Origin of the sequence: Neobacillus rhizosphaerae (genome assembly GCF_937468385.1) — a bacterium.
Classification (GTDB): Bacteria; Bacillota; Bacilli; order Bacillales; family Cytobacillaceae; genus Neobacillus; species Neobacillus rhizosphaerae.
Genome location: NZ_CALBWS010000012.1, coordinates 1 through 57,671, shown reverse-complemented (window position 1 = coordinate 57,671; position 57,671 = coordinate 1). Strand labels below are relative to the sequence as shown.

General features: G+C 37.4%; 53 protein-coding genes and 1 pseudogene (1 of these 54 running past the window's edge). 33 read left to right on the top strand and 21 right to left on the bottom strand.

What is annotated here, in order from left to right:
* Together M5A78_RS10955 and M5A78_RS10950 are read right to left on the bottom strand one after the other, a co-directional pair.
* Positions 1–1,178, bottom strand: partial view of an AMP-binding protein gene (locus M5A78_RS10955; protein ID WP_248735314.1) — the 5' portion only. 310 nt of this gene lie to the left of the window's left edge; 1,178 of the gene's 1,488 nt are visible here — the first part of the coding sequence; its start codon is at positions 1,176–1,178; its stop codon lies beyond the left edge, outside the window.
* Between the two features lie 253 nt (positions 1,179–1,431).
* Positions 1,432–1,995: a biotin transporter BioY gene (locus tag M5A78_RS10950; RefSeq protein ID WP_248735313.1), complete on the bottom strand. Its 564-nt coding sequence runs from the start codon at positions 1,993–1,995 to the stop codon at positions 1,432–1,434.
* 362 nt (positions 1,996–2,357) lie between these two features.
* Here M5A78_RS10950 and M5A78_RS10945 point away from each other — a divergent pair, with 362 nt between their 5' ends.
* From M5A78_RS10945 to M5A78_RS10875, 15 genes are all read left to right on the top strand, one after another.
* A complete protein-coding gene (locus tag M5A78_RS10945; protein WP_248735312.1) occupies positions 2,358–2,567 on the top strand; it encodes a helix-turn-helix transcriptional regulator in 210 nt (69 codons plus the stop codon).
* Entirely contained in the window at positions 2,564–3,037 is a 474-nt protein-coding gene (locus M5A78_RS10940) for a DUF3169 family protein (protein ID WP_248735311.1), read from the top strand. Before M5A78_RS10945 ends, M5A78_RS10940 begins: the two co-directional genes overlap by 4 nt.
* A 409-nt stretch (positions 3,038–3,446) precedes the next feature.
* Complete coding sequence (locus M5A78_RS10935; protein WP_248735310.1) at positions 3,447–3,884, top strand: YaiI/YqxD family protein; 438 nt, start codon at positions 3,447–3,449, stop codon at positions 3,882–3,884.
* A 558-nt stretch (positions 3,885–4,442) separates the two neighbouring features.
* A complete protein-coding gene (locus M5A78_RS10930) occupies positions 4,443–5,444 on the top strand; it encodes a LacI family DNA-binding transcriptional regulator (RefSeq protein ID WP_248735309.1) in 1,002 nt (333 codons plus the stop codon).
* A 32-nt stretch (positions 5,445–5,476) separates the two neighbouring features.
* Positions 5,477–6,298: a transporter substrate-binding domain-containing protein gene (locus M5A78_RS10925; RefSeq protein WP_248735308.1), complete on the top strand. Its 822-nt coding sequence runs from the start codon at positions 5,477–5,479 to the stop codon at positions 6,296–6,298.
* A 39-nt stretch (positions 6,299–6,337) separates the two neighbouring features.
* Entirely contained in the window at positions 6,338–6,997 is a 660-nt protein-coding gene (locus M5A78_RS10920; protein WP_248735307.1) for an amino acid ABC transporter permease, read from the top strand.
* A gap of 213 nt (positions 6,998–7,210) precedes the next feature.
* On the top strand, positions 7,211–7,939 hold the full coding sequence (locus tag M5A78_RS10915) for an amino acid ABC transporter ATP-binding protein (protein ID WP_248735306.1): 729 nt from the start codon (positions 7,211–7,213) through the stop codon (positions 7,937–7,939).
* A gap of 29 nt (positions 7,940–7,968) precedes the next feature.
* On the top strand, positions 7,969–8,706 hold the full coding sequence (locus M5A78_RS10910) for a BtpA/SgcQ family protein (protein WP_248735305.1): 738 nt from the start codon (positions 7,969–7,971) through the stop codon (positions 8,704–8,706).
* 104 nt (positions 8,707–8,810) lie between these two features.
* Entirely contained in the window at positions 8,811–9,293 is a 483-nt protein-coding gene (locus tag M5A78_RS10905; RefSeq protein WP_248735304.1) for an ureidoglycolate lyase, read from the top strand.
* Between the two features lie 29 nt (positions 9,294–9,322).
* Positions 9,323–10,279 (top strand): carbohydrate kinase family protein, encoded by a 957-nt coding sequence (locus M5A78_RS10900; protein WP_248735303.1) that lies wholly within the window; start codon positions 9,323–9,325, stop codon positions 10,277–10,279.
* Between the two features lie 263 nt (positions 10,280–10,542).
* Positions 10,543–11,691 carry a hypothetical protein gene (locus M5A78_RS10895; protein ID WP_248735302.1) on the top strand — a complete coding sequence of 383 codons (1,149 nt, stop codon included), beginning with the start codon at positions 10,543–10,545 and terminating at the stop codon, positions 11,689–11,691.
* A gap of 383 nt (positions 11,692–12,074) precedes the next feature.
* A complete protein-coding gene (locus M5A78_RS10890) occupies positions 12,075–12,536 on the top strand; it encodes a DinB family protein (RefSeq protein ID WP_248735365.1) in 462 nt (153 codons plus the stop codon).
* A 487-nt stretch (positions 12,537–13,023) separates the two neighbouring features.
* Positions 13,024–13,155, top strand: coding sequence for a YjcZ family sporulation protein (locus M5A78_RS10885; RefSeq protein ID WP_248735301.1), 132 nt, complete (start codon positions 13,024–13,026; stop codon positions 13,153–13,155).
* 81 nt (positions 13,156–13,236) lie between these two features.
* Positions 13,237–13,326: a YjcZ family sporulation protein gene (locus M5A78_RS10880; protein WP_248735300.1), complete on the top strand. Its 90-nt coding sequence runs from the start codon at positions 13,237–13,239 to the stop codon at positions 13,324–13,326.
* A 259-nt stretch (positions 13,327–13,585) separates the two neighbouring features.
* Complete coding sequence (locus M5A78_RS10875; RefSeq protein WP_248735299.1) at positions 13,586–14,722, top strand: UDP-N-acetylmuramoyl-tripeptide--D-alanyl-D-alanine ligase; 1,137 nt, start codon at positions 13,586–13,588, stop codon at positions 14,720–14,722.
* A gap of 74 nt (positions 14,723–14,796) precedes the next feature.
* On the opposite strand, the pseudogene M5A78_RS24925 reads toward M5A78_RS10875, so the two are convergent.
* From M5A78_RS24925 to M5A78_RS10865, 3 genes and pseudogenes are all read right to left on the bottom strand, one after another.
* A pseudogene (locus tag M5A78_RS24925) lies at positions 14,797–14,922 on the bottom strand (helix-turn-helix domain-containing protein); the annotation flags it as partial.
* 117 nt (positions 14,923–15,039) lie between these two features.
* Positions 15,040–15,648, bottom strand: coding sequence for a lytic transglycosylase (locus tag M5A78_RS10870; RefSeq protein WP_248735298.1), 609 nt, complete (start codon positions 15,646–15,648; stop codon positions 15,040–15,042).
* Positions 15,649–15,685: 37 nt separating this feature from the next.
* Positions 15,686–16,291, bottom strand: a complete 606-nt coding sequence (locus M5A78_RS10865) for a polysaccharide deacetylase family protein (RefSeq protein ID WP_248735297.1) — start codon at positions 16,289–16,291, stop codon at positions 15,686–15,688.
* 229 nt (positions 16,292–16,520) lie between these two features.
* On the opposite strand from M5A78_RS10865, the gene M5A78_RS10860 reads away from it, so the two are divergent.
* Genes M5A78_RS10860 through M5A78_RS10845 form a run of 4 tightly spaced genes read left to right on the top strand, consistent with a single transcriptional unit; the run spans position 16,521 to position 22,014 of the window.
* Positions 16,521–17,507: a polysaccharide deacetylase family protein gene (locus M5A78_RS10860; RefSeq protein WP_248735296.1), complete on the top strand. Its 987-nt coding sequence runs from the start codon at positions 16,521–16,523 to the stop codon at positions 17,505–17,507.
* Between the two features lie 49 nt (positions 17,508–17,556).
* Entirely contained in the window at positions 17,557–19,542 is a 1,986-nt protein-coding gene (locus M5A78_RS10855; protein WP_248735295.1) for a polysaccharide deacetylase family protein, read from the top strand.
* A gap of 24 nt (positions 19,543–19,566) precedes the next feature.
* The gene (locus M5A78_RS10850) at positions 19,567–20,754 is read left to right on the top strand and encodes a glycosyltransferase family protein (RefSeq protein ID WP_248735294.1); all 1,188 of its coding nucleotides are present in this window, start codon (positions 19,567–19,569) and stop codon (positions 20,752–20,754) included.
* Positions 20,755–20,796: 42 nt separating this feature from the next.
* Positions 20,797–22,014, top strand: coding sequence for a glycosyltransferase family protein (locus M5A78_RS10845; RefSeq protein WP_248735293.1), 1,218 nt, complete (start codon positions 20,797–20,799; stop codon positions 22,012–22,014).
* Positions 22,015–22,091: 77 nt separating this feature from the next.
* Here M5A78_RS10845 and M5A78_RS10840 read toward each other — a convergent pair whose 3' ends face one another.
* A complete protein-coding gene (locus M5A78_RS10840) occupies positions 22,092–22,406 on the bottom strand; it encodes a thioredoxin family protein (protein WP_248735292.1) in 315 nt (104 codons plus the stop codon).
* A gap of 125 nt (positions 22,407–22,531) precedes the next feature.
* On the opposite strand from M5A78_RS10840, the gene M5A78_RS10835 reads away from it, so the two are divergent.
* Complete coding sequence (locus M5A78_RS10835) at positions 22,532–23,446, top strand: LysR family transcriptional regulator (protein WP_248735291.1); 915 nt, start codon at positions 22,532–22,534, stop codon at positions 23,444–23,446.
* Between the two features lie 651 nt (positions 23,447–24,097).
* On the opposite strand, the gene M5A78_RS10830 is transcribed toward M5A78_RS10835, so the two are convergent.
* On the bottom strand, positions 24,098–24,895 hold the full coding sequence (locus M5A78_RS10830; RefSeq protein WP_248735290.1) for an AraC family transcriptional regulator: 798 nt from the start codon (positions 24,893–24,895) through the stop codon (positions 24,098–24,100).
* 138 nt (positions 24,896–25,033) lie between these two features.
* Between M5A78_RS10830 and M5A78_RS10825 the strand changes: the two genes are divergently transcribed.
* Genes M5A78_RS10825 through M5A78_RS10810 form a run of 4 tightly spaced genes read left to right on the top strand, consistent with a single transcriptional unit; the run spans position 25,034 to position 28,943 of the window.
* Positions 25,034–25,804: a sugar phosphate isomerase/epimerase family protein gene (locus M5A78_RS10825; protein WP_248735289.1), complete on the top strand. Its 771-nt coding sequence runs from the start codon at positions 25,034–25,036 to the stop codon at positions 25,802–25,804.
* Between the two features lie 8 nt (positions 25,805–25,812).
* Positions 25,813–26,910 (top strand): Gfo/Idh/MocA family protein, encoded by a 1,098-nt coding sequence (locus M5A78_RS10820; RefSeq protein ID WP_248735288.1) that lies wholly within the window; start codon positions 25,813–25,815, stop codon positions 26,908–26,910.
* Positions 26,911–26,931: 21 nt separating this feature from the next.
* The gene (locus M5A78_RS10815; RefSeq protein ID WP_248735287.1) at positions 26,932–27,978 is read left to right on the top strand and encodes a Gfo/Idh/MocA family protein; all 1,047 of its coding nucleotides are present in this window, start codon (positions 26,932–26,934) and stop codon (positions 27,976–27,978) included.
* Complete coding sequence (locus tag M5A78_RS10810; protein ID WP_248735286.1) at positions 27,975–28,943, top strand: sugar phosphate isomerase/epimerase family protein; 969 nt, start codon at positions 27,975–27,977, stop codon at positions 28,941–28,943. The genes M5A78_RS10815 and M5A78_RS10810 overlap by 4 nt, the downstream gene beginning before the upstream one ends.
* A gap of 347 nt (positions 28,944–29,290) precedes the next feature.
* Here the strand turns inward: M5A78_RS10810 and M5A78_RS10805 are convergent, their stop codons facing one another.
* From M5A78_RS10805 to M5A78_RS10775, 7 genes are all read right to left on the bottom strand, one after another.
* Positions 29,291–30,067, bottom strand: coding sequence for an alpha/beta hydrolase (locus tag M5A78_RS10805; RefSeq protein ID WP_248735285.1), 777 nt, complete (start codon positions 30,065–30,067; stop codon positions 29,291–29,293).
* Between the two features lie 31 nt (positions 30,068–30,098).
* Positions 30,099–31,064 carry a LacI family DNA-binding transcriptional regulator gene (locus M5A78_RS10800; RefSeq protein WP_248735284.1) on the bottom strand — a complete coding sequence of 322 codons (966 nt, stop codon included), beginning with the start codon at positions 31,062–31,064 and terminating at the stop codon, positions 30,099–30,101.
* Positions 31,065–31,125: 61 nt separating this feature from the next.
* Positions 31,126–31,956: a carbohydrate ABC transporter permease gene (locus tag M5A78_RS10795; protein WP_248735283.1), complete on the bottom strand. Its 831-nt coding sequence runs from the start codon at positions 31,954–31,956 to the stop codon at positions 31,126–31,128.
* Positions 31,957–31,971: 15 nt separating this feature from the next.
* Positions 31,972–32,865: a carbohydrate ABC transporter permease gene (locus tag M5A78_RS10790; RefSeq protein WP_248735364.1), complete on the bottom strand. Its 894-nt coding sequence runs from the start codon at positions 32,863–32,865 to the stop codon at positions 31,972–31,974.
* Between the two features lie 274 nt (positions 32,866–33,139).
* Positions 33,140–34,387 carry a sugar ABC transporter substrate-binding protein gene (locus tag M5A78_RS10785; protein ID WP_248735282.1) on the bottom strand — a complete coding sequence of 416 codons (1,248 nt, stop codon included), beginning with the start codon at positions 34,385–34,387 and terminating at the stop codon, positions 33,140–33,142.
* An 86-nt stretch (positions 34,388–34,473) separates the two neighbouring features.
* Positions 34,474–37,839, bottom strand: coding sequence for a GH36-type glycosyl hydrolase domain-containing protein (locus M5A78_RS10780; protein ID WP_248735281.1), 3,366 nt, complete (start codon positions 37,837–37,839; stop codon positions 34,474–34,476).
* Between the two features lie 13 nt (positions 37,840–37,852).
* A complete protein-coding gene (locus tag M5A78_RS10775) occupies positions 37,853–40,009 on the bottom strand; it encodes a glycoside hydrolase family 3 N-terminal domain-containing protein (protein WP_248735280.1) in 2,157 nt (718 codons plus the stop codon).
* Positions 40,010–40,400: 391 nt separating this feature from the next.
* Between M5A78_RS10775 and M5A78_RS10770 the strand changes: the two genes are divergently transcribed.
* Positions 40,401–41,978 carry a Na+/H+ antiporter gene (locus M5A78_RS10770; protein WP_248735363.1) on the top strand — a complete coding sequence of 526 codons (1,578 nt, stop codon included), beginning with the start codon at positions 40,401–40,403 and terminating at the stop codon, positions 41,976–41,978.
* Positions 41,979–42,167: 189 nt separating this feature from the next.
* Here the strand turns inward: M5A78_RS10770 and M5A78_RS10765 are convergent, their stop codons facing one another.
* The 6 genes from M5A78_RS10765 to M5A78_RS10740 form a co-directional block, all read right to left on the bottom strand.
* Positions 42,168–43,304, bottom strand: coding sequence for a Ger(x)C family spore germination protein (locus M5A78_RS10765; protein WP_248735279.1), 1,137 nt, complete (start codon positions 43,302–43,304; stop codon positions 42,168–42,170).
* A gap of 44 nt (positions 43,305–43,348) precedes the next feature.
* On the bottom strand, positions 43,349–44,767 hold the full coding sequence (locus M5A78_RS10760; protein WP_248735278.1) for a spore germination protein: 1,419 nt from the start codon (positions 44,765–44,767) through the stop codon (positions 43,349–43,351).
* Positions 44,764–45,849: a GerAB/ArcD/ProY family transporter gene (locus M5A78_RS10755; RefSeq protein ID WP_248735277.1), complete on the bottom strand. Its 1,086-nt coding sequence runs from the start codon at positions 45,847–45,849 to the stop codon at positions 44,764–44,766. Before M5A78_RS10755 ends, M5A78_RS10760 begins: the two co-directional genes overlap by 4 nt.
* Before the next feature lie 133 nt (positions 45,850–45,982).
* Positions 45,983–46,387: a VOC family protein gene (locus M5A78_RS10750; protein WP_248735276.1), complete on the bottom strand. Its 405-nt coding sequence runs from the start codon at positions 46,385–46,387 to the stop codon at positions 45,983–45,985.
* Positions 46,388–46,503: 116 nt separating this feature from the next.
* Entirely contained in the window at positions 46,504–47,457 is a 954-nt protein-coding gene (locus M5A78_RS10745) for a GGDEF domain-containing protein (protein WP_248735275.1), read from the bottom strand.
* Positions 47,458–47,472: 15 nt separating this feature from the next.
* Positions 47,473–48,222 carry an EAL domain-containing protein gene (locus M5A78_RS10740; RefSeq protein WP_248735274.1) on the bottom strand — a complete coding sequence of 250 codons (750 nt, stop codon included), beginning with the start codon at positions 48,220–48,222 and terminating at the stop codon, positions 47,473–47,475.
* 315 nt (positions 48,223–48,537) lie between these two features.
* Here M5A78_RS10740 and M5A78_RS10735 point away from each other — a divergent pair, with 315 nt between their 5' ends.
* The 5 genes from M5A78_RS10735 to M5A78_RS10715 all read left to right on the top strand — a co-directional run bounded on the left by M5A78_RS10735 (position 48,538) and on the right by M5A78_RS10715 (position 53,258).
* Complete coding sequence (locus M5A78_RS10735) at positions 48,538–49,842, top strand: alkaline phosphatase (protein ID WP_248735273.1); 1,305 nt, start codon at positions 48,538–48,540, stop codon at positions 49,840–49,842.
* A 156-nt stretch (positions 49,843–49,998) separates the two neighbouring features.
* Complete coding sequence (locus M5A78_RS10730; protein ID WP_248735272.1) at positions 49,999–50,640, top strand: hypothetical protein; 642 nt, start codon at positions 49,999–50,001, stop codon at positions 50,638–50,640.
* A 521-nt stretch (positions 50,641–51,161) separates the two neighbouring features.
* Positions 51,162–51,728: an MOSC domain-containing protein gene (locus M5A78_RS10725; protein WP_248735271.1), complete on the top strand. Its 567-nt coding sequence runs from the start codon at positions 51,162–51,164 to the stop codon at positions 51,726–51,728.
* A 175-nt stretch (positions 51,729–51,903) separates the two neighbouring features.
* A complete protein-coding gene (locus M5A78_RS10720; protein WP_248735270.1) occupies positions 51,904–52,356 on the top strand; it encodes an NUDIX hydrolase in 453 nt (150 codons plus the stop codon).
* A 629-nt stretch (positions 52,357–52,985) separates the two neighbouring features.
* A complete protein-coding gene (locus tag M5A78_RS10715) occupies positions 52,986–53,258 on the top strand; it encodes a DUF6054 family protein (RefSeq protein ID WP_248735269.1) in 273 nt (90 codons plus the stop codon).
* Positions 53,259–53,308: 50 nt separating this feature from the next.
* Here the strand turns inward: M5A78_RS10715 and M5A78_RS10710 are convergent, their stop codons facing one another.
* Positions 53,309–54,376 carry a BMP family lipoprotein gene (locus M5A78_RS10710; protein ID WP_248735268.1) on the bottom strand — a complete coding sequence of 356 codons (1,068 nt, stop codon included), beginning with the start codon at positions 54,374–54,376 and terminating at the stop codon, positions 53,309–53,311.
* A 407-nt stretch (positions 54,377–54,783) separates the two neighbouring features.
* On the opposite strand from M5A78_RS10710, the gene M5A78_RS10705 reads away from it, so the two are divergent.
* The 3 genes from M5A78_RS10705 to M5A78_RS10695 all read left to right on the top strand — a co-directional run bounded on the left by M5A78_RS10705 (position 54,784) and on the right by M5A78_RS10695 (position 57,120).
* The gene (locus M5A78_RS10705; RefSeq protein ID WP_248735267.1) at positions 54,784–55,392 is read left to right on the top strand and encodes a histidine phosphatase family protein; all 609 of its coding nucleotides are present in this window, start codon (positions 54,784–54,786) and stop codon (positions 55,390–55,392) included.
* 96 nt (positions 55,393–55,488) lie between these two features.
* Entirely contained in the window at positions 55,489–56,451 is a 963-nt protein-coding gene (locus tag M5A78_RS10700) for a LacI family DNA-binding transcriptional regulator (protein WP_248735266.1), read from the top strand.
* A gap of 57 nt (positions 56,452–56,508) precedes the next feature.
* Entirely contained in the window at positions 56,509–57,120 is a 612-nt protein-coding gene (locus M5A78_RS10695) for an HAD family hydrolase (RefSeq protein ID WP_248735265.1), read from the top strand.
* Positions 57,121–57,671 lie beyond the last annotated feature (551 nt).

Here is a 57,671-nt window from a genome sequence, read left to right as displayed (position 1 = left end):
TTTTCCCGTCCGGAGAGATAGAGAAAACCGTCCTCATCTAAATATCCTATATCACCGACCGTTATCCAGCCATTTTCGTCCTGAATAGAATGGATTCTCCGATGACCGGTATGTTCGCCCGCCTCACTTTTATCTAAATATCCAAGAAAAACCATCTTACTTTTTACAAAAATTTTCCCAGGTTCATTCAGTTGTGCAAGCTTGGAGTTAGAACGGCGAATTTCAATTTCTACTTGATGACAGGGCCTGCCAACTGACCCGGGTTTTCGGGTGTAATCCTTGTCGGCTAGCACCGTAACAAAGCTCAGTTCACTCGCCCCATAGAATTCATACATCGAAAAACGTGGAAACATCCGCTGTATCTGCTGCTTGGAATGCTCCTCCCACTTTGCCCCGGAAGAAAGAATTTTAATCGGTTTATCACTGCTCCGTCCTTCCGCAAGTAAGGCGGCGATCATGGTCGGCACGACATATACGGCGGTGATAGACTGTGATTCGATTAATGATAGGGTTTTAGAAGGAGAGAATTTTTCGAGAAGATAGAGGCTCCCTCCCAAATATAAGGTGCTAACGGCTCCATATAGGAAATGGGAATGAATGAGTGCACCGGGAATGACAACATGATCGTCCGCGTTCATCTGAAAATCAACCCGGCTGCAGTCAAAGCTCGCTACCCATGAGTTATGCGAGCGGATGAACGATTTCGGTTGCCCAGTTGTCCCCGAGGTAAATCCCATATAAAATGGGAGATTTCCCTCCGCAACTGTACTCCTATTTATGGAGGCCTGTTTGGTTTCTTGAAGACAATCTTCCCATAACAGGACGGCTGGATGGAGGTGCTTGACTTTTGGGTACAGCTCGCTCGTTGTTATGATAATGGAAGGGAGCGATAATGTTAATTGGTTTTGCAGTTCTGATTCCGTCCATTTCAAATCGAAGAGGACGGAGGTCCATCCAGCAGTAGCAGCGCCAGTGAAAAGCTGTAGGAAGGAGATTCCGTTTGGTAGCAAAATTCCCAATGTTTGATTAGAAAGTTTAAGCGAGTCGAGCCAATTGGCAGTCTGGTTAACCCGATTAGACCACATGCGATAGCTAATTTTTTCGGTTGCCGTTTCAATCGCGAATTTATCTGGAAAAAGCTGAGCGTATTTTATGTATGTTTCCGTAATGGTAGGCAAAGGAAATACCTCTCTTTATCATATTCTATTAAAAGTCTAAACCAAAAGCTGATAAAAAACGATCATGAGCCTCAACTCCCAACCCTACCATGGAAATAAATTTAGAGAACAAGCCGTAGTCACCTAATAAAGGCGGTGAGAGCAGAGCTAGACTTCACATCTTTCGTCTAGTGAAATGGGTATTTCATTTTAACTGGTTAAAGTGATTCATTTTTGCGGCGCTCCGCCCCTTTTCCACAGAAAAAGAGACACATTAAAGTGTCTCAGCGTTTTTATGCACGTTCCGTTTAATGACAGGGGATTTCAACAGCCTGTAAACAAGGAAGGATGCCAGGGTTGCCTTTATAAGATCTCCGGGAACGTAAGCCAGACTAGTTAGAATTGCCTTATTAACAGGAATATGCAAAATAAAAGCCTGTACAGGAATTCCGATTAAATAGAGCAAAAATATACCTACTGTCAGGTTAATGAGTAATATATTGCTAAATTTAAATTTACTAAACCGAGATATTAAATAACCGACGCAAAAAGCGGTAAGAGGGTAGGCGAATAAGTAGCCTGCGCTCGGTCCGATAAATACAGCAGGACCGCCGCGGCCCCCAGATAAAAGCGGTGCTCCGGCTGCCACAACCAATAAGAAAACCGTCATGCTCAAGGCTCCAAGCCGCGGGCCTAACACCCCACCGGCGAGCAGTACACCTACTGTCTGGATGGTAATCGGTACAGGTGTGAATGAAAGCATAATAGGCGGAACAAATCCTAAAACTCCCATAAAAGCCGCTAGTAAAGCAACATATGTAATATCTAAAATCTTCATGGTCCATCTCCCAAAGCAAATTATTTATTTACAATTACATTTTATAAGGGAGATATAAAAAATGTCAACCTAATTTATATTTTGGTTAACAATCAAAATATGTAAATTGAATGCGTAATTCAGAAGCGTCACCACTACTATTTCCAGATGGGACATAAAATGGATGTTGGTTCGAATCGAACCCTACAACGTCCCACTGATAAAAAAACATCGACATTTCTTCTAATTCGGTCATTTTTTAAACGTAAAGACGACACTGATCATCCCAACAGATTTTTTTAGAATAAATGTAAAGTTAACTTTACAAAATGAATACTTTACTTTACAATTAGTGTAATTAAACGGAATTTGAGGTAATTTTTATGGTGATAAAAAATCGGGTAAAGGAATTAAGGGCAAGGCATGATTTAACCCAGGGAAATCTTGCTGACCATGTCAATGTAACGAGACAAACGATTGTCGCATTAGAGAAAGGAAGCTATGTACCATCGCTAATGCTTGCGATGAATATTGCCAGGACTTTTAAGCTGCCAATAGAAGAAATTTTTTATTTGGAGGATGAAGAATCATGAATATTTTTCGCCAGGGGTCTGCCATTATTGTAATGTTGTTGTTATTTGGCTGTGCAATGTCAGCATTTTATTATGCATCCGTTGATATTGCTGAATATTTCAAAGATACGTCACGGGATTATATTTTTAAAATAAATATTTTACCTTTTATACTCTTCTTTGTTATTGGCGGTTTCTTGACCTTTGTTTCTTACCGGAAAAAGAAAAGGAAAAAAATGAATTTTACGAAGACATTATGGGTGCCGGATGAGTTTGAAGAAAAGGACGAACGTGAGCAACAGATTACAGCACGAGCTTGCAGATCTGCGTACATTAGCATGTTGTACGCTTTCCCGTTAATAACCGTATTGTTATTGTTTTATCCTTTTATTTCCAATGTGGTTCCGTATTATCCCATCATAGTATTTACACTCCTTCCTTTAACACAGATTATGACCTATATTATTTCTTGGCAGAAAAATTATAAATAGCTTTAGACAAAAGAGGCTTTCTTAATAGGTACGAAACCTTTGGAGAAAGCCTTTATCAGAATAATAGTGTGAGGCTACCGAATCGGAAAAAATGGTTCCTGATCCCAACGCATTGAGTTGAAATTCATAATGACAAATATTAATAAGGTGTTGACGGATATCATTATGTTTGATGACCACCAGTTAGAATTTGAAAAACTTTATTTCTTGAAAAGTAGATTCATTCAAAAATATATTGATTCATAATTAAAGCCTAATGGTGTTGGGGATATTATAAGAAAGATTTTGTAAAGAGCGTGGAGGATGTACTTTTTCCACGTCTTTTGGTGTTTCCAGCATTGGAATTTTAATGTGCGTCTTTGGGAGAGAAATGATAAAATGTAAATAACAAATTTTAGGAGAGCGAAAGATGAAAATTTACGTTGATGCTGATGCTTGTCCGGTAAAAGACATTATTATCTCAGAAGGTACAAATGCAGAAATCCCTGTTATCCTGGTTACGAGCTTTTCTCATTTTTCTAATGCGGAACAACCGTCAGGAGTGGAAACCATTTATGTTGATGCTGGAGCAGATGCTGCGGATTACCGGATCATGAAGTTAGCAGCATTAGGAGATATTATTGTTACGCAAGATTATGGACTTGCATCGCTAGGTCTAGCAAAAGGATGTTTAGTACTACACCATAAAGGGTTTAGGTACACAATTGAAAACATTGACCAATTATTACAAACTCGTTATTTAAGTGCAATGGCTCGAAAAAGTGGAAAGCGTACAAAGGGACCAAAGCCTTTTACATCAGAAGATAGGGAACAATTTAAAGAGCTTTTTAAAAATGCCATTTCATGAGGTTCCAGAGGGTGGCTCACCAATTAGGTGATGCAAGATAAATACAAAATATTATGTACACAATGTTGGATGCTTATGAGGTTGAAAAAAATATCTAAAAGCCGATCGATTAAACTACATTAAGGTCGTAAAATGATGGAATAAAGAGGCTTGTTCTTAAGTTGGAAGAACAGCCTCTTTTTTAATTAATTGGCTCATTCTCATTTTTCTCACGATTCAATTCGAATATTCTTAACCAATATTCCTGATGATGCCTCAATACAGCCCCGGCTTCCCTTTCAGGATTTCACCACGTTCTTTCGGCTGAACAGCCTTACAACGTCCCTCTGTAAAAAAAACATCGCATTTTCCTAACCTGGTAAATTCCCCTGTCACAGACAATAAATAGATATGTAGTTGAAAAATATCACTTAAAAAAACATTTGACAAAGAATTTAGAAAATTATAATATCTTAGTTAAAGTAACCGGTTTCAGTGCAATTAGTTATTGATATAATCGACTTTTTACATGCTAGTAAAAACCGGTTACATATATATTGTTTGGGGGTGATCTATAAAGTGGCAGCAACTATTAGAGATGTAGCAAAACTATCAGATGTTTCAGTAGCGACGGTTTCACGAGTTATCAATCAAATTAGTACCGTTAATCCTGAAACTCAAAAGAGAGTAAAAAAAGCAATGGAACAATTAAAATATGAGCCCAATCTAGTGGCTCAGGGGCTGGCAAGCAAAAAAACACAGACGATTGCGTTGATCCTGCCTAACATTTCAAACCCATTCTTTTCGGATATCGTTAGGGCTGTAGAAGATGTTGCTCAATCGAATGGATTTACGGTTATTCTTTGTAACTCGGATGGACTTGTTTCAAAAGAGCAGTCGTATATAGAGGTGCTTCGAAAAAAATACATTGATGGGATCGTATTTGCGTCTAACACTTTGAGGATAGAGGATATTGAACAGTTGAAAAAGGACAATATTTCTCTTGTTGTATTAGATTATTCCTCGACAATGGAGTCATGTAGTATTATTCGAGCTAAAAACCGTGAAGGAGCTCGAATGGCGGTTAGTCATTTGTTAGAAATTGGCTGTAAGAAAATTGCACATATATACGGACCAATAGGTGATCAAACTGCAAAAAATCGACTTGAAGGATATGAAGAGATGGTTCATTCATTTTCTTGGTATTCTCCAACATTACTTGTTCCTGGGCACTTTACTATTAATGGGGGCTTTGAAGCTACAAAAATGCTCTTGGAAAAACATCCAGACGTTGATGGTATTTTTGCTGGAAATGATTTGATGGCTGTTGGGGTATTAAAGGCATTGCATCAGATGGGAAAGAAAATTCCCGAAGATTTGGCTGTGTGTGGTTTTGATGGCATCTACCTAACTGAAATTACTCAGCCGGAACTAACAACAATTGCACAGCCAATCTATGAATTGGGCGAGAAAGCTGCAAAAATATTAATTAACAAAATCAACGGTTTACTTGAGGAAGACAATGTTTATGAATTAGACGTGACATTAATCAAACGGGATTCAACCATAAAAGCTCATTGAAGAGATAGTTTCTTACTAAAGGGAGGAAGTAAATGATGGCAAGAAAAATACTAAGCATTACATTAATTTGTCTTCTAATGGTGTTTGTTAATGCTTGTAGTCAAGAAACAAATGGTAAGGATTCTGTTCCGTCAGTCGTAGATAAGGTGCAAAAGAATAAGAAGCTGGTAGTTGGTACGGCACCAGGATATTTTTCATTTGAAATGCTTGATAAAAAAGGGAATTATCTAGGTTATGATATGGATTTAGGAAGGGCAATTGCGAAATCTTTAGGCGTAAAAGTTGAGTTTAAGCAATATAAATTTGAGGCCTTAATTCCAGCACTGCAAACGGGCGAAATTGATATGGTGATCGCTGCAACCACTATCCGCGGTGATAGGGCAAAAGCAGTTAGTTTCAGTGATCCGTATTATGCAACAGGGCAGGTTTTATTAGTTTCATCTAAAGATACCACGTCCAAATCTTACCAGGACTTCGATAAAGAAGGGAAAAAAATTGGTGCCCAACAGGGGACTACCGGTTCTTTATATGCAAAGGGAGGTTTTAAAAAGGCAACTATTGTTGATTTTGATGATTACGCAGAAGCCGTTATGGCCTTACAAAAAGGGGATCTTGATGCGGTGATTTTCGATGAACCACTTGTCAGGATGACTGAAAAGATGCAAAAGGGTGTACGCGGCATCTATGAACTTGCTAGCAAAGAGAATCTTGGTGTGATGGTTCCACATGGCGACCTGCAAACAGTTCAATGGCTTAACTCTTTCCTTTACGAATACCTAGGAAGCACAGAAGAATTGGCTTCTCAAGAAAAATGGTTTAAAGATTTCGATTGGATAAACGATGTGAAACAGTAAAATCAAAGAAACTTTCAAGAATGATCAGGAGGCAATTGTATGGGATATATGTTTGACTGGAGTGTGATTTATGACAACATAGACCTATTTGTCAAAGGAGCTTATCTGAGCTTAAAAATATCCGCGTTTGCTCTGTTATTAAGTATTCCGATTGGAATTATTTTAGGGCTAGGTCGTGTTTCTCGTAATAAATTTATTTCCTGGCTTGCGGCAGCCTACGTTGAAGTGTTCCGGGGAGTTCCGTTGCTTGTTTTATTATTATGGATTTACTTTGTCCTTGGTTCTATGTTGAAATTGGGATCCTATTTGTCAGCAATTTTAGGCTTGGCACTCTTTGCGGGTGCATTTATTGCAGAAATCGTTCGTGCTGGAATTCAGTCAGTACCACGGGGGCAAATGGAAGCTGCCAGATCTTCTGGTATGACATATGTTCAAGCGATGCGTCTGATCATTTTACCACAGGCTTTTCGTAAAATCTTACCGCCGATGGCTTCCCAATTTATTATTTTGATTAAAGATTCTTCATTAGTTTCTGTTATTGGGGTAATGGATCTTACATTATATGGGCGAAATATTGTAACAACCTCTTTACGTTCATTAGAGGTTTGGTCATTTATTGCTTTAATCTATTTTGTGATCACGTTTACGCTATCACAAATCATTCGTTTCTTTGAGAAAAAGTATAAGGTTGCCGAATAGAAATAACGTTATAACGAAGAAATTGAAGTAAACATGTGAGCTAATATCGCGGCGTTAAAGGCTGGAAAATTAGTAATGCACACAAAATATGGCGAGGGTTAGATAACCCTTGCCTATACTAAGATCATTTTACTTATCTTTATTGAAGAATATTTTAAAGAAACTAATTGACTATAATCTATTGATCTATTCGGAAAATGAGGTGATCCTTGATTGATATCCATTAAATCAGTTTCAAAAAGTTATGGTAGCAAGATAGTGTTGGATAATATCAATTTAGAAGTTCCAAAATCACAGATATATGCATTAATTGGTCCGAGTGGTGCAGGAAAAAGTACATTAATTCGGTCAATAAATGCCTTAGAATCAATTCAAGAAGGCGAAATTCTCGTAAAAGGAGTCTCTGTTCATTCTAAACAAACCAATATAAACCAATTACGAACTAATATCGGCTTTGTGTTTCAATCGTTTAATCTTTATCCGCATTTAACAGCACTGCAAAATGTAACCTATGCCCCAATTCACGTAAAGAAAATGCGCTCCCACGATGCCGAAACAAAGGGGAAAGCGCTCCTCGCTTCTTTGGGATTAGAGGAAAAGTGTAACGAATATCCGGGTCAACTTTCAGGAGGTCAACAGCAAAGGGTAGCGATTGCACGGGCATTGGCAATGGAGCCGCAACTCATGCTTTTTGATGAGCCAACATCTGCGTTGGATCCGGAAATGATTAAAGAGGTTTTGGACTCCATTCGCAAGCTGGCCTTAACCGGAATGACAATGGTAGTTGTGACACATGAGATGGGCTTTGCGAGAGAAATTTGCGATAAAATTGTTTTCATGGCCGAAGGTAAAATTGTAGAGACTGCACATCCTGAACAATTTTTCTCAAATCCGCAGACAGAAAGAGCAAAAGATTTTTTAGCTAAAGTAATCAATCATTGACTATTTTATGACGTACTCGGGGTGAAAAAATGGAATATCAAAGTAAAAGGTTCTTAGATTTGTTCCAAACGAGAAAGCCTGTATTAGCCATGATTCATCTTAAAGGTAACGGTAGAGATGAAATGCTGAAAATTGCTAAAAAAGAAATAGATTTATTAATAGAAAATGGAATCGATGCAGTGATAGTCGAAAACTATTTTGGCAGCCCAGATGATGTGGAGGAAGTACTTAAGTATATTTATAAGGAACGGACAAATATAATCTACGGAATTAATATTCTCGATGATGACAAAAAGGCTTTTGAACTTGCTACAAAATATGAGGCAAAGTTTATTCAGCTTGATTCTGTAGCAGGACATTTGAATATTGAAGAAGATGGAAAGTATCATAGGTTGATTAATCATATGAGATCACAAACGAAGGTATTTGTACTAGGAGGGGTAAGGTTTAAATATCAGCCATACCTTTCTGGAAGGTCTTTAGAGGAAGACCTAAGAATAGGTATGAGCATATGTGACGGGATTGTTGTAACCGGCACAGGCACTGGCATGGAAACTAATCTAGAAAAAATAAAAGAATTTAGAACAATAATAGGTAAAGATTTTCCGCTAATAGTTGGTGCTGGTTTAACCGCGGAAAATTGCGGTACTCAACTTGCCATTGCAGATGGTGCAATCGTTGGTAGCTATTTGAAAGATAGTTATAAAGATACTGGGGACGTTAGCGTTAATCATGTTAAATCTTTTATGAAAGCGGTACAAGATTGACGTGACAAAACAAAATATAAAGATAACGGAGACAATCATTTGTGGCATGGGGCTATGTAAATCCAAATTGCACAAATTTTGATAGAAGGCCAGAGGTGACATAGATGGAAATAAAAGCAGTTCCTGTTTCGAAAATAGATTTTTCAAAGTATGGTGTTTATTATAACATGAATTCTGCTTCAGATAATTTATGGGCCTCACAAGGGGATGGCTGGAACGACTTTAGAACACAGGTCCCAATTATTAGTTCTCCTGGAAGTCTAGGAATTACTCAAGGAACACCTCTTCCATGCAAAATAAATAAGATGGAAAGGCATTTACATACACAGGAAGCACTTTTTTGTCTATCTGATCCAATTGTTGTTGCAATAGCAAATTGCGGGGAAAGCAAGCAGCCACTGGCTTCAGAAGTCGAAGCTGTTATTATTCAGCCTGGGGAAGTTATTGTATTAAATAAAGGAATTTGGCATGATGCCTGTCATGGTATTAATAAATCTGTTCGTTACTATTGGTTGGCTGAAGAATATGAAGGTGAGCCAACAGAATGGATGGACATACACGGTGATCCTATTGAGTTGCAAATTTAGCATAAGTGGAATTTTATGGAGGTTTATTTATGAAAAAAGACTATTCTTTTTTCGTTGGAGATGTTGCTCTTGATGAATATTATCGGGCACCATACTGGCCGAAAATAAGAGAAAAGGTTCTAGTCGAAACATTAGAGCCGCAAATGGGTGGAAGTATAGCAAATGCCGCTTGTGTGTATTCTGGATTTCGCGAAAACGTTCACTTTCTCTCTCTCCTCAATAGTGGAAATATTACAAAGATGCTTTGTGAAAATTTAAGAGATAATGGTATCGACACTCAATATATATTGTATGATGATCGTCTGCCTGATTCAAAATGTATGATTATTCTAACGGAAGATGAACATACATTATTTATACCAACTTTGGGTATTAAGCATTTTGAAATTACTCCAGAAATTCTCGAAGCTATGTGCAAGGCTAAGTATGTATATACAACGATTGTAGAAATAAAACCATTGCGCTGCGGTAATATGAATGCGATTGATATTATTAAAAAGATTAGAGAATCTGGAACCAAAATAGTCTATGATCTTGATGTCGGCCTAATTGAAGAGGGAGACGAAATATTCTTCAAAGAAATGGATATCGCTTTTTTCAATAAGGTTGGATTTGATGTGTACAGAAACGGTTTATCCTTTGATGAAGCAGCATCCCAATTATTGAGCAATGGTACGGAAATTGTAGTTGTAACTTTAGCAGAGGAAGGCTGTCTTGTTTACACAAAAGATCAGCATCTTCATGTGCAAGGAATCCCTGTTGATGTTGTGGATGTTACCGGTGCAGGTGATACCTTTTGTAGTTCCTTTTTACATGCACTTAATAAATGTCATGATTTACGTTTGGCAGCTAATTTTGCAAATGCTGCTGCAGCACGAGCCGTAACAATCATGGGAGCACGTGGGGGAGTTGCCACAGTTCAAGAAATACTTGATTTCATGAAGGTAAAAGGTTTATATACTGATGATTTCAATATTTTTTTATAAAATATTCAGAATAGATAATAGTACTAGGAACCATTCAAATCATTGGATGGTTCCTGGCATTTATCAGACCAAGCAATTAAGCTGATTCTTATTGTAGGGATACACCGACCCGATATTGATAATATGGCGGATTGAGCGTTGTCTTTCTCGGCCTAGCTGTGTTCTATTTCTGGAAGAAGCGAAACAAAACAATTCAATCAAAGCAGATTAAGCCTGTGAGGATCTAGCATTAATGATTAAATAACGGAAAGGATGATAAGCAGATGCAATATTCAACGTATAAAGCAGAATTTTTTGATGAAAAACAATATGTAACGATGGATGAATTCTGTGTAGAGTATGGGCTCGATGGAATGGAAGTTTTTATGGATGATATGTTTCCCAGAGATCAGGATTTGTATGATCATAAAGAAGAGATCCTTCTTAAACTTCGTACTTTAAACGTAAGAAGAATTCATTGCTCTTACTGGGCTTATCCAACTAGTTTTCTTACAAAAAATCATTTTAATGAACTGGTAGAACGGTTTGGAGGTCAAGAGGAGGTCGCCCGCTATTATGGTGACCTGACGGGTGTTCATATGTTTAAAAGATGGGCACAGGAATATCAGATTGCTACTGAGCTGAAAGCACACTCTTATATTTATCATCTGATAGATTACGCGCCGATTGACGGAAAATGGGAGTATACGATCTCGAAAGCGGACATTCGGCAGGCGATGATCTACATGATTCAGCAGTTTTTAAATTATTTAATGGATCGGAAGTTACTGACAGAAGACTCACCGTCGATTGAAGTAGAAAACGCGGGTTGGGGATTGGAGCATGGTTTGCAGACCGCGGAAGATTACAAATTGATGTACAGCCAGCTCTATGATCCGTTTCAAAAAGTCAAAATTGGATGGGATATTAATCATCTGCTTCATGCTCTAGGCTTTGACGAGAAGAAAAAATGTGCTCGATTCTTCCTACCGGACAGCGAAATTAGCGCACGAATGGTTGAAATGCAACAGATGTATGGTAATAAGCCAAATATGCTTGCAGAGAAGTGGTTGGAATACAATATTCTTGATTTGGAACTAGTTAAGCGCGTAGGTTGTCTACACCTATCGGATTGTGTGTTGAAAACGACAGAGTTTTTCCGGAATGGTAAGCTGACAGGTCATTATTATGAAGAGATTGTGGCCCTTGATAGTTGGGATATGCAGGAGAATTATGGTGTTGATATTGTATTATCCGCTTACGACTCTCATTTGCCACTGGGTGATGGCACTTTAGACCCCGCAAATATAAAAGCAATGATTCTCAAAATTTATGCAACAAATCCCGATTTAGCCATTCTGCATGAATTAAAGAACAACAAAGACCAGAATGCGGCAATAAGAAAGCAGCTTGATCGTCTTGATTTAAATTAAAAGTCAAAGCGGCGAAAATCCTACATGATCTAGGAAAATTTGGGAATATTTCTGCTCTCGCTATTTACGAAATTATTAAAGATAAAACCGTATTTATGACTAATAAACATGGAATATTTTTGAATCCGCTTTTTTTACTAACAGGCTCATATTTTTTAATTATGCTTTCTCCCGGTATTAAGGTGGAACTACGTGACGTTCCATGCTGAGAACAAAATGGGTTAGGGGCCATTTTAAAGGATTTTCCGATTTATTAGCAGAATTAAAACTAGTGGAATTATTTTTGGAAAATAGGAGTGAGAGATGTGACCTTAGATATTGAAACATTATATGTAATTGATCAAAAGGATGGCTTAGGTTTGGAGTTCAGCAAGTTAGTTTCGATGATGAATTATACGAGAGTTACGACAATAAATGCTGTTAAGGATTTAACGGTTGCTGAGTTGGATTTTCTTTATGATGAGGAAGCCAACTCTATTGGGATGCTACTTGCTCATATGGCAACCGTGGAAAAGGCGTATCAGATTATAACCTTTGAAAATCGGGACTTCACCAATGATGAACTCAACCGTTTAAATCCGGGGCTGGAATTAGGAAGCTTAGGAAGAGAGCATTTTAAAGGGAAAACAATAGATTATTATCTCCAGGAATTAGCCGATGTTAGAAACACTACAATCGAAAGATTTAAAGCCCTGCCAGATGAATGGTTATTTGAACAAACTCCTTTTTGGTGGGATCGTCCTGCAAACAATTACTTCAAATGGTTTCATGTATTCGAGGATGAACTAAGCCACAGAGGTCAAATTCGCATTATCAAGAAAATGATCACTAAGTTGAAAAAATAACAGGTAAAAAGATTCAGAGACAGAACGGTGAGGAATACATAAAAGTAGTCGATGAAAAAGCTTACTATTATGGAAACCGTGATCATTCTCGTAGACTATGATAATCAGCTTTGTTTTTTTATTTGTAAGCCAACATACTTTCCTATTAAGGAGGAATTATAATACCAATGATTGACGTATACGCTGTTAACCGGGAGCCTTGCGCTTTTCTTATTCCCTGCTAAATTTACTTTTAATCAGCACTTGTCCATTCACTTTTATTCTGAGTGCATATGTTATTACTACCACCGACTGCTCAGCATATATTATTACCTCCGAAGAGGCGTTTGCATGTATTGCAGACGCTTCTTTTCATTTTTAAAATTTTTTTAAGCAAATCGCTGATTGTGTCTTAACAATATACGATTGTCCAAACCATCCTTGTCTTAAAAAATATATATGTAGTGAGGGGTTTTTCCTTCGAATAATCTAATTGGTGGTGATAAATATGGGCTTTGGATATGGATACGGCGGCGGATATGGATACGGCGGTGGATATGGCGGAGGTTCAACATTTGTTTTAATTGTTGTATTGTTCATTCTGCTTATCATTGTCGGAACTTCTTTCATGCGCTACTAAATTGCACGGAACACAGGTAGGTTGGGCTCCAGTTTCTGCTAATATTTGCATTTGAATAAGCAAGTACTGGAGGTGCTATTCATGGGTGATGGAATGGGAAGCGCTTTTGCGTTAGTCGTCGTTTTGTTTATTCTGCTTATCATTGTCGGAGCTTCTTTTATGGGCTACTAAATTGTACGTAAGGGCAGGTTGAGTTAACCTGTCCTTTTGTCATATAAACCTCTGGAATAAACGGAGGATGAATTAAATACCATTTTTGGAATACGGTCGAAGAGACCTGTTTTTTCGAGACCAAAAGGGAACAGTGGGGTGGATATATAACCAAAAAAGTAGAGAAAAAAAGCCGTTACTATTTTGTCATAACGGACATAAAATAAAGCTATGATAAACAGGAATTAATGGAAATCAACTGATTAGAGGTGATTTTTGAGTGGACGATACCACGATAACGGAGAGGCCGATCATTGCAATTACTGGAAGTGCAGGGAAAACGACAACAAAAGAAATGATCGCTTCTATATTGCAAAATCGTTGGAAAACATTTAAATCCTTTGAAAACGGGAATGACGTTTGGTTTACATCTCAGTATGCAAAACAACTAGATCCATCTTATAAGGCAGTTGTTTTAGAATATGGTATGAGATACTCGGGTGATATTACTAAACATTGTAATCTAATCCAACCCAACATAGGGATTATAACTAATGTAGGAAGTGCTCATATTGGGAATTTTAATGACCAGGGAATAGAAGGGGTGGCTTCCGCAAAGTCAGAATTGATTTTAAACATTAAGCCGCAAGGGATTTTACTATTAAATGAGGATGATATCAATTCAAAATTATTAAATATTAAAGGGTATAAGGGTGAAATAATAACAGTTGGTTTCACAAAGGAGGCCAATTACTATGCCAGCCAAATTGCTTACACCAAAACTGGTATGATCTTTCAAGTTCCTATTAATGGAATAGATTATACTTATAAAATCCCGGTTTTTGGGAAGCACAATGTTTATAATGCTTTATTTGCTATTGCTCTTGCGGATCGGTTAGGATTTACATTTAATGAGATTCTGGTTGGGCTAGAAACCTATGGCATAAAATATCCTGACTATTATAAGTTGAATGTTCAATGCTTTAAAGATGAAATTACATTAATTTCTTACACTTATGATGCAAAGCCAAGTGCAGTGAAAGCAGCAATTGATGTTTTAGATAATATTGGAGAGGGGAAAAATATTGCATTCTTAGGGCATATGGTTGAATTAGGAAACTATTCGGTCGAAGAACATAAAAAGGTAGGCAGATATGTAGCTGCCCAGAAAAATATTAATTACCTTTACACTTTTGGAAAAGATGGAAAGTACATTGGACAAGGAGCTGTAGAATCAGGTTTTCTAAATGATAATGTTGTAAATATTTCCTCTATTGATCAATTTGTTAATACGATAAAGGAATCCTTGAAGCCGAAAACTACACTTTTGTTGATGGGTTTTCTTTGTGATAAAGAATCAAACGAAATAGAATTATATGAAACGGTAAAATTTATATGTAGTATATTATCAAAGTGATGATTAAATTTGGGTAAATCGACGTTAACCGTAAGTCGGATTTTCTTTTTTGAATGCTTTGATTTAGCTCTCCCTCTCCGCTTAAACAGAGCTTCGACTCCTTTCTCTTCGAATTTCCGTTGCCATGACCATATCGTACTTAGTTTGGAAATATCAAAATGTTGAGCTACTTCGGTTAATGAAGCTCTGTTAGTATTCATCCATTATTCTAAAACAACCTTTTCCCTAAATTCACTGGAGAATTTGACCATACTAAAAACCCCCTAAGTTGAGATTCTAGTCCAACCCTAGGGGGTTCACATCACTTCTGGTTTTCTTCAGAAGGTGTTTTTTAGTCTGCAATTGGAATAAGAAAAAACCTTTTGGACATACTCACGAGTTTCTTCAATTGGGGGGATACCACCATACTTTTTTACTTTATCAGGCCCGGCATTATATGCAGCAACTACAAATTCCCAATCCTTAAACTCATCAAAAAGCTCTTTTACATACCTGGCCGCCCCATCAATCGACTGTATGGGGTCACAAGGATTGACAGATAACCAATTGGCAGTTTGCGGCAATAATTGCATTAATCCAATGGCTCCTTTTTTTGATACTATATAGGGGTCACCACTACTCTCAGCCAACATAATACCAAATAATATTGGAAAAGGAATTTCGTATTTTAGCGAAGAATTTTTTATGGGTGTTATCCAATTTAAGATCCGATCATTATTTATTAAATCTGGAGGTAGGATGATGTCATCTATTTCGGGGAATTCTTTAATTCTTAGTACCTGATCGATAAAAATGGTATCAGAAGAAAGTTTGTTAAGTTCTTTCAATTGACTGATGGTAACTCCAAATTTATTTGATAAACCCCATAAAGTATCGCCTTCTTTTACAATGTATTGTGTGAATTTTCTATTATCGTTTTTACTCACTTTTATACTCCTCCCGGGTAAAATTAAGAATTTCCCTTTAAAAATTTAACATCTCATTTATGCTTACAATTTTAAAATTTTTTTCCAAAGCTTTTTCAATCATATATGGAAGTGCTTTAAGTGATGATTCAGTTGGGTGCATCAAAATGATTGAGCCATTTTCGATGTTAGGAACAATATTATTAATGATCTCATTGGGATTTCCAATCTTCCAATCGAATGTATCCAGTGACCATAAAATCGTTACCATATTCACTCGTGCAGCTTCTTCAATGACTCTTGTATCAAAACTTCCATATGGAGGGGTGAAGTATTTAGGTTTCACCTCTAATACTTCGTTTATTATTTCATTGGTTTTAGTAATCTCCAAACGAATTTCTTCTGCCGATAGGTTTCTCATATCCTCGTGAGAATAGGAGTGATTTCCAATCTCATGATTCGAATCTTTAATCATAAGGGCCAATTCAGGATGCTGTTCAACCCACCTTCCTTCGAGAAAAAAAGTAAGGCTAATATTCTTTTTCTTAAGTAAATCTAACAAATTTATTAGATGCTCATTTCCCCAAGCTACATTTACTATAAAAGAAATCATTGGAATGGTTTCATTGCCATAATAAATAGGCATCAAGAATTTATTCTTCATGTTGTTCCCCCCTGCTGTTGATGATTATTTAATATATGTAAGAACAAAAAAAAGGTATACATAGATATCATTATTAATATAAATGTGACTCTAATAATTTTCTGATAAAACCCATTTGTGTTGCATTAAAGGCAAACTCCCTATACATCTTTCTAATGTGTACATACTATATTTTCGAGGATCTTTTAATATCAAAATAAAATGGGTACTAGAAGTTGGTGAAAAAATAATGAACGTACAGAAAATTGATATTTATGTTGATGGCTATCAGGTTCAGAGCAATTACTATGAAAATAATGGATATATTATGATTCCAGCCATATTTTTTAAGCATACTAATGTTTTAGTAGACTGTAATGGGGAACAACAGTCAATAACACTTAAAAAAAATAACATAACAATAACATTCTATAAAGATCAATTTGTGGTTTTATTAGAAGAAGAAAATCAAACAAAATACGACACTTTAGTGGTTATGCCTTTTGAGTATGATGAAAAAATCTTTGTCCCGTTTCAATATGTCAGTCAAAAACTAGGAATGTCTATTTTAGAATGTTCAAATTCCCATACAATAAATTTACTAACCAATCTTTCTTTTAAAAATGATGAAACTGTTTTTTATAAAGGACAGACAAATAAAAAAAGGGTAGCTTTAACCTTTGATGACGGACCAGATAATATTAATACTCCTAAGATATTAGACATCCTCTACGAAAAAAAAGTTCAAGCGACTTTTTTTGTAATTGGTCAACAAGTTCGTTACTATCCCGAAGTATTTAAAAGAATTATTAATGAAGGACATGAGGTAGGCAACCATAGCTGGAGCCATCCAAATTTTATAGAACTAACAACTGCTGAGATTAAAAATGAAATTGAATCCACCGAAGCGGTAATCAGGTCACACATGGGAAGATCAACATCAATACTTCGTCCCCCATATGGTTTTTTTACTAAATCGGACATTCAAATAATCAATGAATTAGGTTATAAGGTAATTTTGTGGTCAGTAGATACACTGGATTGGTCTGGATTAACAAATGAAGAGATTATTTCAATCGTAGATAGAGATTTAACAGAAGGGGCAATTATTTTACAGCACTGCTTTCATTCAACAACAGGCAGGCTTGATGGAACAGTTAAGGCTTTACCTAAGATTATTGATAAGTTAATAAATGAAGGATATGAAATTGTAACGGTCCCGATGTTACTGGAATAATGCTTTAATTAAAAATTTTTGCCAATCAAGAGTAGTAAGGAGTGATTTGATGCGCATTTTATTCTTGGAAAGTCACCCAATGTGGATTCATGGATTACCAAACGGATTTATCGATGCTGGGCATCAAGTAAGAATTTCAGGTCCATTAGATGATCTGAATATTCCTAAACTGATTTCAGAATTTCAACCAGATTTAATTATTACAATGGGCTGGGGTCCTGAAAATTCAACGATAGACAAACAAAATAAAATTTATGAAGGTACCATAAATGAAAATGTTCCACATGTATATTGGGCAACAGAAGACCCGACATCCACTGAAATTTTTACAATGCCTTATATTCGTCGAACCCATCCGGACTTTGTGTTTACCATTTGCCGGGATCGGGTAAAGTACTACAGAAATTTGGGAATCCCTTCGGAGCATTTAGATTTTGGATATCATCCAAAAGTTCATTTTCCTTTAGAGATTGATTCCCAATTCTATTCTCCAGTAGCTATTGTTGCGAATGGCTATCCAAAAAAGCTTTCTTATTTTCCAGGTCACTTCCGTCATCAATCAATGAAAAACTTAATTAAACCAATAATTGAGAATAATGTTCGTATAAATTTTTATGGCAACAATTGGGAGCATATGGGTCCGCATTTGGGTGTAGAAATTCCTAAGGATTGGATTCGTGGATATATTGATTATACGAGTGCAAATAAAGTGTATAGTTCTTCTGATATAATTATAGGTTTGCAAAACCTGCCGACACAATTAACGCAGCGAACATATGAAGTACTGGGATCTGGAGGATTTTTACTAACAAACAGCACATCCGAAGTCAATCGGGTCTTTACGGCAGGACAAGATTTAATTACATCATCATCCCCTGAAGAAACTCTTGAATTGGTTAACCATTTCCTTCTTCAACCGAAGGACAGGAAAAAAATTCAAAAGCAGGGCCTTGAAGCAGTACTGATTCACTCTTATAAAGCTAGAGCCCAATATATGTTAGATGTTTTAGAGAAAAATGGGGTCTTTAAAAAAGGGAAAAGTGTTTACAGTTTAAAAATGGAAAAAAGAACTACTTATCAAAAGGGTGAATTTGAATTTTATAAAGTTCAAAATGGGGATACGCTGTATCGAATATCTAAGGAATTTGGCGTGGCCATTGATCAGTTAAAACAGTTAAATGGATTAACTTCAAATATTATTGATACTGGCCTCCCTTTGAAAATTAGATTACTAGAAAAGAAAATGAAGGATGATATAGATAATAAATACGATTACTATACCATTTGTCATGGAGAAACGTTGGGGAAGATCTCAAAGGAGTTTGGCATTTCAGTAGAAAAACTTAAAAATGATAATCATTTAGCAACAGATTTTATTTACGCCGGTCAACTCTTAAAGATTGATAGGGAGTATATCAACTCAATATCGTTACCTTCTGTTCTCATTTCTAAAGGTTTAAAAGATGACAAAATGATTTCCTTAACATTTGATGCTGGTGCTAGTGCAGAACATACGGAAATGATTTTAGATGTTTTAAAAAGTAATAATGTACAAACAACAATGTTTTTAACGGGGGAATGGGTAGAGAAATATCCTCTTCTTGCGAAAAGAATCGTTTCTGACGGCCATGAAATTGCAAATCATACGTATAGTCATCCGGACCTGACGAAATTGACCAAAAATGAAATCATATTAGAATTAGAGCGAACGTTTGCATGTTTTGAAAAGGTTCTTGGCGATAAGGGAAGCCCTTTTCTTCGTCCACCATATGGAAATTGGAATAAGAACGTTCTGGAAGCAGCAGGTCAGATAGATATTCCTTTTACAATATATTGGAGCATAGATACGATTGATTGGCAAGAACCGGATGTAGATACCATTTACAAGCGTATTTTCTCAAAGCTTACAGGCAATGACATTGTATTAGCCCATCTAAATGGGAAACCTACTGCAGTTGCTATAAATCTAGTCATACCAGAACTCAAAAAACAAGGATATCAAATAGTAAAATTAAGTGAAATGCTAAAAAACTGAGTGTTTAATTAATGAGGGATAATTATGCGTGTATTGTTTTTAGAAAGTGATCCAATGTGGATTTATGGTCTTCCAAACGGATTTTGCGATGCTGGACATTTCGTCATGGTTTCGGGTCCTCTGACTGAAGATAGTATTGTTGATATACTATCAAGTTTTCAACCAGATTTAATCATTACGATGGGTCACACATCTGAACATACAAAAGAAAAACAAAAAATGATCAGAAAGTATGTCACGTGTACAAATATTCCTAACGTCTATTGGGCAACAGAAGATCCAGGGTATACGCTGAACTTCTCACTTCCTTTAATTCAAACAATAGAACCTGACTTTGTTTTCACCATTTGTCCCTCCAGAGTTGATTTTTATCGGGAACAAAACATTCCTTCGGCACACTTAGATTTTGGATATCACTCAAGTGTCCATTCTCCTTCCGAAGTTCATGAAAAATATAAGGTCTCTATTGCAAATGTAGCGAATGGTTATCCAATGCTTTATGAAAAAAGGCCGGATCACTATCGTTTTAAAGCACTTCGTTCACTCCTCAGTCCATTTCTGGAAGAAAATATAAGAATTGATTTTTGGGGCCGATACTGGGACCAAATGGAGCATATCCTTGGTAAGAAGATTCCCGATGAATGGATTCATGGGTTTATCCCTTATATGGAAGCAAATAAAGTGTACAGCTCAGCGGATATTGTTTTAGGTGTACAAAATCACGATACCCAATTAACTCAGCGTACCTATGAAGTGCTAGGATCAGGAGGTTTTTTTCTTACAAATGATACATCTACAATTAGGAGATTATTTTCGCCAGGTCAAGATCTTATCGTTAGTAATTCTTCTGAAGAAACGATTGAACTTGTAAGATACTATTTAAGTCATCCTGAAGAACGCATGAAAGTAAAAAAAGCGGGTATGGAATCCGTAAAAAAATACTCATACGAGCAACGGGCGAACTATATAATTGAAACCCTCATCGGTGCTGGTATTCTTTCGAGAAGTGCGAAAAACACCGGAGCAGGAAAATTAATTCATTATGTTGATACATTAAAGGAAAATTATGAGGTTTATGTAATTCAGTCAAATGATACTTTATGGAGTATATCAAGAAAATTTGGGGTAAGTATCGACGAAATTAAAAAGTTAAATAGACTTAATTCGGACATTATTGAAGTTAATCATTTTTTAAAAATAAAAAAGAAATAACTAAAAATGTAAATTCTTTTAGATAAAAAAAGAGGTGAAATAATGCGTATTCTCTTTTTAGAGAGCGGGGAAATATGGAGTAATAATTTAGCTAGAGGATTTACTGCCAATGGGCATGATGCTTTAATATCAGGTCCGATTAATAAAGAGAATCTATCCAACATGATTGAAACCTTTAAACCTGATTTTGCCATTACAATAGGCTGGGGAGAGGAGCACACAAAGTTTAAGCAGAATTTAATTCGGCAAAAGATGGCAGCACATAAGATTCCGTTAGTTTATTGGGCGGTAGAAGACCCTGCTTATACAGAGGTTTGGTCTATTCCATTAATAAATACTATTAAACCCGACTTTGTTTTTACTATATGCCCAGATAAGGTAGATACCTATATACAATTAGGTATCCCTTCGGATTATTTAGATTTCGGATATGAAGAGACCATCCACCATCCAATTGATAGCAATTCCAAATTTGAGTCACAAATTGCCATTGTTGCAAATGCATATCCCAATATTTTAGAAAACTATCCGGAACATTTCCGCCATAGATCTTTAGATATCTTAATTCGCCCACTTCTTAAGGAGAATATTCGTATTGATTTTTGGGGTAGAAATTGGAGTGAAATGGGTGAATATTTTGGCGTTAAAATACCGAAAGAATGGATCCACGGTTTTCTTAATTATGCAGATGCCAATAAAGTGTATTGCTCCTCAAAGATTATATTAGGTTTACAAAACTATCCTAACTTATTGACTCAACGAACCTATGAAATTTTAGGATCGGGCGGCTTTCTCTTAACAGTAGATACTCCTGGCGTTAGGAATATGTTTATACCAGGAAAAGATTTAGTGGTCTCTTTAACCCCGGAAGAAACCATACAGAAAGTTAATTACTACCTTAATCAATCCGAAGAAAGATCCCAAATCCAAATTCAAGGCCGTAAATCTATTGAAATACACTCATATAAGTTTAGAGCAAACCAAATAATCAACACATTAATTGAAAATAATATTCTAAAAACTCGTTTAAATGAAACTAAAGGAAAAGGAAAAATCTTTTATTTTAGTCCAAATGATCATTACGAAACCTATAAAGTTCAAAAAGGAGATACTTTATATGAAATTTCTAGAAAATTTGATGTATCTATTGAGAAATTAAAAACTTTAAATGTGTTAACCTCTGATTTGATAAATGAAAATCAAATACTAAGAATAAGAAACATACATGATTTTACACTCACAACCCGGGATGAAAATTAACTTCACCCGGGTTTTTCCTTTTGTCCATTTACCTATACTGAATTTATTTAGGAGACTTATAGGAAATCTCTATTTATTTAATCAATCCACTCTTTTAAGGATTCAATCAGCAATGCTTTAGGTTGAAAACCAGTTATCCTCTTCACAAGTTGACCATCTTGAAAAAGCAATAATGTAGGTATTCCGAGTACCTGAAAATTACTTATAAAATCTTCATTATCATCGGCATTCACTTTTACAATATTTAATCCAAATTCTTGATGAATTTCTTCCAAAACGGCACCTATCATCCTACAAGGCGGACACCATGGTGCCCAACAATCTATAAGCACTAAATTACTTGTTTGGATTTCATTAAGAATTTCTTGCCCCTGTGCGTGTAAAATACTCATCAAACTTCCTCACCTTTCTTCTGTTTGTCGTTGATTGTAGTATATGATGAGTTATGATATAAGTAAAATTAATACTTTTAATAATTTATATAAGTAAAAACTAATGCAAATGAAAGAGGTTTCCAATGACCCTATTTCAATTAGAAGTTTTCTTGAAGGTAGTTGAAACGGAAAGTTTTACAAAAGCTGGAGAGCAAATCGGTCTCTCACAATCTGCAGTTAGTCAAGCTGTAGCAGCTTTGGAATCAGAGTTAAATATCAAATTAATAAACCGACACAGGAAGGGTGTTAGCTTAACAAAAATTGGAGAACGCATAACGGGTCTGATTAGAGATTTACTAATAATTAAAACAAAGATAATAAATGAAGCAGCTGGAATCACGGGACTTGAAACTGGGACGATAAGAATCGGAAGTATATCAAGCATATCAGCTAAATTATTGCCAGGAATAATCAGTTCGTTTAAGAAACGATTTCCTGGTGTAGAAGTCATTCTCTATGAAGGAAATTATGAAGAGGTAAATAACTGGATTAAATTGTCAGTTATTGATGTTGGCGTGGTCACTGAGGAAAGGCATGAATTTGAATTTATCCCCTTGCTACAGGATAAAATGATCGTTTTTGTACCGGAAAAACACCCATTGAGTAATCAATCATTCATCCATTTAAAGGAAATCGCTAATGAACCTTTCATTATGCCAAAAGAATGTCATCGTGTGCTTCATTCAATCTTTAAGGAACATGGAATATCTCCTAACATTCAATTTGAAGTCAGTGACATAGCCACCATCATAGCTATGGTTCAAGAAGGGGTTGGAAATACGATACTTCCGGAGATGGCAATTCCCACAACATTGCCCAAAGTCACTGCTTCATATTTAAGTCCTCAAGTGTACCAAAATTTAGGGCTTGAGATACGTTCAACGGATTACATTAGTCCCGTCCTAACTGCTTTTATTCATGTGACACAAGAATTTACAAAAGATTTATCATTAAAATTATTTAACAGCTATCATTCTGTTATTGCGAAAAAAAGGTAAAGAAAGTGGACGGTTTCCTGCACTTTTTTAGTTAGGCTGAAACTGGAGGAAAAAGGAGGAAGCAAAAGAACTGTCCCTTTCCTTTGTTTCATTTAAAGTGTATTCAATCAATTGTTTGTTTCATTTGGCCATCTATTTTCATTCTACAAAGATGCCCATTTTCTGAGGTAGTGTAATAAATCCCAGCTTCAACAAAACCGCACTTACTTTTGATACGGTTTAACTTTTTGATTATCTTATACGTCTGTTTTAGAGTATCTTGAAGAAGCGCGATTAACTGTTGCAATCAGACTGGATTTTGCCTTTTTACCCATGACCTGTCCGAATAGGACCAGTATTCAGACAGGTTTTCACTTTTTGGCCTTCGACCTGTCCGAATAGGACCGGTATTCAGACAGGTTTTCGTTTTTTGGCCCATGACCTGTCCGAATAGGACCGGGATTCAGACAGGTCTTCGTTTTTGGGCCCTCAACCTGTCCGAATACGAATCTCTAATTCACTGAAAACATTATTTAGGTGCGAAGTTTAAGTTTTTAAGATTAGAAAAAATGTTTTTTAGCTACCCTTCTACTATTGATAAAAAGAGGCCAGATTCATGGTGAATCTGGCATCTCTTCCATACTAAACAGGTTCGTCATCCGTCCCTTTACTTTATCCCATCCGCCTGTATGCCCCCGGGGCTAAGCCGTACTTCTTATGAAATACCCTATGAAAATATGTATAGCTACCGAAGCCGCAGTCTTCAGCAATCTGCTCAAGCGTCATTGTGGTGTACTTCATTCGTTCGATTGCAGCGGTCAAACGGATTTCTAACGCGTATTCAATTATCGTTTTCCCGACGCTACTTTTGAACAAATGAACGGCACGGGAGATACTAAGACCAGCATGCTGCGCCACCTCCTCAACTTTCAATGCTGTAGTCGCGTGCTCTTCAATGTAGCGCATCATCCGTGTCACGGTATAAGGTCGATTGAAAGAGGGAGCAGTTTCATTAACTGACCGCTCTAGAGATAAACAAAGTGCTCGTAGTAAATAGTCGGAAAGCTCTTTGTTTTCCTCGGATGATGGACGTCGTTCTTCGATAATGAGGTAGCGCCATAATGCTAATAGCTTTTCGTCAAGATCAATCCGGGAGATCGTTGGCTTGTCAGAACGTTTCCACCATTCGTCCACCCAAGGGCCTTCGCAAGCTAGATGGTAGTCCCCGCTCACAACCATTGTATCCTTGGAATTATCCCGCTTCCATTCAATTAACAGTTCATAATGATCCCCTGGTTGAATGAGCAAAAGGTCACCTTTCCCGATAGAAACCTTTCTTCCCTTAACAATAACTTCGCAAGTTCCCTCTGTTTGTAGGCGGAAAAGGTACGCAGGAAACCCATTTCGATCGTGGGAATAGAAGGGTTGTGTATGGTAGGAATATCCGCAATAGCCAATGTTTGTCGTCATATGCTCTCCTTAGAAAAATACAAAATAGCAAAATAGTAGATATATTAATTATATCATCTATGTTTATTTACTGATATGTAATATAAGATTGTGTCAAATAAGTAATGTTAAAAATAATAGAAGATATGAGGGTTAAAGATGAAGAAAATTCCAGTAGCTGTACAAATGTACACATTGCGTGAAGAAAGCGAAAAAGATTTTGCCGGTACGTTAAAAAAGGTGGCAGAGCTTGGATATGCTGGTGTTGAATTTGCCGGTTATGGAGGTTTGACTCCAATAGAGTTAAAAACGTTATTGGATGGCCTTGGACTAAAAGCAGTTTCCAGCCATGTGCCTCTTGAAGAAATAGAAAGTAATTTAGCACAAGTCATTGAAGATCAAAAAATATTAGGCAGCAAATATGTTGTCTGCCCCTATTTAATGCCAGATTGTCGAAGTGAAAAGGATTATTATGCGCTTATTTCCGTCTTAGACCAAGCAGGTGAGCAGTGCCACCTTGATGGTCTTACCCTTCTATACCACAATCATGATTTTGAACTGGCTCTTCTTTCGGATGGCAGAATGGCCCTTGAAACCATTTTTGACGATACAAATTCAGATTATGTAAAGACAGAGCTCGATGTGTACTGGCTGACAAAAGTAGGTGAGAATCCAGGAGAGTGGATGAATCGTTATAAATATAGAACACCGCTTGTCCATTTGAAGGATATGACGCGTGACGCGGAACAGTTTTTTGCCGAGCTTGGTACAGGTGGTGTTGATATTGAAGCGGTACTAGATGCAGGAGAAGGAGCTGGGGTTCAATGGTGGGTGGTTGAGCAGGATTTCAGCCGACGTACTCCGTTTGAAAGTATTGAGATTAGCATGAACTACTTGAAATCGAAACTGCCGTATCTAGCGAATAAATAAAAGGGGTAATGACCTTGGGATTAAAAGTGGGGCTTATTGGCTGTGGAAAGATTAGCAGCATTTATATTGAAAATAGTCATCGTTTTCCGGAATTTGATATTATCGCTTGTGCGGATTTGGATCATTCAAAAGCAGAGGAGACTGCCTCAAAATACGGAATTAAGCACGTATTCACTGTAGAGGAAATGATGGTTTCACCACATATTGATCTCATTCTGAATTTAACGATTCCTCAGGCACACGCAGCATTAGATTTGAAGGCCATCGAGCATAAAAAGCATGTGTATTCAGAAAAACCACTCGCTATTTCGTTTGAAGATGGAAAGCTGCTTGTGGATTCAGCACGTCTAAACAATGTCCAGGTCGGTTCCGCACCAGATACCTTTTTAGGTGGAAGTATTCAGCTTGCTGGTCAAGTAATTGAAGAGGGGATTATTGGCAGGACGATCGGTGCGACGGCATTTATGATGTCATGTGGTCCAGAGTCCTGGCACCCGAATCCCGAGTTTTTTTATCATGTTGGCGGCGGCCCAATGTTTGACATGGGTCCATATTATCTTACCGCACTAGTCAGCTTAATGGGCCCAGTCAGTCGGCTCACTGGCTCAACGCGAATAACATTCCCAGAGCGCATCATAACGAGCCCTGAGAAATACGGGGAAAAAATAATCGTTCAAGTACCGACACATGTTTCTGGTATTCTGGAATTCACAAACGGTACAACGGCAACCATTACAACAAGTTTTGATGTAGCAGCAACCCGTACTCCATTCATTGAAATATACGGAGAAAAAGGAACCATTGGTTTGCCTGATCCGAATCAATTTAACCATCCAATTTTACTAAAATTGCACGGTGAAAAAGAGTGGAAAGAAATGAAGCCAGACGGAGACACCCACGATAATTTGCGTGGAATCGGACTTGCAGATATGTCACATGCGATTGAAACAGGTATTACTCCACGTGCCAATAGTGCGCTTGGCTTACATGTGCTCGAGATCATGCATGGTATTCACCGATCATCGGAGCTAGGGAGTCATTACATAATGGAAACTACATGTGTGCGGCCAGCATTAGTGAGTAAAAAAATGGAGACTTTTAAGTAAACAAATAGGGGGAAAATAACAATGAGTAAATTAAAAGTAGCGGTTATTGGGTGTGGAAGTATTGCGAAATATCGACATTTACCTGAATACCATTTGAATAATCAAGTAGAACTGGTAGCAGTATGTGATATCGTGGCAGAGCGCGCAGAGGAAATGGCTGCACAATATGGAGCCAAGGCGTTTACGGATTATAAAGAAGTGATCAAACTTGAGGGTATTGATGCGATTAGCGTGTGTTTGCCAAACTACTTACATGCACCAGTATCGATTGCTGCACTGAATGCGGGTAAACACGTCCTTTGTGAAAAGCCAATGGCTACTTCAAAAGAAGAGGCAGAAGCTATGATTCAAGCAGCGAAAGCAAACGATAAAAAGCTAATGATCGCCCATAACCAGCGTTTCGTTTCTTCTCATCAAAAAGCAAAGGAAATTCTTGATCTCGGCAAGCTCGGGAAAATTTACAGCTTCAAAACAACTTTCGGCCATCCAGGTCCTGAAGGCTGGAGCGTAGACGGGGCTGGAAGTTGGTTTTTTAATAAGGAAAAGGCATTTATTGGGGCAATGGGTGACCTTGGTGTTCATAAGGCTGACTTGATGCGTTATTTGCTTGGGGAGTTTACAGAAGTAGGGGCATTCATTGAAACGAATGCGAAGCAAAATACAGAAGTCGATGACAATGCAGTTTGTATTTTACGTACAGCACATGGGGTAATCGGAACCCTTACCGCAAGCTGGGCCTATGTATCAGGTGGTGGAGATAATTCTACGATAATTTACGGCGAAAAAGGGACGCTTCGTTTAGAAGCAGACCCAGAATACTCACTGATTGAAGAATATCGTGACGGAAGCGTCGTCTATCATAAGCTTGATAAGATCCAAACAAATGAAGAGGGCGGTCAGTCAACCACCCATGTCATCAACCATTTTGTTGAAAGTATTGCCCTAAATAGGGAACCACTCATTACTGGTGAAGAAGGAATGAAATCGCTAGAAATTATTTTAGCTGCGCTTGAATCCCAAGAAACGAAACGAATTGTTTCCTTAAAGAAGGAAGTGTTATCAAAATGAAATTAGGCGTCTTTACTGTTTTATTTGCAAGTAAATCATTTGAAGAAATGCTCGATCATGTAAAAGCATCAGGGTTGGATGCAGTGGAAATTGGCACCGGCTGCTATCCAGGTAACGCTCATTGCCCACTGGATGAGCTCTTAGAAGACGAGCAAAAACGAAAGGCCTATTTAGAAGCGGTCACATTACGTGGTTTGACCATCAGTGCATTCAGCTGCCACGGAAACCCACTTACGCCAGACAAAAAGTTTGCGGAGGAATCCGATTCCGTGTTGCGTAAAACAATTAAACTAGCTGGGCTTCTTGGTGTGCCTGTTGTAAATGCATTTTCCGGGACTGCAGGTGACAGCGAGGAAGCTAAGCAACCGAATTGGCCGGTCGTTCCGTGGCCAGCTGAATTTGGCGATGTGCTTACGTGGCAATGGGAAAATAAATTGATTCCATACTGGAAGGGAATCGGAGAACTTGCTAAGGAGCACAATGTCAAAATCGGGCTTGAACTACACGGCGGTTTTCTTGTTCATACACCCTATACGATGCTGAAACTCCGCGCGGCAACCTGTGAGACAATCGGTGCAAACCTAGATCCAAGTCATTTGTGGTGGCAGGGAATTGATCCGGTTGCGGCCATAAAAATCCTCGGTAAAGCGGGGGCAATTCACCATTTTCACGCAAAAGATACGTATATCGACCAAGACAATGTTAACATGTATGGCTTAACAGATATGCAGCCATACGGGAATGTGCTGTCACGGTCATGGACGTTCCGAAGTGTTGGCTGTGGACATAGCCTGCAGGAATGGTCTGATATGATGAGCGCTCTTCGGATGTATAACTATGACTACGTTGTCAGCATTGAACATGAAGATCCGCTCATGTCAATCGACGAAGGCTTTGCACGTGCTGTGAAAAACTTAAACGACGTCCTGATCCGCGATACGGCGGGTAATATATGGTGGGCATAGAGTGTTTTTAAATGTAATTTTGTGATTTTGCGGTCTGACCCTCACTCAGATAAAGTTGAAATCGGTAATCGAATAACTTTACGATATGAAAAAAAACTCCTATTCTAGAAGACTTGTTTTGTTCCCTAAACAAGTCTTCTACAAAGGAGTTTTCACTTTTAATAAAAAAATATAGGCCATGAAAAGCTAATTTGTCAATGCCTATCCATTCTTCCCAACAGAGGACGTTGATTGTCCACTGATAGAATTACCCCCTCCATTCAAAGTGAATGCCGGGTGCAAACTGGCATAAGGACGTATCATTGATCCCTATTCTCCATGAAGATGGGGCTATTTGATGGTTATGTTCATTGATTGGCTTTTAGAGGTAGCCATGCTAGTACATCCTGAATTTTTTTATCCCAATATCCCCATTCATGGTCTCCTGGTCCAAAATCTGATGTTACATCGTAATTTGTTTTCTCACATAACTGTTTGAAGTGAAGATTATCTTCGTATAAAAAGTCTTCTGTACCGCAGCATTGATATAATTTTGGTTTTTGTTCGTTCCTATTTGTTTCTTTAATGAGTGAGAGCAAATCATTCTCTGTACCTGAAATATCCTCATCTCCAAAGACTAAAGAAAATACAGGTCCCAAATCGGAATGTTTTACGTGGCTAACAATATCTGTTACACCGGATAAACTGGCAGCGGCACTAATTTGATCAGGCCGATTCAACGCCCATTTTAATGCCCCATAACCACCCATGGAAAGTCCAGCAACAAAATTATCCTCTCGGGCATCTGATAATGGAAAAAATGACTGGGCGATAGAAGGGAGCTCCTCTGTTAGGAATGTCCAATACTTGTTCCCATACTTCATATCGGTGTAAAAACTATGATGGACTTGAGGCATGACCACAGCTAAGCCAAGAGGGGCCACATATCTCTCAATAGAGGTCCTTCTTGTCCAAATGGTGTCATCGTCACTGAATCCATGAAGTAGATATAATGTCTGGTGCCGTTCACTCATTATTTTATTCTTCATTCCAATTTGTGTGGTCGTTTGCTGTGGCAGAATGACTGTCATTGATGTGCTTAAATTTAATACCTCTGAATAAAACTGACATTGAATGAAGGCCATGCTCATCATCCCTTAAAAAAATTATTAGAGCTTACTTTTCAGTAGATCCGCGTCTAAGTAAAGTGGTGTAGATTAAATCATTTTTTACGTTTTTGCCGTCTAATAATTGAATGATTTTTTCAGCAGCAACGGCACCCCATTTATATTTGGAGTATTCAAATGTTGATAACCCCGGCGTGATGTAGCTACCGATTTCATCATTATCAAAACCAATAAGTTTTATGTCTTTTCCTATTTGTAACGGGCTGTCTTTTAAAATATCATATATCCCAATCGCCATCTCATCGTTCAAGGCAAAAACTCCAACAGGTTCTTCATTCCATTCTTGGATAATGGTTTTCGCCGCCTGCCGTCCACTTTCTTTTGTAAAATCTCCTGTTAAAACCACAGCCTCGCAATTATCATAACGTTCTAATTCTTCCAATGCTGTTTTTAAACGTATTCGACTGTCATAAGCAATGTCTGGCCCGGAGACCACATATATCTTTGCTAAATTTTTTTGAATAAGGTAATCAATTGCCAGTGTAGCGCCACCTATATTATCCAATAATACTTGGCTGACATTTTTATGATCTAATTCCCGGTCCATAACCACAATATGATGCCCTCTATCGGCATAATGAGTAATCTCTTCGCTTTTGTAGGAAGAATCTAAAATAATCGCTCCATCAATTAATTTTTCTGGTAAAAATAAATGCGATTTTTTCCCGGAACAGGCAATGAGTTCATAGCCGTGCTTTTTAAGAGTAGAGCCAACCCCTTCAAGGATTTGCCCATAAAAATACCCACCATAGTCTGTAAAATAAATCCCAATTATATCTGTTTGCTTCCTTTTTAAAGCGCGTCCAGCCATATTGGGAATATAGTTTAGTTCATCGGCTATTTTCAAAATGCGTTGTCTTGTTTCTTCCGTGATTTTCGAACTTCCATTTAAAGCATATGACACAGTAGATATAGAGACTCCGGCCTGTTGAGCAATATCCCGTATTCCAACCATGCTTTTCACCCTTTCTCTTATACCCACTATTTTACAAAAAAACGTTTATAATTTGTATCTATTATTTCAAACCGGATACATTAAATCCATCCAAAATATATTTTTGCAAACATAAAAAGATGATAATAATCGGAACGACCATAAAGGTTGCGCCGGACATTTGCAATGCGTAATTTGTTCCGTGCTGTCCTTGGAGCAATTGCAATCCAACGGAAAGTGTATAAAATTTCTCATCATTCGCGATAATTAATGGCCAAATAAATGAATTCCAGCCTCCAATAAACGTTAATATGCCTTGCACGGCTAGGACAGGTCGTGAAATTGGCAAAATAATTCTTGTGAAAATATACCATTCACTAGCTCCGTCTAACCGGGCTGCTTCAATAATCTCATTTGAAATTGTCGACATAAATTGGCGGAATAAAAAGATCCCAAACGCACCGACTAATCCTGGCAGAACAATTCCGGTTAGCGTATTCGTCAAACCAACCATGTTTAATAATAAATAAACGGGAATCATCGTCACTTGCCCAGGAATCATCATCGTGGCTAATACGAGGAGAAATATTTTCTCTTTGCCTTTGAAGTTATATTTGGCAAAACCATACCCTGCCATAGCATTTAAAAACAATCCTACAAAAGAAAAAGCTGTAATCACCAATGTATTTTTTAAATAAACACTAAAATTCAATTTAAAAAATAGTTCTTTAAAATTATCAAGTGTTGGATGTTTAGGAAAAAGGCTAGGGACTATTTGTGAAATTTCTGCATTTGTTTTAAAAGAAGAGGCGATCATCCATAAAAATGGAATAAAGGTAATAAATCCCCAAACACCTAAGATCACTCCAACAATTATTTTTGCTTGCTTTTGTGATTTTTTATTTGAATCCATCAAGTATGCCCCCTTCTACACGCCTTGTTTTTCATGTCTATTTTGTATTTTAAATTGAATAGCTGTGACAATAATAATGCTAATAAATAAGATAAACGATCCGGCCGCTGCATACCCAAACTTACTATATTGGAAGCCGTTTCGATAGATAAACAAGGCAACAGATGTCGTACCATCAAGTGGGCCGCCTTTTGTCATAACGAGTGGTTCTTCAAAAAATTGGAACCAACCAATCAGTGTTGTCACACTAACAAAGAAAATGGAAAAACTCATAAGTGGTATCGTAATTTTCGTAATTTGTTTCCAACGATTGGCTCCATCGATTTCAGCCGCTTCATAATATTCCTTAGGAATCCCTTGTAGGGCAGCTAAAAAGATGATCATATTAATCCCGATTGCTTTCCATACTGCTAAGATAATCAATGAAATCTTCGCCATCGTGGGATCTTGTAGCCATGGAACTGGTCCCATATGGAATTTAGCTAAAATAAAATTAAATAAACCAATGCTAGGATTATATAAATAAGACCAGACAACGGCGATAGCGACGGTATTTGTAATCGATGGTGTATAGAAAACCAAACGAATAAGTTTAAAAAAGGCTGATCTACCGAAGTTAATCATAATAGCAATAGCTAATGAGAATGCCACCACTAACGGAACTCCTATGATTACGTAAAACAACGTATTTCCTATTGCTTTTGCAAAAACAGTATCAGTCAAAACACTTTTGTAATTATTCCATCCAATAAAATGAACACGTGACCAATCAGCTAAACCAGCGAGACTTAAATCTGTAAAGCTAATAATCAAAGCCACAATAATAGGAATGATTGAAAATAATAGTAGCAGAGTAAGCGCAGGAAAAATAAACAAAAATGGTGCTAATATTCCTTGTTTTTTCATCATCATTTTTCCTCTCATTAAAAATAAGAAAAGAGCAAGCGCCCGTTTAGCAGCGTAGGGAGAAGAGCGAAGTTCACTAGCCGCTGGGGCCGCTTACGCTAGACAGTTATCAAAGTTCAATGATATATATTCCTATTAAATAAGAATGAACCTTCTTGTCGGTTCATCAAATGCGGACAGAAAGCTTTAGCTTTCTGTCCGCCCCAAGAGAGACTATGTTTTTGGCTTGCTTGCCAGTCAACAAGTCACCCCATACCGTCCATAAGCAAGTTCGTTCTTATTTTCCTAAAATTGATTTGGTTTGAGCGTTTAAATCATCCATAGATTTTTGAACATCTTTGCCTGCGGAATAAATTTGTTCCCACTCTTTCAAGTAGGCTTGTGTAATTTGATCCCATTCTTTCATAAGAGGCATTGGCTCAGAGCTTTTCAATTGCTTTCCAAAAGTCGAAATAAATGGATCACTTGTAAAAGTTGTATCTTCCCACGCTTTTTGGCTTGTTGGCAATGAACTGCTAGATTTGAAGAATGCTAATTGATTCTCAGGTTTGGCTAGGAATTCAATTAATTTAAGTGCATTATCTTTATTCTTGCTTGTGTTAAAGATGGCTAAGTTTGAACCGCCAGTATTAGATATATTGTTTTCAGGTCCCTTAGGTAGTTCAGCGGTTGCCCATTTACCTTCAATGTCTGGAGCATTGTCTTTAATCGCATTAATCATCCATGGTCCACTGATAAACATTGGCACAATTCCCTCGCCACCAAAGCCTACGCTAATATCTAACTTTAAGTCATGGTCAGGAGCAGCGCCAGTTTTAATGAATTTTTCTAGATATTTCAAGGAATCTACATAAGGTTTTTTATTAAACTGCGGATTTCCCTTATCATCAAATAATTTGGAACCGTTTTGACGCGCAAACATAAATCCAAACGTAGGTTCACCACCATCTACATTAAATCCGTATTTGCCTTCTCCACGTTTAGAGAGCTTTAAAGATGCATCATATAATTCATCCCATGTTTTTGGTGCATGGTCATATCCCACTTGATTTAATAGATCGGTACGGTAGTATAAGGCACGTGTTTCTGTATACCAAGGAACTGCATAAAATTTATCATCAAATTTGGTCGTATTAACTGATCCACTGAAAAAGTTTTCAGGTTTTATCGTCTCATTCTTTTTAACATCATCTGTAAGATCCATCAATACGCCTGCATCAACAAATTCAGACATATACGTTGTTCCCATTTGGACCACATCTGGACCCGATTTAGATGCAACAGCGGTTAATAATTTGTCATGTGCTGAACCCCATGGAATACTTTGAATTTTAACCTTTATTCCGGTTTCTTTTGTAAAGTTATCCACGATCGGTTTAATTTGTTTGTCACCATCGCCCATAAACCAAAATGTTATTTCTTTAGATTTACTACTGCTGCTGTCTGTATTTTTTGATGAGCAGCCGGCGATAAAAGTTGAAAGAACCAAAGTCAAAATGACTAACCACAAAGCTTGCTTTTTCATTGAATAAAACCTCCAATTTATTTATCGAAACGTTTCTATGGATTATTATACTTCCAACTGAAATCGTTTTCAATATAAATATTTTACTAAAGCCAAATTTCGAATTTATTGGTATAATTTTGAAATAATGGGTTTGTTTTTTCCTTTAAAAGGGAAATACCACCCTGACGGTAATGATTTTTCTCGTCTTCAAAGGTCAATTCATGGCCATTTAATAAAATTTTCCTCTCATCACTTGAATTTGCCTTATGAAAGTCTACGGTAATTTGATAGTTGTGATAGGAAAATTGAAACGTTAAACCAGATTGTAAAAGTTCTCCTGGCAATACTGGATCAAATACTAAATGGGAAGACGTTTCTCTAAAACCTAACATATTCCGTACGAATTGGTGCAGATAAATCCCTGGTCCACTGGAATATACCCTCCAACCACCTTTAACACTTACATTTTTTGTTTTTAAGTCCTCAAAATGTTCTTGTGCCTCATACCGTGATTTAAAATCACCATCTGAGCTACTGAAATACGTATTACTTTGCCTGATACCCGCATTTGAAACATAATCCTGAATAAGAATCGGGTTAATAAGTTGCAAGGCCTCCCAAGCCTCATTCTCCTTACCAAACTTTGCTAATGCTTCAACATAGCGAATATGGGCATGTACATATTGCAGTCCAATTTCTCTTCCAAAATTCGCTGCTTGCTCTGCACGTTTGAAAACTTCGCTTACGCCACCATGATAGGCCGCTGGCTTATTCATCAAGCGAACACCATCTGGAAAAAGGAGATGCTGTTGGATTAGCTGAAGATGATGCTCTGCTTCATCTTTCTCTAAAAGGTCACTTGAAATACTCTGTATCATTGGCAATAAACGATACTGAATATTTGTTTTGTTGTCAGTGGGATGAAGCATATAGGAAACCTCACTAGGATTTTCCATCGAAATAAATCCTGGCAGTGTACTATCCTTTAAAAAGTATCTTCGAAAATCGTTCTTGATATTTTCAGCTAAAACTTTCAAGTCATTTGCCCAATCTTTATCATACGGCTCCAATGCTTGATAGCTTTGGTAGATAGTTTGATAGGTTAGTGCAACCGTCCAGGTACTGGCCATTTGTTTTTTTAGCTTGGCATTTGCTGGCTGTAACGTGTCATCCCAGTCACCATCCCCATAGCTGGATAAATAGGTATCATACAAAAAGTGGTCTTGAATGTAGGATACTTCCTTTTTTAAATGGTCCAACAATGTTTCTTTATATGGTGTCATTTGGCTTGTTTCTTTATCCATATATGGTAATTCCATGGATAAAATCGTCTCGTCATTCGTCGCAAGTAAATATTCGGAAACCATTTTTAGCGGCCAAACAATGATATCTCCATGACTCTCATTGGCCATAATGTTGGAGTAGCGATCAAACATAAACCATTGCGACCAGTTGCCATCTTGAATAAATTGATGGGAGAACAAGGTTTCAATTATTTTTCTCACGACAGGATAATGCTGCATCGCCATAAAGTATTCAGTTGGACCTTGGCATACGTCACGTGTTCCCCATGCTGCCCCACTATATTGTTCTAACCCGTGTGGAGAAAGGAAGTGGATCAACATATCATGGGTATACCACCAAAAGATGGTGTTCATCCGCTCTAACTCAGGGTTTAGCTTCGAATTTTGAGATAAAGCAAATCCTCTCATAAGTGTTTTGTAATGCTGCTGAAAATCAGCTTTGGCATTTTCAAAAGTTTGTTTAGACGGTTGGACGCTTCCTTCATGTAAAGACCCGCCGATGGTCAGTGCTAAATCAGATGTCGGATCAAATGCTAATGACAATAAAGAGCTTTGATGGTCAGTTTCCGGACTTTCAAAGAAAATTTCATCCGTTGAAACTTGTACATTTCCCCCGTTATAGGAAAGAACATAATGCAAATGTGGATAAACCTCTTTTGCCAATGTCCCCTCTAGTGTATGAAAGGTGATGCGGCCTTTTTGCGTGTCATGTACAAATGAAATCGGCACTTTATATTCTGTTTCATTCATTACTACTTGCTGTGTAACGACCATACGATATTCTTTTTGATTTTGAGAATGAACTTCTAGTCTGACTTCAGGACGGTCCGTTACAGTATAGACCGTAACAACTACTAGATCATCAGGCATTTTATAGTACCATTTCGCATAATTAAAACCCACTTCATATGCGGAGGGCATGGTTAGCAGATGATAGTTGCCATCTACTTCAAGATAGATACGCTGTCCTGAAGTTTTCAAGCAATTCAAAGCATTCCTTGGGTTGGTAAACAATTTATGCATCGACGTATTGCCAATCACAACTTGGGATTGAAATATTCCATACATATAAGATGTCGATGCTAATATCTCTTCGTGTGGATCAAGATGGTTACCGCTTAAAAAAATATGTCCATGAGGACGTTCAGAAAGGTTCTCTTTTTCTTTTAATACAACATGTTCGTGTGAAGGTGTGAAAAAGGATAACAGTTGTTGATCCTGCCACTCCTCCTGTCTACGTTCAGGAAACAAACTCTGTAAATCTTCCTTAGATAAAGAGCGTCCAACTATATTTTTGCTTAGGAATTGTTTGTTAAATTTCAGCTGATTCACTGGTTCCCATTGATCAGGGAACCGAATATCAATTCTTGCTTCGTCGAGGACAGTTTGATATTCCAATTGTTGAATCGCCTCTGGTTGATTTTCTACAAAAAGACCATAAAAGGTGAAGTGCTGATCGTTCGATAAGGTAACAGGCTTCGACTTCAATGCTGTAAAAGCAAACTCATATTGATACACTTCATTATCCAGGTTTTCTTGATCAAAAGCTTTTGGACGATTCGTTGTCTTGTAGGATTTTCCAAAAAATTGGAATCCGTCGGTACTGAACCCCTCTGAATATGTCAAAGAACCTTGTTGAAGATACGGAAAAACACCATCATTTTGAGATTGATTTTGCCGTGAACAAACAACGTATCCTTTATTTTCATCAGATAAGACTTTGTGGTCAATATATTGAGATACATACGCTTCATTGGATTGAACCGCATTTTGGTTAGCTAAACCGAGATCTTGTGTGTAGATCACATCCACGGTTTCGCCATTCCCTTTTAAGTGAATATCCCAAAACCATATGTTATGGGAACTTAAAGAGAAAATCACTTCATAGTGAATATTTTCCACTAAACCATGCCAAAGTAATTGATTTTCTCTCTTTTGCCAATTACTTTGAGATTCGTTTCCAAGAAAAGGATAAACTTGATAGGTTCCATCTTCTTGATATTTGCGAAGATAAAGGTTGCTTAAAGACCCATCAACAGGGTTCCCCTTTATTTGATTGATCATAATGCTCTCGTCATACATCGCATCATATAGCGTTCCATTTCGTAAAAAATTGAATTGTAATTTCCCTTTTTGCAAGGTAATAAAACGATTATGTTCCAACATTTACCCTTCTTTCTTACAAGACTAATGATAATCTTTCTTGTAAAATATTTTCACTATCCCCGCCAACCATGAGAATAAACTCACCAGGCTCAATCGTTTTCTTAAAATCACTATGGATATAAGTTAATTGATCTGTTGTGATGGTAAAGGTAATTTGTTTTGATTCATTTTTCTTTAAATGAATCTTTTCAAATCCTTTTAACTCTTTTACCGGACGGACGACTTTTCCTACTAGATCACGAATATACCATTGAACCGTTTCGACCCCATCATGATTCCCAGTGTTTCTAATCGTGACTGAAGCGGTAATCTCACCATTTTCCATTTTCATTTCTTTTGATGAAAGCTGCAAATCTTGATAATCAAAACTTGTATAACTCAATCCAAATCCAAATGGAAACAGCGGCGTATTCGGAACATCTACATATTTAGAAATGTATCGACCCTCTGTTCCTAGAAGTTCGGTTGGACGTCCTGTATTAAAGGCATTGTAATATACCGGAATTTGCCCGATATTTCGTGGAAATGACATGGTAAGTTTCCCCTGTGGAACAGTGTTGCCCACCAATATATTCGCAACTGCTTCCGCCCCTTTTGAACCTGGGAACCATGCTTCAAGGATAGCATCACACTTCTCACTAACATCGCTCAAGTCTAACGGGCGCCCATTAATTAATACGAGCACAATAGTTTTATTTAATTTGCTGATTTCGTTCAGCAAGTTCAATTGACATTCTGGTAACTGTAGATTTGTTACGCTTGCTCCTTCTCCCACCATATCGGCAGATTCGCCTAAAGCCAAAATAATTTTGTCTGCATTTTTGGCAATTTCTAACGCTTCTTCTAATTGGGTGGGTGATCCATCTAATACTCCACATCCTTGCGCCTCTAATAAATGAGGATAATAGATAGAGAGTGCCGATGTAAGGGTCTGTGTTTCAGAACGATCACCCTTCCAAGACCAATTACCCAATAAATCAGTGCTATTTGCGACTGGTCCAATGACAGCAATTTTGTCTTCTATTTTTAAAGGAAGGGATCCATTATTTTTTAATAGAACAATGGATTCTTCAGCTGCTTTGAGTGCAGTCTGTTGGTGCTCCTCACTGTACACAACTTCAGCCTCTTTTTGTTCATCTGCACCTCGATAAGGATTCTCAAATAATCCTAAATCGTTTTTTAATTCCAAAATTCGGAGGACGGCTTCATCAATCAAACCTTGCTCAATAAGCCCTTCCTCTGCTAACTCTTTTAAGAAGTGGTGATAACAAAATGTCATCATTTCAATATCAACTCCGGCCTCGATAGCCAGTTCTGCCGCGTCTGCTTCGTTCGCTGCCACTCCGTGTGGAATTAATTCCTTGATAGCAGCCCAATCAGAAATTAACACACCATTAAATTTCAATTCTTTTCGGAGAATATCTCTCATTAATTTTTTATTGGCGGTTGCAGGAATTCCTTCCAAAATATTAAAAGCTGTCATGACTAATTTAGAACCAGCTTGAATGGCTTCTGCATAAGCCGGTAGATAAAAGTCGCGAAATTCCCACTCAGAAATATCGACTGTATTATATTCTCTTCCACCTTCAGGAGCGCCGTAGCCAGCAAAATGTTTCACACAAGCGGCTATACGTTCATGGTCATTTGTTAAATCCTTTCCTTGGTAGCCGTTCACAAATGCCTTTCCATAGAGTTGGTTCAAATAAGGATCTTCTCCTGTTGACTCCATCACTCGTCCCCATCTTGGATCCCGTACTAAGTCCACCATTGGCGAGAAAGTGACATGCAGGCCAGAAACAGCGGATTCCTTCGCTGCCACTTGTGCTGTTTTTTCTACCAACTCCGGATTCCAACTGCAAGCTAGCCCTAAAGGAATTGGAAAAATCGTTCGATAACCATGGATAATGTCTGCCATAAACAAGAGGGGAATACCTAATCTACTTTTTTCTATATAGTTTTTCTGTACTTCTATTAAATCTGCCGCTCCAGATAACCCAAGAACGGAGCCAGCTTGATGCAAGAGATTCTCATCCAATCCGTATTCCTTCATAGGTCCAGTGATGGCAGTTTCTCGATCAATAAAAAAGTCTCCCGTCAATTGCTGCAATTGCCCAATTTTTTCGGGAAGCGTCATTTGTTCAACTAAATCAATTAACTGTTCATGTTTCAAATGGATGCACTCCTATTATTTTTTTATAGAAACGTTTCACCAAAATTATAAACACTTTCACTGCCTTAATCAAGTAAAACTTCCGTGCCTGCACTCTCCAAAGTTAACGTATTAACACACTTGGGGCCTGGCACCTTTTTTGAAGAGTAATCAGATACTTTATTTAAAACGAAGCAAACAGAGTACATGTTACCAAATAGTCATATAATAAATGTGACCATATATACATATATGGTGAATCCCGTTGCTGCAACTTTATTAAGGAAGAAGGGTGTTTCCAAAAGGGAAGAGGTCAGATAATCTTGGCGGATTTTCCTGTTTTTAGTGGAATGACCTCAATTAAAAACTGGATGGGACAGGAACTATGGAAAATGAAGGAGGGTTTCAATCGGTGCATGATTTAGATTTACATCTTATGTTTGAGCTCGGTCTAATTTTGGTTATGATTGCTGCTGGTATTACCGCTATTGCAAAAAAGTTTAAAAAGCCTTATCCGATTGCGCTCGTCATTGTGGGGACGATTATTGGTCTTGTAAATATTCCGGTGTTAGAGCCATTAAAACAATTAATAACGCAAGGAGAAGTTTTTCACTTTGTTATTATCACTTTATTTTTACCTTCGTTATTAGGAGAAGCAGCATTAAAGCTTCCTTTCTCTCACCTTAGAGAAAATAAAAATCCTATTATTGCTTTAGCCTTTGGTGGAACCCTGTTATCATTTGTCATCATCGGTTTTCTGGCAATCTGGCTTTTAAATTTTTCTATCCCAGCGGCGTTTGTATTTGGGGCCTTAATGAGTGCAACCGATCCAGTAAGTGTACTATCCATTTTTAAAAGTGTGAGCGTAAACAAAAGGTTGGCTACGGTAATAGAGGGAGAAAGCTTGTTTAATGATGGATTAGCGGTTGTCTTTTTTAAAATTTCTGCCTTTTATTTACTGACATATATTGAGCTTGGGATCGAAGGAGCAGTTCTTGGTTTATGGGAATTTATTAAGGTGATTTCTCTTGGTCTCATCATTGGTGGAGCCCTTGGCTATGGATTTTCACATTTAACCAAATACTTTGATGACTATCCTTTGGAAATTATTTTTAGCATGATTCTTTTTTACGGTTCCTTTTTGCTCGCTGAAAGTGTTCATGCATCAGGAGTAATTGCCGTGGTTGTTGCCGCTCTTATTTTGGGGAATTATGGAGCAAAAATTGGGATGAGCCCCACGACAAAGTTGAATATTAATAACTTTTGGGATGTTGCTGCATTACTGGCAAACTCTCTTGTATTTCTAATGGTTGGATTAGAAATCACAAGAATTAATCTAGCGGACAAATGGGGTGTTATTGTTTTAGCGATAGTAATTGTTTTATTTGCTAGAAGTTTTGCCGTGTACATAAGCTTTTTGTTTATTAAAAATTTCCCAAACTCGTGGAAGCATATCATTAATTGGGGAGGCCTAAAAGGGTCATTATCGATTGCTCTTGTTCTAAGCCTACCCAGAGATTTTGTAGGACGGGAGGAGATTTTGATCCTAGCCTTTAGTGTGGTGTTGTTCTCATTAGTCGTTCAAGGACTTTCCATTAAACCGCTTTTAACATTCTTAGGTGAGAATAAAAAAGAAGAAGGCTATGTGGTGTATGAGGAACTGATCGCACGTGGTCACCGATTTGAGACAGCCATATCAGAAATAAATAAGGTAAAAAAGAACTTATTTATAACGGAAACCGTTTCAAATGAGATAGTCAATCAATATCAACAAGAACTTGTTAAATTACAAAGTGAAATGGAACTTCTTTTTCAAAAATATCCTGAACTAAAAGTAAAACAGCAAACCATCTTACAAAAACATTCCTTATATGCTCAGCACGAAGCTATTGAAATCCTGCTAAAGGAAGACATTATTTCTAATGAAGTCGCCGCAAAAGAACACGACCAGATTACAAACAATCTTGTGAAATTAGAGGAATCTCATTAGCGGAAATAAGTTACTTTTTGTCACCCTCACGGTTCAAATTGGTTCACTGATAATCTTGATGGAATAAACCAAGGCAAAATCACTCTAATAAGTAATGGCGATGGATGATAATCATGCAGATTATTCCGATGAAGTAGGCAATTGGATACCCTTTGCCATTCAACATTCGACTTCCCTTCGCCGTTAACGCTACTTTACCTTGGATATTCCACCATTCATAAGCTTTACTTTCACATCAATGGATGCAATGCTACTTTTGTCTAACGGAAGTTTACCCCCTTCTTCCAGTCTGTTCCACGCATTTGGCATGTCTCTGTATATTGTTTCTGACAATCCAAGAACATCAACCCCTGATTCAAGACCTTTGAGGTAGGTCCCCATAATTTGCTTTTTTATTTCTCGAGCTGCTAATTCCTCAAGTTCCTTTTCCTTGAAACGCTCTTTTAATTCTGGAATGGTTGCCTGCATCGAGATTTTAATATTGAAGGTGGCTTTACCAGCTGTTACCTTCGGCTTAATGGATGGTTTTATTTTATTCATTACTAAAATAGCCCTCACAGAATTTTTTTCTTTAATTTCTAGAGGTGTACGTTCCGTTTTTTTTTCCAACCAACGGAGTCCTAAGAGATAACGACGAGCCATACACCTTTGGAACCGCTTGTTTTCAAGAAAACAAATCCCGCCAGGTTTAAGTTTGGGTGAAACCTTCTTATTTTCTGTCCAGTCTCTCGCGATGGTTAAATAGGGTAACAGGACGGTTTGTCCCTCTTCATTCCATTTCCGGATAAACTCGTAAAGATATAGTGGTGCAATTTCTGAACTTTGGGTGTATGGGTTTAAAGGGCTATTTAACTGAGAATAAAGAACCGATAATTCCGCAGTCGAAGGGGTATTAAATACTTCCTCGATAGGTTCTTTAGTAGCCATGGTCCAAACTGTATATCGAAATTCATAATATCTATCCCAAACGTCTAAAACCTCGTTAACAATACCATGCTTTAAAGCTTCTTCGCTAAAAACAATGGTTTTAACATGACTCCAAGCAATTTTTTGCGGACTTGTTGAATACAAATGGAAAATGGCAGCATCGAAAGAATTTCCTTCCCCTTTTGCAACATATGTCTTTTGTCTTTGAGACTGCCCTGACTCCTTTTTAGCTATTCCACTAAAGTTTATTATCTGTAAATAAATAACCACTTTATCGTTCCTATAATCTACCCCAACAGAGTTAACATAGATCATATGTTCAATCTCTTTTGCTCCCCAACAACCAGTAAGCAAAAGAGAGAGCAGCAAAATGACAAGGATGCTTTGAGTAAGTTTCATGGTAATCGTCTTTCCTTTTTTCTGTTTATCAAAAAAATAAACAGCTATTTTTTTCTCCCCCATGGCATTCGAAAAAAGATTTTGTATATTTCTTGGAAACTTGGCGGGGAAAGAGGAGTCATATAATACATGCCAAAGGAACGTAAATTTACCAAGTAAAGAATAAAAGACAACAAACATATTAACACTCCAAACAAACCAAAGATGCCACTGATTATTAACACCACAATCCGAATCAAGCTGAAAACACCAACCAAAGACTGATTTACCAAAGTAAAGGTGGAGAGCACTGAAATGGCAATAATAACAATAATCCCAGGAGCTGCAATCCCGGCGCTAATGGCTGCTTGACCGATAATTAGTCCTCCTACAACCGATAATGTTTGGCCAAAGGAAGATGGCAGCCTTAAACCAGCTTCACGAAATATCTCAAACAGGAGCAACATAACGAGCGCCTCCAGCGGAACTGGCAGTGGCACGCCTTGTCTAGAATTCACTAATGTCGCAAGAAAAGTGAAAGGCAGCTGATCTTGATGATAGGTTGCGAGTGCTATCCAAAAACCAGGCAAAAACAAGGCAAGTGCCACTCCGCTTATTCTTAAAAACCTGGTAAATGCCACAAAGAAATTATTCAAATTAGCATCTTCGGAAGTATTTAATAAAAAATTAAAATTAATTGGTGCGATTAATACTGTTGGTGAACCTCCGACTACCAGTACAAATTTACCGTGAAGAAGGGAATTAACGGCAAAATCAGGTCTTCCAGTATAGGAGAATAATGGGAATAATGAAAATCTGGTCAAAATTTCTTCCAGTTGATTACTGCTTACAATCCCGTTTACGTGTATGTTCAACAGTTTTGTCTTAATTTCATGTAACGTGTTTGGTTCAATTGCGTTTTTCAGGTATAAAAGATGAACTTTTGTGGCAGTTTGCGAGCCAATGGTGTATTCTTCTACGGCCAATAATTCGGTTTTGAGTCTTTTTCTAATAAGCGCAATGTTTATCATCGCTTCTTCAGTAAAACCATCTTTTGGACCTCTCATTGAAATCTCTGTATTTGCTTCCTCCGGATCTCTTTTTGGGGGATTGGCTAAATTTACAGAAAACATGTTGTTCGAAGGAACAAACAAAAGCAGGAGTTCACCATGTAATACAGTATCTATAATTGATTTTTCAAATTGGTCCATTTGAAGAGGGGTCATGTGAAATGGAACATTTTGTTGAAAGTCTGGAACGGTTAACAAAGGAAACTGATTTGTCATATTTTTTAAATTTGGAATGATGTATTGTTCCACTTTTGTACTGTCACACAATCCTTCACAGTAAACTAGATGAACAGCGGTTCCCTGATTCCCTTGTGAAAAGGGGAGCGTGATTTTTTTTATGTCCGAACTTGAATCAAACAATCCTGTTATTGCTTCAAGTGGTGATTTATTTTGAAAACTGTTATTAATATTCAAGGGTTTAATTTCTCCCTTCGATAGCCGAAGTTAATTAGCCCAACAACAATCAAAGAAAATATAAGGATGCCAAATAATGAATACGGGAGTATATATTTTGACATAAGATGCAAAAAAAACGGATCACTATAAGGAATGACAGTAATACCAACTAATATTAAAAAAATGATACTAAGAGTTATCACTTTCTTTTTATTATTTTGAATATTGAACACATCGATGATTAAAAATATCATCAATGAAATTCTCAAAAATGCACCACAGAACCATTGATAAATACTCAAAAAATCTAAATGCTCTACGTATCGACCAATCGTCACTAATCTCCATTCTTCATATGCGGGAAATCTGAGCTTTGCCGCTTCCTCAGGCCCAAACTCAATGATTGCCCCAATTAAAGGACCAATGGTTAGCCCCGTTATCAGCAGAATAATGATCGCTAATGAACGATAAGATATACGCGACCGAATATGATGTTGCAAAAAGAAGAGAATAAAAACCTCAACAAACCCTGCACCCACATAAATGGTTCCGTCCCATGCAGGCTGCATTCCATGAGCCAAAATAGGTTTTAAGATATAATAATTTTTATGAGGAATATTTGAGAGCATAACAAAAATACCCAAGATAATGACAAATGGTAACAAAACTCCGGCAGTATTAGCCAAAGAATGAATACCCAAAAAAGCGTTGATAGCAGAAATAAGAACCAATATAAGGGTAAGAATAAGGACTGGGGTATCCGGAGAGAAAGCAAGATGGATCCAATGAACAGTGTCCCTAACTGTAACAGCACATAACACAAACAGATATACGCTTGCTACTATGGCAAGCAAGTGACCAACTATTGGATGATAAGCTTGCTTTAGCCACTCAAAGAGGTGCTGCTTACGTATTTTGAGGATTCCGGTGTGCAACAATGCAATCCAAACAAGAGAACAAGCACTGGCTAACAAAACAGAAACCCAGGCATCACGTTTCGCTGCATCAAGCAAGATAGGGATGATGATTACATGATTTAAAAGTCCAGTACTAAGCATGATAATCATCACAGTTTGTACAAGCGATATCGGAGATCTCATTTTCCTATCCTCCTCAATAATCCGCGGATAGTACTATCGTCCCTTTTTTTCAATAATTTATTCACACCCCACTGTTTGGAGTCAGTAGGGTGTGAATTTTGAAAGTCTCCGACTCCTTATCAAAATCTAAACACTAAATACCCCTGTTGTCGCGAAGTTCTACAATTGTTCCTTCAGGAGCTTTCACTTTACATAAGTAGCCGTTTTCAACATGATAAATGGCTTCATTATTCTTCGTTAAAAATTCAACGTCTAATTTCCTTAGACGAGTAATCTCTGTGTTTAAATCCTCAACCCAAAGGCAAAAATGTGCTAGGCCTTGACTATTTGTATTTCCATCACTAAGTATTTCATTGTATTTTCCCGTTTGTAGTTCAATATAAAAATCACCTAATTGTATCCAGGTATTAAAGTCTCTCCCATGGAAATTGGGAGATTCTTGTACCACTTTAAACCCTAATCCTTGCGTATAAAAGGTCAACGTCTCCTTATAAGAATTCGTTTGGATACACAAATGATGAACAAAATTGTTTGTCATGAAAATTTCCTCTTTTCAATTGATAATAAGTACTTGGGGAGGTAAAACTTTACTCTCCAAAACCATCTAACAACCTATCAAACTTCGACATAATCATGGGCGACTAGGCAACGCAACTAATCCTCCGAGGTTAAGAAAATACTCTTTTTTATTGTTTTGCATTTTTTCTTAACCATTGCTGCTTGTTTACTTAATTGTTCTACTGTTTGAAAGGATACGGCCATATTTGAGACAACTGCAATAGAGAGACTAACCAAAGACACTTTTTCTAGCTTACCCTTTCGGTTAGTTGCCTGTACATACCCTTTATTTAACTCTTCCTCGCAATAAAATTGCCGCGACATTTGGTCAAATCTTGAAATGATTAATTGGCAAATTTTTTTGTATTCATAATCGGAAATAACCGCGATAAAGTCGTCACCTCCAATATGACCAACAAACCTTGGTTCATTAGCATACGTTTGAATGGCTTCAACGATAATATTGGCCGTTTCCCGAATAAGTTCATCGCCTTCTCTAAAACCATGGCTATCATTAAAAGCTTTAAAGGAGTCGATATCTATGTATAATACACTATATTTTTCTCTAGATAATATTTGTTGCAAAGTTTCTTCGATCACAAAATTCCCCGGAAGTCCGGTTAGCGGATTTGAATTGCGTGCAATGTTAACCTGTATCTCGGTCAATTTCATTAATAGATTCTTAATACTTACGATTCCGTACATACGATCTAGTGCCGTGACAATGACATAATCATATAGGTGGTCAAGGCTACGATTCATTGCGAGTGCACTGACATTGTTAATAGGTTCGGTATAATCCACTATCAATGGGTCATAGTTCATCACTAATTCAATCGTTCGGTTCATAAAAAGGTTAAATCCATACTTGGTAGAAAGTGCTTGATAAAAGTGTGTTTTCATTACTAATCCAATTGGGAAATTATTCGAACAAACAACGATTCCCTCCAATGATGGGTTTTCCTTGAAGGACGAATAGACTTCCTCACATTTTGTTAAGGGGGTAATATTTTCGCATTTCTCAGCAATATATCCAATCGTTTGCTCCATATAATCACCTTTATCTTATGAATTAGATGGACAAATGAAGGGTTGGGGTCTTCCTAAATGATATCCCTGACCATAATGCACACCTGTCTGTTTGGCAATGATTAATTGTGATTCCGTTTCAATTCCTTCAAGGGTAACACAAGTTCCGGCCTCACTAAAATAGGAGGTAATCCAATTTAAAAAATGTTGTTTTTTTATTGAACGCTCTAAATCTATACAAAAGTATTGATCAAGTTTAATCATGTCTGGTTCAAGCTCAAGTGCTACTCTTAAGGACGATTGTCCTTTCCCTAGGTCATCAAGTGCAATCTTAAAACCAGCTTCTTTTAAATATCGAACCCTTTCCTGGAGTCTTATTAAATTCTGTACGGTCTCGGCCTCATTTAGCTCAAAAATGATGCGGCTTGGTGCAATATTTACTGTTTTCATAAGGTCTTCAATGAACCAATGAAAAGATGGTTCTAATACAGTAGAAGGAAAAACATTAACAGTGAGATGTAAATCTTGTTCTTTTGCTAGGAGACATTGATGAAAAGAAGCAATGCTTCGAATAACGGAAGAAAGGTCTAAATCCAATCGTTTCTTTTGCTTTTCAGCCTTTGCAAAAAGCGATTGCGGGTTTTGGATCTTTTTTCCTCTGATTAAACTTTCAAAACCATAGATGGTATCGTCCTGTAGTGTAATGATTGGCTGAAATACATGAAAAAAAGTAAGTGATTCGGATAGTTCAATGGTGGGGAAGGGTAAACCAAAAGTTGTTTTCATTGCTTAGTCGCATCCTAGATTTTTATTTTTTTACGTATATTCTTAATTTACTATGAAAGCATTAAATGATTGTAAAGATAGTGTAAAAATGTCGTATTTTGTAGGAATTCCATAAACAATGAGAATATTGGCTTCTGACCCCAATGCTGAATCATTAAGAATTGTTAGAGTTTTTGTAAAACTATTGTGATAACTGATTGTTTCTCCTTTATCTATGTTATAAAAGAAGTGTCATAAGGTATTTCGCTCGTTTTATTACAATGATAGGCGCAGAAAAAATCGAGGTTGGATCAATAAAGAAAGGTGTTGTTAACTATGTTACATTCCACCATTCAGAAAAAAGATTATCGTTTGAATCCATTCCATCCTATTATAAAAAACAACAGAACAAAAAAAGTAAAAAATGTCATCGTCCTTATCGGCGATGGGATGGGTTTTTCATATACCACCGGTCTTCGTTATTTCAATCATGATTCCCAAAAAGGATTCATGAATCCCACTATATTTGATCAATACTTTGTCGGTTCCCAATCTACCTATTCATTGGATACAGAAAGTAATATTACAGATTCCGCGGCAGCAGGAACCGCTTTATCAACCGGTTATAAAACCTATAACGGAGCCCTTGGCGTGAACATGGATAAACAAGTCGTTCCGACCGTTTTAGAATATGCTAAATTTCGTGGCAAATCTACTGGGCTGGTTGGAACAAGTCAAATTAATCACGCCACACTGGCGGCGTTCGCTGCACATAATGAATCCAGAGATCAATATGATCAAATTGCCGATGATTACCTTGATGAACAAATTGAAGGAAAACATAAAATCGACGTGATGCTTGGGGGAGGAACCTCTTATTTCTGTCGAAAGGACCGAAATTTAATCGAAGAGTTTGTAAAAAATCAATTTGGCTATGTAACAAATTTGCAAGAGCTTGTCACAAATAAAAACGAGAAGCTCATAGGTTTATTCGCACCGATTGAATTGCCGAAACAGATTGATCGCGATCCGTCTGTTCCATCACTTCCACAAATGACGAAAGCTGCTCTTCAACGTTTGCAGCAAAATCCAAATGGTTTTTTTCTATTAGTAGAAGGAAGTCAAATTGATTGGGCGGGGCATGACAATGATATCGTAGGGGTAATGAGTGAGCTTAAAGACTTTGAAGCAGCGTTTCAAGAGGCGATTCACTTCGCCTCAAATCGTGAGGATACGATTGTAATTGCGACAGCTGATCACTCAACTGGAGGGATGAGTATAGATCGCAATGATAACTATAAATGGAATCCAAGTGTGATTAAATCCATTACATCGACACCGTTTGTTATGGCAACACGATTGCATGAAACGAAAGATATGACAACCTTAAGGCAGCATATGGACGTTACTCTTCAGGAAGAGGACGTAAAAACCATACAATCAACGTTAGAAATGGAAGTAGAAGATACACGGCAAGCTCTGATTAACATCATCAATCACTATTCCAGTACGGGCTGGACAACAAAAGGGCATACAGGTGAAGATGTTCCCATTTATGCATTTGGTCTCAATAGACATTTGTTTAGTGGAAGAATGGAAAACAGTGAAATTGCCAAGATTTTATTTCAGATTATTGATTAAGCTGGGATTGGATCCGTGTAGAAAGATTGGTGCCTGACTCTCGATGCTTTAACACAACACCACAAATGCTATCTGGAACGCTATTTCGGTTTGTTCTCTTAAACTGAAAAGTTGTACAATAGCTAAGATATGAATATTTCATCTAGGAGCAGACCAATGGATACTAAAGAGCAATCGTTACTAAATTATTACTATAGCAAGTTGATTGATAATACGTTTAATGAGAAGGATGTCTATACATTTTTACTTTTAATTCGAAATCGGAGCAAAGAGATACACAGTATCAAAGAGCTGGCAGATTTTGTTGCGCATCGAGACCAACACAATGGCTATATCAAGGATTATCTGTTTGAGACAAGGAAAAAATTTGAAAGCCTAGGAAAAACGAATACAGCTATTAGGATTGAAGATGTATTTCCCTTCAAGGAAATGAAAAAAGGTATCAACCAGGCATTGGCGGAGTACCAGTTAGCAGGGTTAACCAATGAAAAGATAAATGATTTTGTTGTCTGCCTGATTTCCATCCTGCAGCAGGTCAAAATTACCGATGAAAACGAGAGAGAAATTGGTAAACTATTTTTTGCCCTCTCCAATAAACAGATGATCTTGATGGCGGAAATAGAGGTTTCTCAAAATCTTTTCAAAAAAACCAATGCGGTTTTTCCGGTATTGACCGCCAATAATGGCTATGTCGACATCAAAAAGCAAGACCGGTTTGATACTCCTTATCTCTTTACTGACAAGGTGATCGAAATAATCAATCAGGAAGGGAAACTGGAAATTATAATCCCGGAATAGGTGGATATATTTTTATCTCTCTAATAAAAGAGGAAATAGGTAATCATTCAGGGCGCCTCCCTAACTACGAATGACAAAAAACGCTCCGTACTCTCTGTTTTTTACCATGTCAGTCGGTAAGAACCCTTATAAACGACCTATCTGTGTATATAAAATTAATGGGTACGTAAAAAGCATCGGACATTTTTGATGCTTTTTTTACTCTGAAGTTGGGGTAATCGTACAATCTAACAGAACCTATTTTTTCAAAAAAATTCAGGACCGAATATAATCTGTGTTGAATAAATTGGAAAATAATAGATTGTTTTGTCCAGGAAAATACTATAATAGAGATAATGGGATTTGCATCAGAAAAAGTGTTCTTAAGGATCCTATATAGACTAAGAGAATTAGATGTATAAGGAGCAGATAGGGGAAACTTTATAGCGAAGGATAGAGCAGAAAGTTGAACCTTTTTGTGTAACCGATGACTCTTGTATAATTATAAACGTATTGAAATGAGCGAAAGGTGGGCTTTATTCATGGAAAAGGTACCGGCAAAGGTAAGGGCGATATTATTGGCAGATGATCCAGAAACTTTTGTGACGAGAAGGATTTCAGAAGTGAATCTTGAATTTGGGGGAATGAGAGGGGATCGCCATTTCGGGGTGACCAGTAAGGCTGATTCAAGACAGCCGATGTATCCAAGAGGAACAGAGATACTGAACCGCCGCCAAATTACCATTGTGTCAGAGGAAGAGTTAGCCAGGATTGCTGATGAATTAGAGGTCGAGTCAGTAATGCCTGAGTGGTTAGGGGCTAATCTCTTAGTAAAAGGATTTCCTGATTTAACTAAACTCACCATGGGCTCACGTATCCTTTTTCCAAGTGGTGCAGGATTAATTTGTATGGGAGAAAATCAGCCGTGCACCCTACCTGGGGATGTACTCCAAAAGCATTATGAAGATCACGAGAAGCTGGCATTCCGTTTTGTCCGTGCAGGTTACAAGCGGCGGGGAATCGTTTGTGCAGTCGAAAGACCGGGAATAATTCACGAAGGGGATGAAGTTCAGATCCTGGTTAATGATTTTACCAATCCGATGCAATAAATAACGTGGGATGAAGTCAATGTATATAACTGGGTCATGAGGTTCATTAAGGCGATGGATTCATACATAGCTGATAGTTAAATAAACAAAATGGACGGACAACAAAAGGGAAAGATGACCATTTCCCGAATAAATATAGTGATGGATATAATTGAAGAATTTTTGGAGGATGCAGATGGGCTATATTGAGGATTTGCGAGAAATAATTGGAACGCGACCACTCATTTTAGTAGGTGCTGTCGTGGGGGTAATAGATGAACATGGAAAAATTCTATTACAAAAAAGACCTGAAGGCGTCTGGGGGCTGCCAGGAGGCCTGCTAGAATTAGGTGAATCTGTTGAGGATGCTGGAAGAAGGGAAGTTTTTGAAGAAACAGGAGTTGAAATTGGCCAGCTTCAGTTAGTAGATGTATTTTCAGGCAAGCAGTATTTTAGAAAACTGCCAAATGGAGATGAATTCTATCCAGTCACGATTGCTTATTTTTCAAAAGATATTAAAACCAGTACTATCAGGATTGATGGAAAGGAATCGATTGATGCTGGATTCTTTGATTTACGAGAATTACCAGATCATACAACCCCTTTAGTTAGGAAGTTGATTCAACAATATTCTAGTATCCTCCGTTAGACCTTCGATTCATGAAGGTCTATTTACATTAAGGGAGAAACACCTGATGAGCCTATAGAGGAGTGCTAATCATGCCTCCGAGGGACTGAATATTGCTAACAGAAGATAAAAAAATAAAAGATCCCTATATTTTGGAACAAATTGCTGGTGTCAGGCACCACTAAAAACAGGACCCCCTCATGGTGACGGGGTTCTGTTTTTAGGAGAAAAAATCTCAATAAATTTTACAAGCTTTTCCTCACTGAAGGGTATTTTTTAGGTAGAGGAGGAATTTTTCCACAATATCCTGGTGGAGACAGAAGGGTATTTTTCGTAGAGGCTGCCTGAAACAAGTAATATATAAGAAAATGAAACAAAAATAAAAGCAGAACGTATAAAAGGATAATATTCCCATATTCTGAAATTGAGGAGTGGTTTGTGGGGGCATTTGGTTCTGGGGAATTTTAGTCTGTTTTAATGATTAATTGGTTAATCCAAATCAATGAAAACCTGAAAAATTTATGAATAGGCGATTTGTAAGGGCCATAAAGGGGATGGAATATAATGGATTTCAGTGAAATCGTCGTGTCATTAACTCCTAAAGAAGCAAGCGACAAAATCGAGCAAGCAACAAAATCGAGCAAGCAATCGTGAGTGGTAGTATTTCTGGAGAATTAATTGATCGTTATCATCGTTCGGTCGGAGAGAACCAATTCATCGTATTGGTGTTAGAAAAATTCTATTTTCGTTCAAACAATCGTGGTTCCATGACAGTTACGATTGATAACTTTGAAGGAGTAACAAAGGTCCATGCAGTAGCATCCGGCACTGGCCAAGGAGCTATATTCAAGTTTGATTGGGGGGCAGGGGACAGTTTTATTAATAGTGTCATCAATACTTTAGAAATGTATAAAGTTAAGTAAAAAAGGAAGGTGCCGGGCACCTTCCTTTAATATGTTCGCAATCCGTACTATTATTTTGCACTAAATGTATCTACTTCTTTTAGTGTTCCAGGAACTTTTACAGCACCTGATTTAATCTTGTTAATCCAATCGTTTACAGCTGCTTCAATATCTGCTTTGTTTGTCGCCTTCGCATTGATAGGAGCTAATCCAACACCGTCTTCAGCTAAACCATATAACGCAACTTTGCCGCCAGGGAATTTTCCATCTTTAGCCTTTTGAGAAAGGTCTTCAACTGCTACATCGACGCGTTTAAGAGCGGATGTAAGAACGATGTCTGAACCCATGTCAGCTTGGTCACGGTCTACCCCAATTGCCCAAAAATCTTTGCTAGGGTCTTTTTTCTTTCGGTCATTGGCTTCTTTGAATAGACCGTTACCAGTTGCACCTGCTGCGGCGAAGATTACGTCTGCACCGCTAGAATACATTTTAGAAGCGATTGCTTGTCCAAACTCGGCCTTGTCAAACGCACCAGCGAATTGAATATCGACTTTTACTGCTGGCTTTACTGCTTTAATACCAGCCAAAAAACCAGATTCAAATCGTTCGATAACAGGGACCTTCATCCCGCCAATAAATCCTACATGGTTCGATTTTGTCGTAAGAGCAGCCGCTACACCAGCAAGGAATCCTGCTTCTTGCTCTTTGAACAGAACACTGGCAACATTAGGCTGTTTTACTTGATCATCAACGATCGCAAATTCAGTATTTTTTTGTTGTTTAGCAATTTCATCAACTGCCGCTGTCATTAAGAAACCGATACCGTATACTAAGTCAAACCCCTGACGAACAAGTGTATTTAAGTTTGTTGTATAATCGGCATCCGATTGGGATTGAAGGTAATCATAACCACCCTTCCCTTTTTTTAAGCCATTTTTTTCACCGAATTTTTCAAGCCCTTCCCATGAAGATTGGTTAAATGATTTATCATCAACACCACCAATATCAGTAACCATTGCGGCAGAGAAGGTTTTTCCTTTACCTCCGCCTTTGTTATCATTACTTTTTCCACAAGCACCTAGAAGTGTACCAAGAGCTAGAACAATTGATAGCATCATTGCGACATTACGTTTTTTCAAGTTAGTGTGCCTCCCTATGATTGTTGTTTGACAAAGCAGTAATGTTGTCTTGAACTTAAGTTTATAATACAAACTTAAGTTTGTATTATACTTCTAACCACATGTTAGGTCAACAAATTTGTGTATCTTATTTTAATCAATCCAACCAAGGTTTAGTCATCAAATCTTATGTTGTATTTTGCCCCATGTAAGAAAACAAAATGCACATTGACGACCTTTATAAAGTGCTAAATCCAAGTGTGGGAGATGAGAATGAGTGAATTTCCTAACAGGGCACACATAAGGATTAGGATAATGAAGAAATAAAAGTAGCTTTAATAGTCCTCTCAAGATACTATAATGGTAGATTTTATGAAAATATTGACAACAAGAACCGTTATTTTCACTTTTGGATGGAGGACGATAATTTGAATCAAATAATATACTTACTTAGGCATGGGGAAACCGTTTTTAATACACAGGGAAGATATCAAGGAGAACTTGATTCACCATTAACCACAGAAGGAACCGAACAAGTAAAAAATATATCTAAGTTGTTAAAAGTGGTAATTAATGACCCCAATGAGTGGGAAATTATTTCAAGTCCATTAGGTAGGGCTATGAAAAGTACGGAGATTATTTGTGAAACAATAGGATTTGATTTAAATAAGGTGACGACGGACGCACGTTTAAGAGAGGTGTCATTCGGCTCCTGGTCTGGTTTAACAACAAAGGAAATTGAAGAATCATGGCCAGAACTTATTAAAAATACGGATAGCAACAATTGGTATTTCAATTCACCAAATGGAGAGAACTATGATTCTGTAGTGGAGAGAGTATCAGATTGGTTAGAGAGTATAAAGAATAAAGAAAAAGTCATCGCTGTATCCCACGGTCTTACTGGAAGGGTATTAAGAGGCGTATACAATAATTTAATGAAAGACCAAGCCTTAAAGCTAGATATATCTCAAACTACTTTCTTTAAATTGACTAATCAAAATATTGAACGATTCTGTTACGAATATGATGAATTTTAAATGGGAGAGGCAACTGATGTTTCCTCATTGCCCTCAATTGTTTGATTGAAAGAGTTAGGGGAGTTTAACGAGTCTCTGGGTAAGGAGAAGGATTTAATGACAAATATAAACGATATTGCTAAGAGGGCCGGGGTGTCCGTATCGACTGTGTCAAGAGTTTTAAACAACCATAAATATGTATCGAATGAAAAAAGAGCCGTCGTTCAGAAAGTAATAGATGAAATGAATTATACCCCTAATAAAAATGCCATCGATTTAATCAGAGGGGAGACAAGAATGATTGGCGTTATCATTCCATATAACAATAATCAAGCATTTGATCAAATGTTACATGGGGTACTCAATAAATCTATTGAGAAGGATTATTCCATTACGGTCCTCCCCACTAAATACAATAAGGATAAAGAGATAGACTATCTTTCCATGCTAAAAAATAAATTGCTTGACGGTATCATCATCACTTCTAGATCAAATGATTGGGAAACCATTATTCCGTATACTAATTATGGTTCCGTGATTTCTTGTGAATTTACGGATCACCCAGAGATAGGCTGCGCCTATATAGATAGATACGCCTCGTACCTTGATGCTTTTCAATACCTTAAAGATAAAGGACATAGTAAAGTAGCTTTTACAACAGTTAGAGGAATGGAAAGCATGAGTACAAGGCAACTTATTGCAGCTTATAAAGAAGTATTTGGAGAACTTCAATACGAGTTTTACCTATCAGATTGTTCTCGTTTTGAGGATGGCTACGATGTGGGGAAGAAGTTGTTGAGTCTAAAAACAAGACCAACAGCCATATATGCAAATGGCGATGAAGTGGCTGGGGGGATGTATCAGTATGCTCAATCTATCAATATTAGAGTACCAGATGACTTAGCTATCTTAGGGCAAGAAAATCAACCTATTGGGGTGGGAATGGGGATTACTTCAGTTGATCATCAATTAATTAAGGTTGGTGAACAAGCTTTTGATCTTGTCATCAATAAATCTAGACAAAAAATTCAAATTCCCTATAAAATTATCGAGCGTTCATCCATTAAAGTATTGACCTGAAATCCATTTCATCCTTTACCATATTCTAAACAGATAAAATAGGGGAGGATGAATAGGATGTATAGTACGTTTATTTTTGATTTAGATGGGACGATTATCGATTCTGAAATGATTGGACTTCAAGCATTACAAGCAACATTAAAGGAACAAGGAATTGAAAAAAATTTAGATGAACTCCGTTTTTCACTCGGTATACCGGGTTTGACGACATTAGAAATATTAAATATTGCAGATATTCCGACCACACTTGAATCTTGGCTAGAGAAGGAAAAACCCTTTCTGAAAAATGTACCTATATTTGAAGGAATGATAGACGTAATCGCGGTGCTTCCTAAAGCTGGTATTGTAACCTCTAAAACTACTGAAGAAATGAACAATAGCTTTTATTTATTAAATATTGATCATCATTTTCATTCGATTGTATGTGCTAGTGATACCGAAAACCACAAGCCTAATCCGGATCCATTAGAACTAGCGCTACAATTGTTAGGGTGTAAAGCGAAGGAAGCAATTTATATAGGGGATTCCCCATACGATATGCAATGTGCAAACGCAGCTGGTGTAGATTTTGGTCTAGCGTTATGGGGAGCACGAACTGTATCGGGATTTGAAAATGCAGATTATATTTTTGAAAATCCGAAAGATATTCTTAATTTGATTAATAAATAGAGATTGATGGCGAACAGTGACTGGTATTGTTCGCCTGTTTTCCTCATAGACAAACTTCAGATTATGGAACGGCAATAACTATCATCTTGCGACAAACATGGAAAAATCCTTTTATCCCGCATTAACGGGCAGTAAGACCCCCACTTCAAGACTTAGAGGAAATCCAATAAGGATAAGTGGGGGATTAACTGCCCGTAAAAGCCCGATTGGTTCAACTAACAATCAGTGGGGGATGAAAAAGCCCCCACTGATTGAAGTTTCACTTTATTATCATGGTTGAATAAAGAATAAGTGGCTGGGGACGGATCCCTCGCCGCTTATTTTCTATTTATTCCATTTCTTCTAAAATCCCTTTTAATCAATTATCTTGAGTAATCTTTTGTTTCCCTTAGAAATCAATTAAGTATTCAACATTACCTCTCCCTCAAACTCTCCCACTTTGAAGTAAAATGCATTCTTTCCATTTATTAGTGTGATAAATCCATATTTAATCCAATGTACCATAAAAAGGGATAATTCTATTGACTAATCTGTATATAATGTATATATTG

Coding starts and splice junctions, on each gene's coding strand:
- M5A78_RS10950 (WP_248735313.1), bottom strand. CDS start 1,995: ATGAAGATTTTAGATATTACATATGTTGCTTTACTAGCGGCTTTTATG.
- M5A78_RS10945 (WP_248735312.1), top strand. CDS start 2,358: ATGGTGATAAAAAATCGGGTAAAGGAATTAAGGGCAAGGCATGATTTA.
- M5A78_RS10940 (WP_248735311.1), top strand. CDS start 2,564: ATGAATATTTTTCGCCAGGGGTCTGCCATTATTGTAATGTTGTTGTTA.
- M5A78_RS10935 (WP_248735310.1), top strand. CDS start 3,447: ATGAAAATTTACGTTGATGCTGATGCTTGTCCGGTAAAAGACATTATT.
- M5A78_RS10925 (WP_248735308.1), top strand. CDS start 5,477: ATGATGGCAAGAAAAATACTAAGCATTACATTAATTTGTCTTCTAATG.
- M5A78_RS10920 (WP_248735307.1), top strand. CDS start 6,338: ATGGGATATATGTTTGACTGGAGTGTGATTTATGACAACATAGACCTA.
- M5A78_RS10910 (WP_248735305.1), top strand. CDS start 7,969: ATGGAATATCAAAGTAAAAGGTTCTTAGATTTGTTCCAAACGAGAAAG.
- M5A78_RS10905 (WP_248735304.1), top strand. CDS start 8,811: ATGGAAATAAAAGCAGTTCCTGTTTCGAAAATAGATTTTTCAAAGTAT.
- M5A78_RS10900 (WP_248735303.1), top strand. CDS start 9,323: ATGAAAAAAGACTATTCTTTTTTCGTTGGAGATGTTGCTCTTGATGAA.
- M5A78_RS10895 (WP_248735302.1), top strand. CDS start 10,543: ATGCAATATTCAACGTATAAAGCAGAATTTTTTGATGAAAAACAATAT.
- M5A78_RS10890 (WP_248735365.1), top strand. CDS start 12,075: ATGATGAATTATACGAGAGTTACGACAATAAATGCTGTTAAGGATTTA.
- M5A78_RS10885 (WP_248735301.1), top strand. CDS start 13,024: ATGGGCTTTGGATATGGATACGGCGGCGGATATGGATACGGCGGTGGA.
- M5A78_RS10880 (WP_248735300.1), top strand. CDS start 13,237: ATGGGTGATGGAATGGGAAGCGCTTTTGCGTTAGTCGTCGTTTTGTTT.
- M5A78_RS10865 (WP_248735297.1), bottom strand. CDS start 16,291: ATGAAGAATAAATTCTTGATGCCTATTTATTATGGCAATGAAACCATT.
- M5A78_RS10860 (WP_248735296.1), top strand. CDS start 16,521: ATGAACGTACAGAAAATTGATATTTATGTTGATGGCTATCAGGTTCAG.
- M5A78_RS10855 (WP_248735295.1), top strand. CDS start 17,557: ATGCGCATTTTATTCTTGGAAAGTCACCCAATGTGGATTCATGGATTA.
- M5A78_RS10850 (WP_248735294.1), top strand. CDS start 19,567: ATGCGTGTATTGTTTTTAGAAAGTGATCCAATGTGGATTTATGGTCTT.
- M5A78_RS10845 (WP_248735293.1), top strand. CDS start 20,797: ATGCGTATTCTCTTTTTAGAGAGCGGGGAAATATGGAGTAATAATTTA.
- M5A78_RS10840 (WP_248735292.1), bottom strand. CDS start 22,406: ATGAGTATTTTACACGCACAGGGGCAAGAAATTCTTAATGAAATCCAA.
- M5A78_RS10835 (WP_248735291.1), top strand. CDS start 22,532: ATGACCCTATTTCAATTAGAAGTTTTCTTGAAGGTAGTTGAAACGGAA.
- M5A78_RS10830 (WP_248735290.1), bottom strand. CDS start 24,895: ATGACGACAAACATTGGCTATTGCGGATATTCCTACCATACACAACCC.
- M5A78_RS10825 (WP_248735289.1), top strand. CDS start 25,034: ATGAAGAAAATTCCAGTAGCTGTACAAATGTACACATTGCGTGAAGAA.
- M5A78_RS10820 (WP_248735288.1), top strand. CDS start 25,813: ATGACCTTGGGATTAAAAGTGGGGCTTATTGGCTGTGGAAAGATTAGC.
- M5A78_RS10815 (WP_248735287.1), top strand. CDS start 26,932: ATGAGTAAATTAAAAGTAGCGGTTATTGGGTGTGGAAGTATTGCGAAA.
- M5A78_RS10810 (WP_248735286.1), top strand. CDS start 27,975: ATGAAATTAGGCGTCTTTACTGTTTTATTTGCAAGTAAATCATTTGAA.
- M5A78_RS10805 (WP_248735285.1), bottom strand. CDS start 30,067: ATGGCCTTCATTCAATGTCAGTTTTATTCAGAGGTATTAAATTTAAGC.
- M5A78_RS10800 (WP_248735284.1), bottom strand. CDS start 31,064: ATGGTTGGAATACGGGATATTGCTCAACAGGCCGGAGTCTCTATATCT.
- M5A78_RS10795 (WP_248735283.1), bottom strand. CDS start 31,956: ATGGATTCAAATAAAAAATCACAAAAGCAAGCAAAAATAATTGTTGGA.
- M5A78_RS10790 (WP_248735364.1), bottom strand. CDS start 32,865: ATGATGAAAAAACAAGGAATATTAGCACCATTTTTGTTTATTTTTCCT.
- M5A78_RS10785 (WP_248735282.1), bottom strand. CDS start 34,387: ATGAAAAAGCAAGCTTTGTGGTTAGTCATTTTGACTTTGGTTCTTTCA.
- M5A78_RS10780 (WP_248735281.1), bottom strand. CDS start 37,839: ATGTTGGAACATAATCGTTTTATTACCTTGCAAAAAGGGAAATTACAA.
- M5A78_RS10765 (WP_248735279.1), bottom strand. CDS start 43,304: ATGAAACTTACTCAAAGCATCCTTGTCATTTTGCTGCTCTCTCTTTTG.
- M5A78_RS10755 (WP_248735277.1), bottom strand. CDS start 45,849: ATGAGATCTCCGATATCGCTTGTACAAACTGTGATGATTATCATGCTT.
- M5A78_RS10750 (WP_248735276.1), bottom strand. CDS start 46,387: ATGACAAACAATTTTGTTCATCATTTGTGTATCCAAACGAATTCTTAT.
- M5A78_RS10745 (WP_248735275.1), bottom strand. CDS start 47,457: ATGGAGCAAACGATTGGATATATTGCTGAGAAATGCGAAAATATTACC.
- M5A78_RS10740 (WP_248735274.1), bottom strand. CDS start 48,222: ATGAAAACAACTTTTGGTTTACCCTTCCCCACCATTGAACTATCCGAA.
- M5A78_RS10735 (WP_248735273.1), top strand. CDS start 48,538: ATGTTACATTCCACCATTCAGAAAAAAGATTATCGTTTGAATCCATTC.
- M5A78_RS10730 (WP_248735272.1), top strand. CDS start 49,999: ATGGATACTAAAGAGCAATCGTTACTAAATTATTACTATAGCAAGTTG.
- M5A78_RS10725 (WP_248735271.1), top strand. CDS start 51,162: ATGGAAAAGGTACCGGCAAAGGTAAGGGCGATATTATTGGCAGATGAT.
- M5A78_RS10720 (WP_248735270.1), top strand. CDS start 51,904: ATGGGCTATATTGAGGATTTGCGAGAAATAATTGGAACGCGACCACTC.
- M5A78_RS10700 (WP_248735266.1), top strand. CDS start 55,489: ATGACAAATATAAACGATATTGCTAAGAGGGCCGGGGTGTCCGTATCG.
- M5A78_RS10695 (WP_248735265.1), top strand. CDS start 56,509: ATGTATAGTACGTTTATTTTTGATTTAGATGGGACGATTATCGATTCT.